The 57,671-nt window shown below is 59.1% G+C and carries 49 protein-coding genes (1 of these 49 running past the window's edge); 41 read left to right on the top strand and 8 right to left on the bottom strand.

Going from position 1 to position 57,671, the window contains the following annotated elements:
- From MHJ63_RS02840 to MHJ63_RS02770, 15 genes are all read left to right on the top strand, one after another.
- Positions 1 to 434 carry the 3' portion of a tetratricopeptide repeat protein gene (locus MHJ63_RS02840; RefSeq protein WP_035755164.1) on the top strand. Its footprint begins 109 nt before the window's first position, so the window shows 434 of its 543 coding nt (coding positions 110-543); the start codon falls outside the window, past its left edge; its stop codon occupies positions 432 to 434.
- A 101-nt stretch (positions 435 to 535) separates the two neighbouring features.
- Positions 536 to 1,099: an elongation factor P gene (gene efp, locus MHJ63_RS02835; RefSeq protein ID WP_035755167.1), complete on the top strand. Its 564-nt coding sequence runs from the start codon at positions 536 to 538 to the stop codon at positions 1,097 to 1,099.
- Positions 1,096 to 1,518, top strand: a complete 423-nt coding sequence (nusB, locus tag MHJ63_RS02830) for a transcription antitermination factor NusB (RefSeq protein WP_035755170.1) — start codon at positions 1,096 to 1,098, stop codon at positions 1,516 to 1,518. Before efp ends, nusB begins: the two co-directional genes overlap by 4 nt.
- A 133-nt stretch (positions 1,519 to 1,651) precedes the next feature.
- Positions 1,652 to 2,272, top strand: coding sequence for a bifunctional pyr operon transcriptional regulator/uracil phosphoribosyltransferase PyrR (gene pyrR, locus MHJ63_RS02825; protein WP_070492215.1), 621 nt, complete (start codon positions 1,652 to 1,654; stop codon positions 2,270 to 2,272).
- Positions 2,272 to 3,240, top strand: a complete 969-nt coding sequence (locus MHJ63_RS02820) for an aspartate carbamoyltransferase catalytic subunit (RefSeq protein ID WP_239446136.1) — start codon at positions 2,272 to 2,274, stop codon at positions 3,238 to 3,240. The genes pyrR and MHJ63_RS02820 overlap by 1 nt, the downstream gene beginning before the upstream one ends.
- 2 nt (positions 3,241 to 3,242) lie before the next feature.
- On the top strand, positions 3,243 to 4,559 hold the full coding sequence (locus MHJ63_RS02815; RefSeq protein WP_035755177.1) for a dihydroorotase: 1,317 nt from the start codon (positions 3,243 to 3,245) through the stop codon (positions 4,557 to 4,559).
- Positions 4,556 to 5,131 carry a PH-like domain-containing protein gene (locus tag MHJ63_RS02810; RefSeq protein ID WP_239446135.1) on the top strand — a complete coding sequence of 192 codons (576 nt, stop codon included), beginning with the start codon at positions 4,556 to 4,558 and terminating at the stop codon, positions 5,129 to 5,131. Before MHJ63_RS02815 ends, MHJ63_RS02810 begins: the two co-directional genes overlap by 4 nt.
- Complete coding sequence (carA, locus tag MHJ63_RS02805) at positions 5,132 to 6,301, top strand: glutamine-hydrolyzing carbamoyl-phosphate synthase small subunit (RefSeq protein ID WP_239446134.1); 1,170 nt, start codon at positions 5,132 to 5,134, stop codon at positions 6,299 to 6,301.
- A 7-nt stretch (positions 6,302 to 6,308) separates the two neighbouring features.
- A complete protein-coding gene (gene carB / locus MHJ63_RS02800) occupies positions 6,309 to 9,605 on the top strand; it encodes a carbamoyl-phosphate synthase large subunit (RefSeq protein WP_239446133.1) in 3,297 nt (1,098 codons plus the stop codon).
- A 3-nt stretch (positions 9,606 to 9,608) separates the two neighbouring features.
- Positions 9,609 to 10,487 (top strand): orotidine-5'-phosphate decarboxylase, encoded by an 879-nt coding sequence (pyrF, locus tag MHJ63_RS02795; RefSeq protein ID WP_035755184.1) that lies wholly within the window; start codon positions 9,609 to 9,611, stop codon positions 10,485 to 10,487.
- 49 nt (positions 10,488 to 10,536) lie between these two features.
- Entirely contained in the window at positions 10,537 to 11,124 is a 588-nt protein-coding gene (gene gmk, locus MHJ63_RS02790; protein WP_035755186.1) for a guanylate kinase, read from the top strand.
- 129 nt (positions 11,125 to 11,253) lie between these two features.
- Positions 11,254 to 11,526: a DNA-directed RNA polymerase subunit omega gene (gene rpoZ, locus MHJ63_RS02785; RefSeq protein ID WP_035755188.1), complete on the top strand. Its 273-nt coding sequence runs from the start codon at positions 11,254 to 11,256 to the stop codon at positions 11,524 to 11,526.
- Positions 11,527 to 11,582: 56 nt separating this feature from the next.
- Positions 11,583 to 12,875 carry a bifunctional phosphopantothenoylcysteine decarboxylase/phosphopantothenate--cysteine ligase CoaBC gene (coaBC, locus tag MHJ63_RS02780; RefSeq protein ID WP_035755190.1) on the top strand — a complete coding sequence of 431 codons (1,293 nt, stop codon included), beginning with the start codon at positions 11,583 to 11,585 and terminating at the stop codon, positions 12,873 to 12,875.
- Between the two features lie 44 nt (positions 12,876 to 12,919).
- Positions 12,920 to 14,122 carry a methionine adenosyltransferase gene (gene metK / locus MHJ63_RS02775; RefSeq protein ID WP_239446132.1) on the top strand — a complete coding sequence of 401 codons (1,203 nt, stop codon included), beginning with the start codon at positions 12,920 to 12,922 and terminating at the stop codon, positions 14,120 to 14,122.
- 36 nt (positions 14,123 to 14,158) lie between these two features.
- Complete coding sequence (locus MHJ63_RS02770) at positions 14,159 to 16,333, top strand: primosomal protein N' family DNA-binding protein (RefSeq protein WP_239446131.1); 2,175 nt, start codon at positions 14,159 to 14,161, stop codon at positions 16,331 to 16,333.
- 6 nt (positions 16,334 to 16,339) lie between these two features.
- Here the strand turns inward: MHJ63_RS02770 and MHJ63_RS02765 are convergent, their stop codons facing one another.
- Complete coding sequence (locus tag MHJ63_RS02765; protein ID WP_239446130.1) at positions 16,340 to 17,305, bottom strand: alpha/beta fold hydrolase; 966 nt, start codon at positions 17,303 to 17,305, stop codon at positions 16,340 to 16,342.
- Positions 17,306 to 17,363: 58 nt separating this feature from the next.
- On the opposite strand from MHJ63_RS02765, the gene MHJ63_RS02760 reads away from it, so the two are divergent.
- Positions 17,364 to 19,295: a glycerol-3-phosphate dehydrogenase/oxidase gene (locus MHJ63_RS02760; RefSeq protein WP_239446129.1), complete on the top strand. Its 1,932-nt coding sequence runs from the start codon at positions 17,364 to 17,366 to the stop codon at positions 19,293 to 19,295.
- 55 nt (positions 19,296 to 19,350) lie between these two features.
- On the opposite strand, the gene MHJ63_RS02755 is transcribed toward MHJ63_RS02760, so the two are convergent.
- Positions 19,351 to 20,148, bottom strand: a complete 798-nt coding sequence (locus tag MHJ63_RS02755; protein ID WP_035755195.1) for an NUDIX hydrolase — start codon at positions 20,146 to 20,148, stop codon at positions 19,351 to 19,353.
- A 299-nt stretch (positions 20,149 to 20,447) separates the two neighbouring features.
- Between MHJ63_RS02755 and glpK the strand changes: the two genes are divergently transcribed.
- From glpK to holA, 6 genes are all read left to right on the top strand, one after another.
- Complete coding sequence (gene glpK / locus MHJ63_RS02750) at positions 20,448 to 21,980, top strand: glycerol kinase GlpK (RefSeq protein WP_239446128.1); 1,533 nt, start codon at positions 20,448 to 20,450, stop codon at positions 21,978 to 21,980.
- A gap of 134 nt (positions 21,981 to 22,114) precedes the next feature.
- On the top strand, positions 22,115 to 24,604 hold the full coding sequence (leuS, locus tag MHJ63_RS02745) for a leucine--tRNA ligase (RefSeq protein ID WP_275435814.1): 2,490 nt from the start codon (positions 22,115 to 22,117) through the stop codon (positions 24,602 to 24,604).
- Positions 24,604 to 25,608 (top strand): DegV family protein, encoded by a 1,005-nt coding sequence (locus MHJ63_RS02740; protein ID WP_239446127.1) that lies wholly within the window; start codon positions 24,604 to 24,606, stop codon positions 25,606 to 25,608. Before leuS ends, MHJ63_RS02740 begins: the two co-directional genes overlap by 1 nt.
- Positions 25,609 to 25,805: 197 nt before the next feature.
- Entirely contained in the window at positions 25,806 to 26,633 is an 828-nt protein-coding gene (locus MHJ63_RS02735) for a helix-hairpin-helix domain-containing protein (protein ID WP_239446126.1), read from the top strand.
- Positions 26,634 to 26,979: 346 nt separating this feature from the next.
- On the top strand, positions 26,980 to 29,307 hold the full coding sequence (locus tag MHJ63_RS02730) for a ComEC/Rec2 family competence protein (RefSeq protein WP_239446125.1): 2,328 nt from the start codon (positions 26,980 to 26,982) through the stop codon (positions 29,305 to 29,307).
- 46 nt (positions 29,308 to 29,353) lie between these two features.
- On the top strand, positions 29,354 to 30,388 hold the full coding sequence (holA, locus tag MHJ63_RS02725; protein ID WP_239446124.1) for a DNA polymerase III subunit delta: 1,035 nt from the start codon (positions 29,354 to 29,356) through the stop codon (positions 30,386 to 30,388).
- Positions 30,389 to 30,532: 144 nt separating this feature from the next.
- On the opposite strand, the gene rpsT is transcribed toward holA, so the two are convergent.
- Positions 30,533 to 30,793 (bottom strand): 30S ribosomal protein S20, encoded by a 261-nt coding sequence (rpsT, locus tag MHJ63_RS02720; RefSeq protein WP_035755205.1) that lies wholly within the window; start codon positions 30,791 to 30,793, stop codon positions 30,533 to 30,535.
- Between the two features lie 253 nt (positions 30,794 to 31,046).
- Entirely contained in the window at positions 31,047 to 31,679 is a 633-nt protein-coding gene (locus MHJ63_RS02715) for a type II toxin-antitoxin system PemK/MazF family toxin (protein WP_239446123.1), read from the bottom strand.
- Between the two features lie 190 nt (positions 31,680 to 31,869).
- Here MHJ63_RS02715 and lepA point away from each other — a divergent pair, with 190 nt between their 5' ends.
- Positions 31,870 to 33,720: a translation elongation factor 4 gene (gene lepA, locus MHJ63_RS02710; RefSeq protein ID WP_239446122.1), complete on the top strand. Its 1,851-nt coding sequence runs from the start codon at positions 31,870 to 31,872 to the stop codon at positions 33,718 to 33,720.
- Positions 33,720 to 34,973 (top strand): radical SAM family heme chaperone HemW, encoded by a 1,254-nt coding sequence (hemW, locus tag MHJ63_RS02705; RefSeq protein WP_239446121.1) that lies wholly within the window; start codon positions 33,720 to 33,722, stop codon positions 34,971 to 34,973. The genes lepA and hemW overlap by 1 nt, the downstream gene beginning before the upstream one ends.
- A 9-nt stretch (positions 34,974 to 34,982) precedes the next feature.
- Here the strand turns inward: hemW and MHJ63_RS02700 are convergent, their stop codons facing one another.
- Positions 34,983 to 35,384 (bottom strand): DUF4870 domain-containing protein, encoded by a 402-nt coding sequence (locus MHJ63_RS02700; RefSeq protein ID WP_035755211.1) that lies wholly within the window; start codon positions 35,382 to 35,384, stop codon positions 34,983 to 34,985.
- Between the two features lie 187 nt (positions 35,385 to 35,571).
- Positions 35,572 to 36,423 carry a DUF3097 family protein gene (locus MHJ63_RS02695; protein WP_239446120.1) on the bottom strand — a complete coding sequence of 284 codons (852 nt, stop codon included), beginning with the start codon at positions 36,421 to 36,423 and terminating at the stop codon, positions 35,572 to 35,574.
- Positions 36,424 to 36,738: 315 nt separating this feature from the next.
- Here MHJ63_RS02695 and hrcA point away from each other — a divergent pair, with 315 nt between their 5' ends.
- From hrcA to MHJ63_RS02640, 11 genes are all read left to right on the top strand, one after another.
- Positions 36,739 to 37,785, top strand: coding sequence for a heat-inducible transcriptional repressor HrcA (gene hrcA, locus MHJ63_RS02690; RefSeq protein ID WP_239446178.1), 1,047 nt, complete (start codon positions 36,739 to 36,741; stop codon positions 37,783 to 37,785).
- A 90-nt stretch (positions 37,786 to 37,875) separates the two neighbouring features.
- A complete protein-coding gene (dnaJ, locus tag MHJ63_RS02685) occupies positions 37,876 to 39,003 on the top strand; it encodes a molecular chaperone DnaJ (RefSeq protein ID WP_239446118.1) in 1,128 nt (375 codons plus the stop codon).
- A gap of 3 nt (positions 39,004 to 39,006) precedes the next feature.
- On the top strand, positions 39,007 to 39,804 hold the full coding sequence (locus tag MHJ63_RS02680; protein ID WP_239446117.1) for a 16S rRNA (uracil(1498)-N(3))-methyltransferase: 798 nt from the start codon (positions 39,007 to 39,009) through the stop codon (positions 39,802 to 39,804).
- A gap of 98 nt (positions 39,805 to 39,902) precedes the next feature.
- Positions 39,903 to 41,063, top strand: coding sequence for a PhoH family protein (locus MHJ63_RS02675; RefSeq protein WP_239446116.1), 1,161 nt, complete (start codon positions 39,903 to 39,905; stop codon positions 41,061 to 41,063).
- Positions 41,060 to 41,536: an rRNA maturation RNase YbeY gene (gene ybeY / locus MHJ63_RS02670; RefSeq protein WP_239446115.1), complete on the top strand. Its 477-nt coding sequence runs from the start codon at positions 41,060 to 41,062 to the stop codon at positions 41,534 to 41,536. Before MHJ63_RS02675 ends, ybeY begins: the two co-directional genes overlap by 4 nt.
- A 3-nt stretch (positions 41,537 to 41,539) precedes the next feature.
- Positions 41,540 to 43,018 (top strand): hemolysin family protein, encoded by a 1,479-nt coding sequence (locus MHJ63_RS02665; protein WP_070492152.1) that lies wholly within the window; start codon positions 41,540 to 41,542, stop codon positions 43,016 to 43,018.
- Positions 43,018 to 43,947 carry a GTPase Era gene (gene era / locus MHJ63_RS02660; RefSeq protein ID WP_070506523.1) on the top strand — a complete coding sequence of 310 codons (930 nt, stop codon included), beginning with the start codon at positions 43,018 to 43,020 and terminating at the stop codon, positions 43,945 to 43,947. The genes MHJ63_RS02665 and era overlap by 1 nt, the downstream gene beginning before the upstream one ends.
- A gap of 262 nt (positions 43,948 to 44,209) precedes the next feature.
- A complete protein-coding gene (gene leuA, locus MHJ63_RS02655) occupies positions 44,210 to 45,970 on the top strand; it encodes a 2-isopropylmalate synthase (RefSeq protein WP_239446114.1) in 1,761 nt (586 codons plus the stop codon).
- A 105-nt stretch (positions 45,971 to 46,075) separates the two neighbouring features.
- Positions 46,076 to 46,840, top strand: coding sequence for a DNA repair protein RecO (gene recO, locus MHJ63_RS02650; protein WP_239446113.1), 765 nt, complete (start codon positions 46,076 to 46,078; stop codon positions 46,838 to 46,840).
- A gap of 20 nt (positions 46,841 to 46,860) precedes the next feature.
- Positions 46,861 to 47,694 carry an isoprenyl transferase gene (locus MHJ63_RS02645; protein ID WP_338110366.1) on the top strand — a complete coding sequence of 278 codons (834 nt, stop codon included), beginning with the start codon at positions 46,861 to 46,863 and terminating at the stop codon, positions 47,692 to 47,694.
- 59 nt (positions 47,695 to 47,753) lie between these two features.
- Positions 47,754 to 48,827 (top strand): quinone-dependent dihydroorotate dehydrogenase, encoded by a 1,074-nt coding sequence (locus MHJ63_RS02640; protein ID WP_239446112.1) that lies wholly within the window; start codon positions 47,754 to 47,756, stop codon positions 48,825 to 48,827.
- A gap of 117 nt (positions 48,828 to 48,944) precedes the next feature.
- On the opposite strand, the gene MHJ63_RS02635 is transcribed toward MHJ63_RS02640, so the two are convergent.
- Positions 48,945 to 49,556, bottom strand: a complete 612-nt coding sequence (locus tag MHJ63_RS02635) for a DUF3043 domain-containing protein (protein ID WP_239446111.1) — start codon at positions 49,554 to 49,556, stop codon at positions 48,945 to 48,947.
- A gap of 83 nt (positions 49,557 to 49,639) precedes the next feature.
- Here MHJ63_RS02635 and MHJ63_RS02630 point away from each other — a divergent pair, with 83 nt between their 5' ends.
- The 6 genes from MHJ63_RS02630 (at position 49,640) to MHJ63_RS02605 (ending at position 55,789) form a co-directional block, all read left to right on the top strand.
- Positions 49,640 to 51,055, top strand: coding sequence for a dipeptidase (locus MHJ63_RS02630; RefSeq protein ID WP_239446110.1), 1,416 nt, complete (start codon positions 49,640 to 49,642; stop codon positions 51,053 to 51,055).
- A 123-nt stretch (positions 51,056 to 51,178) separates the two neighbouring features.
- Entirely contained in the window at positions 51,179 to 51,529 is a 351-nt protein-coding gene (erpA, locus tag MHJ63_RS02625; protein ID WP_035755232.1) for an iron-sulfur cluster insertion protein ErpA, read from the top strand.
- A 144-nt stretch (positions 51,530 to 51,673) separates the two neighbouring features.
- A complete protein-coding gene (gene ctaC / locus MHJ63_RS02620; RefSeq protein ID WP_070492135.1) occupies positions 51,674 to 52,573 on the top strand; it encodes an aa3-type cytochrome oxidase subunit II in 900 nt (299 codons plus the stop codon).
- 6 nt (positions 52,574 to 52,579) lie between these two features.
- Positions 52,580 to 54,301: an aa3-type cytochrome oxidase subunit I gene (ctaD, locus tag MHJ63_RS02615; RefSeq protein WP_035755233.1), complete on the top strand. Its 1,722-nt coding sequence runs from the start codon at positions 52,580 to 52,582 to the stop codon at positions 54,299 to 54,301.
- A gap of 7 nt (positions 54,302 to 54,308) precedes the next feature.
- A complete protein-coding gene (locus tag MHJ63_RS02610; RefSeq protein ID WP_239446109.1) occupies positions 54,309 to 54,710 on the top strand; it encodes a cytochrome c oxidase subunit 4 in 402 nt (133 codons plus the stop codon).
- Positions 54,711 to 54,868: 158 nt separating this feature from the next.
- Entirely contained in the window at positions 54,869 to 55,789 is a 921-nt protein-coding gene (locus MHJ63_RS02605; protein WP_239446108.1) for a GntR family transcriptional regulator, read from the top strand.
- Between the two features lie 5 nt (positions 55,790 to 55,794).
- Here MHJ63_RS02605 and MHJ63_RS02600 read toward each other — a convergent pair whose 3' ends face one another.
- Positions 55,795 to 57,411: an ABC-F family ATP-binding cassette domain-containing protein gene (locus tag MHJ63_RS02600; RefSeq protein ID WP_239446107.1), complete on the bottom strand. Its 1,617-nt coding sequence runs from the start codon at positions 57,409 to 57,411 to the stop codon at positions 55,795 to 55,797.
- Positions 57,412 to 57,671: the final 260 nt, after the last annotated feature.

Here is a 57,671-nt window from a genome sequence, read left to right as displayed (position 1 = left end):
ACGGGGAAGCCGGAGACCGCGTTGTGGCTTTGATCGCTCAAGGCCGATTGGCAGCTGCATCCGAACTTGTTGCCGATGCCCGCCTCATGGACCCACGCAATATCCGCTTACGACTGCTGGACACGGAAGTGACCCGCTGGAGCGGAGACCCGGAGCGAGCGATCTACCGGCTGCAGCAGCTACGCAAGGAGTTCGACGGCACGGTTGACGAAGTCGATATCGTCCAGAACCTCGGCGCGTGCTTCTACAGCATCGGTGACATGCTCGCAGCGACTTCACGGTATAAGTCAGCGTTAGAAGGCCGGGAGCAGTTCAACGCATCCGAAGTTCTGCGCAACGCTTCCCGTGCCGCCTATGAGTCGCTGCTGAACGAAGTGAACGCCCCGGACGAGGCCGTCCAAGTTTCGGTATTGCCGGACACCTCCAACGCATAGGCTGGCGAAAGCGTAAACTAGGCCTGAGTGTTTCGCGACCAGATCAGTGTTGCGCAACGAATTCACCATGTACTGCTGTAACTAATTTTGAAGGAGCCAACGTGGCAACCAGCAATGACATCAAGAACGGTAGCGTTCTTCGGATTGACGGCCAACTGTGGAGCGTGGTCGAGTTCCAGCACGTCAAGCCGGGTAAAGGTGGCGCGTTCGTGCGCACCAAGTTGCGTAACGTCGTCTCCGGTAAGACTGTCGATAAGACCTACAACGCTGGCGCCAAAGTTGAGATGGCTACCGTTGACCGCCGCGACTACCAGTACCTCTACCAAGACGGCGCTGACTACGTCTTCATGGATTTGGAAGACTACGATCAGCTGACCGTACCCGGCGAAACTGTGGGGGACGCCGCCAACTTCTTGCTGGAGAATCAGAACGTTCAGATCGCGCTGAATGACGGCCAGGTCCTCTACATCGAAATGCCGCCGTCGGTGATCCTTGAGATCACCTACACCGAGCCAGGTCTGCAGGGGGATCGTTCCAACGCCGGCACCAAGCCAGCAACCCTGGAAACCGGTCACGAGATCCAGGTTCCGCTCTTTGTCGAGCAGAACACCAAGGTCAAGGTTGACACCCGCACCGGCGAATACTTGGGCCGCGTTACAGAGTGACCAGGCAAGGGGAGAGCACCCGCTCGAAAGCACGCCGCCGCGCACTCGAAATCCTCTTCGAAGCCGAGCAGCGTGGGATTGAGGCGGCAGACGTGTTGCAGCGCCGCGACGAAGACGGCGCTGCCGTCAACCCGTACACTCGTGAGCTCGTCGGTGGAGTGAGCACGCACACGACCCAACTCGATGAGGTCCTCACGACCTACGCACAAGGGTGGACGCTGGATCGTATGCCCGCAGTAGACCGTGCCGCATTGCGGATTGGTCTCTGGGAGTTGCTATATAACGACGAGATCCCCGACGCGGTTGCAGTCGATGAGGCTGTACGGCTCGTGCGTGAGATGTCCACCTCGGAGTCACCGGACTTCGTCAACGGATTACTTGGCCGCCTGCAACGCATCAAGCCCACACTGATCCTCTAGCGGCACTGCAACTGAGATCACACGTGCGCGTGGGTAACGAAGCCCGGCGCTAGCCGATGCGACTGGTAGATTAGAGAACCGGAGAAGACAGCCTTTAACAACCGTCCAGTGAGGCGGGGAAGGAGGTCGGCGCATGGGTAACACCTCAGCTGAAATCGCTGAAGTGATGAATGCATCCGACATTGATCGCGCCCTCACGCGGATCGCTCACGAGATCGTTGAGAAAAACCGCGGCGGAGATGATCTTGTGGTCCTGGGGATCCCTTCTCGTGGAGTCCCTTTGGCGCAACGGCTCGCTGAGAAACTTGAGCGCATCATCAACCGTCCAGCCGCTTCTTTCTGCGGCTCGCTTGACATCACGATGCACCGCGATGACGTCCGCCGCCGCGCTCCGCGCGTACCCGCGCCAACACGCTTGCCGGACACCGGGGTCGATGACCAAACCGTGGTCTTGGTCGATGACGTCCTCTTTTCAGGCCGCACGATCCGCGCGGCCCTTGATGCGCTCGTTGACTGTGGCCGCCCGCAAGCGGTGCGTCTTGCAGTCTTAGTGGACCGCGGGCACCGTGAACTTCCGATCCGTGCCGACCACGTAGGCAAAAACATCCCCACCTCACGCACCGAATCTGTGCGTGTAGAACTCACAGAGATCGATAGCGCTGACCGTGTGATCATCGAACGTCCTGCCGCGTCCCAACCTGACACAGACGACACCGCGCAAGCTGAGTCTGCAACGGGGAAGGCCGATAACTGATGCGCCACCTCCTGGACACTAAAGACCTCAGCCGTGAAGAAGCGATCCGGATCTTAGATATCGCTGAATCCATGACGGATTCCACAGGTAAGGAAATCAAGAAGTTCCCAACCCTGCGCGGCCTGACTGTTGCAAACCTCTTCTTTGAAGACTCAACCCGCACGCGCATCTCGTTCGAAGCTGCCGCGAAAAGGCTTTCAGCCGACGTGATCACGTTCAGCGCGAAAGGCTCGTCCGTCTCCAAGGGGGAATCCCTCAAAGACACCGCCCAGACACTCGAAGCGATCGGTGCTGACGCGATCGTCATCCGCCACAGCTCCTCAGGTGCGGCTTACCGCCTCGCTGAAACCGACTGGATCGACGCCGCAATCGTCAACGCAGGCGATGGAACCCACGCACACCCAACACAGGCGCTTCTGGACGCATTCACGTTACGCCGCGAACGTGCAGCCCTGAAGGGTGAACCCTCGCTCGGGCAGGGCCTCGATGGCGCGCGCGTTGTGATCGTCGGCGATATTCTGCACTCGCGTGTGGCCCGCTCCAACGTGTGGCTGCTGAACACCTTGGGTGCCGAGGTCACACTGGTTGCCCCTCCAACACTGATGCCGCACAGCGTCGGTGATTGGCCGGTGCGCGTGACCCACGACTTTGATGAAGCACTCGCGAGCGAACCTGATGCCGTGATGATGTTACGTGTTCAGGCTGAACGGATGCACGGGGCCTTCTTCCCATCGGCATCTGAGTATTCACGCCGTTGGGGATTGACACCCGCGCGTCACGCGTCCATGAAGCAAGGAGCCATCGTGATGCATCCGGGCCCCATGAACCGAGGCCTGGAAATCAGCTCCGCAGCAGCGGATGCCCCCAATTCCCGTGTACTCAACCAAGTCTCCGCAGGTGTAGCCGTCCGAATGGCTGTGCTTTACCTGGTTTTGGCTGGAGATTCGACCGACACTCAGAAGGCCTGATCATGACGACCACGTTGATTCAATCCGTCACGCTCCCTAACGGGAACACCGCAGACATCCTGCTGGCCGAAGGGGATATTCGCGATATTGCCGAGGCCGGCAGCATCACCGCACCTTCCGACGCAGAAGTCATCAATGCTGAAGGGCTCATCGCGCTTCCAGGTTTGGTTGACCCTCACACCCACCTGCGTGAGCCAGGCCGCGAGGACGCCGAAACCGTTGAGACCGGAACCCAGGCCGCGGCGGCCGGGGGTTTCGTTGCGGTGTATGCGATGGCGAATTCGATGCCGGTTGCAGACACCGCCGGTGTTGTTGAGTCGGTACGCCAGCTGGGTGAAGAAGCCGGGTGGGCGGAAGTACGCCCGATCGGTGCTGTGACCCAGAGGCTGGCAGGGGAGCGGCTCGCCGAACTCGGCGCTATGGCTGATTCCCACGCCCAGGTCCGTATGTTCTCCGATGACGGCATGTGCGTGTTTGATCCGGTCCTGATGCGCAGGGCTCTTGAATATGTCCGCTCTTTCGACGGTGTGGTGGCCCAGCACGCCCAGGAGCCGCGCCTGACAGAGGGCGCACAGATGAACGAAGGCATCGTCTCCTCAGAGCTTGGACTGACCGGCTGGCCTGCCGTTGCAGAGGAATCGATCATCGCCCGCGATGTGTTGCTGACCCAGCACGTCAACTCGCGTTTGCACGTATGCCACGTCTCAACTAAAGGTAGCGTGGAAATCATCCGTTGGGCAAAGTCCCAGGGGATCGATGTGACCGCCGAGGTAACCCCGCACCACCTACTGCTCACTGAAGAGATGGTTCGCGGCTACGACCCGGTGTTCAAGGTCAACCCACCGCTGCGTACTAAGGAAGACACCCTCGCGCTACGTGAGGCTGTTGCTGACGGCACGATCGACATGATCGGAACCGACCACGCACCTCACACCTCGGAGACCAAGCAGTGCGCTTGGAACGAAGCCGCGATGGGCATGACCGGTTTGGAGACCGCTCTACCAGTGGTGCAGAAGACGCTCGTGGATACGGGCATGATCACGTGGGAAGACGTCGCACGCATCATGTCCACCGCACCAGCCAAGCTCATCAAGGCCACTAACCACGGCCAGCCCCTGGAAGTCGGGTCAGTAGCGAATGTGACGCTGTATGATCCGAGCGCGGTACGCGTCGTGAACCCTGAGGAACACCACACCAAGGGCCGTAACTCCCCGTATAAAGGCCTAGAGTTGCCAGGCAAGGTCATGCACACGTTCTATGCAGGCCACGCCACAGTCGTTGATGGCGAACTCGCTAGCCCACGCAAGGTGATCGCATGACACAGGGAGAGTTCATCGGCTTGATCGTGACCGTCGCGATCTGTGTGATCGCGATCGTATTGATGTTGCTTGGTTGGTCACACCGAAAGAAACGCCAGTCCGGGATCCAGGCGCCCGAACAATTGCCCGCGAGCTTGACCGAGCCCCGCGCCGAAGGCGAAGGCACCTACGTTGTCACGACCTTCGCGGGCCAGCATCTCGAAAGGATCGCGGCACACGAGCTTGGCGTGCGATGCGCGGCAGCACTCTCTATAGGGGATGACGGCGTGTCCGTCTACCGTACGGAAGCAGAGAACTTCTTCATCCCGGCCGCCAATATCGCAGGCATCACCACGGTGCGCGGAATGGTGGGTAAGTTCGTTGAAGACGGCGGGATCATCGTGATCCGCCATAAACTTGGCGAAACCAGCGTCGACACCGGATTCCGCGCCGAAACCCGCACCGTACACAGCACACTCTTGGCGGCTTTATACAAGCTCGCCCCAGAAATTCAGACGCATCCGGAAACTGGCAGCACCACGGCAGAGCACGCGGGCAACGCTTCCGGGCAGCACCCAGAAAGGACGGCATAGGTGGCACACACCGATCACGACAAGGCACTACTTGTCACCGAAGACGGCCGCGTATTCCGCGGGCACGCCTACGGCAAACGTGGCCAAACCCTCGGTGAGCTCGTGTTCACCACAGGCATGACCGGTTATCAGGAAACCTTGACCGACCCGTCCTATGCAGGCCAGATCGTCGTCCAGACCTTCCCCCACATCGGCAACACCGGCGCGAACCCAACCGATAACGAATCGGCACGCATCTGGGTCGCCGGCTATGCAGTCCGCGAACCGTCACGCATCGCATCCAACTGGCGTTCCGAAACAACGCTGGATGACGAGCTTGAACGCGACGGCATCGTCGGGATCGCCGGGATCGACACCCGGGCGGTAACCCGCCACATCCGCTCTGCCGGTGCAATGAAGGCCGGCATCTTCTCCGGCGAAGCCGCAGACAAGCCGGTCGAGGAACTCATCAAGACCGTCAAAGACCAGCCGAGCATGCAAGGCCAACGCTTCTCCGAGAACGTGACCACCAAGGAAAGCTACTGGGTTGATCCTGCTGAACACGGATGGGAAGGCGAACCGCTAGCGACCGTTGCCGCACTCGACCTCGGTATCAAAGGCATGACCCCGCGCCGCCTAGCAGAACGCGGCGTACGCGTGCGCGTTCTGCCTGCCGCATCGACTTTTGCCGACATCAAGGCAGAGAACTTCGACGGTGTCTTCATCTCCAACGGCCCGGGCGACCCGTCCCAGGCTGACCCGGAAGTGAAGTTCGTACGCGACGTGCTCGATGCCAACATCCCACTGTTCGGGATCTGCTTCGGCAACCAGATCCTCGGCCGGGCGCTAGGCTTCTCGACCTATAAGCTGCCGTTTGGCCACCGCGGCATGAACCAGCCAGTGCTTGACAAGGCGACCGGCCGCGTCGAGATCACCTCCCAAAACCACGGCTTCGCGATCGATGTGCCGATCGAGGGCACTGTTGAAGCCCCAGAGTCACGCTTCGGGCGCGTCGAGGTCTCTCACATCGGTCTCAACGACCAGGTCGTCGAAGGTCTCCGTTGCCTCGATATCCCGGCGTTCTCCGTGCAATACCACCCGGAATCCGGTGCGGGCCCGCACGATTCCTCGTACCTTTTCGACCGTTTCATCGAACTCATGCAAGCGCACACCTCGCAGAAGGAAGGCTGAAACCTCCATGCCAAAGCGCACTGACATTTCATCCGTCCTTGTCATCGGATCAGGCCCGATCGTGATCGGCCAGGCCGCCGAATTCGACTACTCAGGAACCCAAGCGCTACGCGTCCTCAAGGAAGAGGGCGTGCGTGTGATCCTGGTGAACTCGAACCCGGCGACCATCATGACCGACCCTGCGATGGCGGATGCGACCTACGTCGAACCGATCACCCCGAACGTAGTCGCCAAGATCATCGAGAAAGAACGCCCGGACGCGCTTCTGCCAACCCTGGGTGGCCAGACCGCACTCAACACCGCGATCGAACTCGATAAGTCCGGCGTGCTCGCTGAATATAACGTCGAGCTGATCGGCGCGAATATCGAAGCCATCGAACTCGGTGAAGACCGCGAGAAGTTTAAAGGAGTTGTGGAACGCTCCGGCGGCGAATCAGCCCGCTCAGCGATCGTTCACACCATGGAACAGGCCTTCGAGGCCGTCGAGGAACTCGGCTATCCGGTCGTGGTCCGCCCGTCCTTCACGATGGGTGGGCTTGGCTCCGGAATGGCCTATAACGAAGAAGACCTACGCCGCATCTGCGGTGCCGGGCTTCAGTATTCACCAACCAGTGAGGTGCTCCTCGAGGAGTCCATCCTCGGCTGGAAGGAATACGAGTTCGAGATGATGCGCGATAAGAACGACAACGTGGTTGTTGTGTGCACCATCGAAAACTTCGATCCGGTGGGTGTCCACACGGGTGACTCGATCACCGTGGCACCAGCTATGACGCTGACCGACGTTGAGTATCAGAAGTTGCGTGACATCTCGATCAACGTGATCCGTGAAGTCGGTGTCGACACGGGTGGTTGCAACATCCAGTTCGCAGTAGACCCAGCAACCGGCCGCGTGGTCGTGATCGAAATGAACCCACGCGTCTCGCGTTCCTCGGCCCTGGCGTCCAAAGCCACCGGCTTCCCGATCGCAAAGATCGCCGCGAAGCTCTCGCTGGGCTATACCCTCGATGAGATCCCGAACGACATCACGCAGAAAACCCCGGCGTCCTTCGAACCGGCTCTTGACTATGTGGTTGTGAAGGTTCCGCGCTTCGCGTTCGAGAAGTTCCCGGCAGCTGATGCCACACTGACCACTACCATGAAGTCGGTCGGTGAAGCGATGGCTCTGGGCCGCAACTTCACCGAAGCGCTGCAGAAAGCGATGCGTTCGCTTGAGCAGAAAGATGCCGAGTTCAGCTTTGAGAAGCCGGACGAAGCCGAGATCGCTCAGCTGCTGGCCAGCTCCGAGCGCGGCTCAACCGAACGCATCTATAACGTTCAGCGCGCCCTGCTAGGTGGTGCGAGCATCGAACGCGTCTACGCCTCTACCGCTATCGACCCGTGGTTCCTCGATCAGTTGCAACTGATCAACGAGGTTGCACAAGAGATCGCAGCTGATCAGGACCTCGCGCCAGAGACCCTGCGTTTGGCTAAACGTCACGGTTTCTCCGATGCCCAGATCGCTAAACTCTCACACCGCCGTGAAGACGTTGTGCGCGGCATCCGGCAAGCACTCGGCATCCGTCCGGTGTATAAAACCGTGGACACGTGCGCCGCTGAGTTCGCGGCGTTCACGCCATACCTGTACTCCTCATATGATGAGGAATGCGAACTCGAACAGCACGATAAGCCATCCGTGATCATCCTCGGCTCCGGGCCTAACCGCATCGGGCAGGGCATCGAGTTTGACTACTCGTGCGTCCATGCGACCATGGCGCTGCGCGATGCCGGCTATGAGACGGTCATGATCAACTGCAACCCGGAGACCGTCTCAACCGACTACGACGTCTCCAACCGTCTGTACTTCGAACCGCTCACGCTTGAAGACGTCTTGGAAATCATTCAGGCGGAGCAGGCTACCGGCGGCGTTCTGGGTGTCTACGTTCAGCTCGGCGGGCAGACCCCGCTCAAGCTCGCCGCAGAACTCGAAGCCGCAGGAGTTCCGATCCTGGGCACGAGCCCAACCGCGATTGATCTTGCCGAGCACCGCGGTGAGTTCCAGCGCGTGCTTGATCGCGCGGGGCTGACCGCGCCGAAGAACGGAACCGCCGTATCCTTCGATCAGGCCAAGAGAATCGCGGACGAAATCGGTTACCCGGTTCTGGTCCGCCCGTCCTACGTTCTGGGTGGCCGCGGCATGGAGATCGTCTATGACGAAGCCCAGCTGGCAACCTACGTTGAGAACGCGACCGAGATCACCGCTGATCATCCGATGCTCGTGGACCGCTTCCTTGAGGACGCGATCGAGATCGACGTTGACGCACTCTTCGATGGTAGCGATCTGTTCATCGGTGGCGTCATGGAGCACATCGAAGAAGCGGGTATCCACTCCGGTGACTCGGCGTGCACCCTGCCGCCAACCACGCTTTCGCAAGAGACCCTCGATCGGGTCTCGGCAGCAACCCGAGCTATCGCCGAAGGCGTTGGCGTACGCGGTCTGATCAACATCCAGTTCGCTCTCGCCTCCGATGTCCTCTACGTCATCGAAGCGAACCCACGGGCATCCCGCACGGTCCCGTTCGTATCGAAGGCAACCGGTGTTGAGCTCGCTAAAGCCGCCGCACTCGTCGGTGTGGGCGCAACCATCGCATCGATGCGTGGCGGGATCCTGCCAGCTGAAGGCGACGGCGCGTCCTTGCCTATGGGCTCAGCGATCGCCGTCAAGGAGGCAGTCCTACCGTTCGCTCGCTTCCGGACCGAGGATGGCCGCGCGGTCGACTCTCTTCTCGGCCCGGAGATGAGGTCCACAGGCGAGGTCATGGGTATCGACAAGCACTTCGATACCGCTTTCGCGAAGTCCCAAGCCGCCGCCAACAACCCGTTGCCAACCGAAGGTAAGGTCTTTGTCTCGGTCGCTAACCGCGATAAGCGATCTGTAGTGATGCCGGTCAAGCTCTTGGCGGACCTCGGATTCGAGATCGTCTCCACGGGTGGCACTGCCGATGTGTTGCGCCGCAACGACATCAAGGCGACCGTTGTGAACAAGGTTCACGAGGCCGGGGATGAGCGTTCGATCGTCGACCTCGTCACTGACGGTGAGATCGCGATGATCATGAACACCCCATCCGGTGGTGGGGATTCCCGCTCCGATGGCTACGAGATCCGCGCCGCGGCTACCTCTGTAGGTACCCCGATCATCACAACCGTTGCGGAATTCAGCTCAGCTGTCATGGCGATCGAGGCACTACGGACCTATCCGTGGGAGGTTGCAAGCCTGCAAGAGCATGCCGAACGTCTCGCCGCGATCCGCGCAGGCAAAGAAGGCTAAGCCATGACAACGGGTAGCACCGAGCCGTTCGGTTGCCGGCTAGCTCACGCCCTTGAGCGCTACGGCAAGCTGTGTGTGGGGATCGACCCGCATCCTTCCACACTCAAGGACTGGGGGCTCGCCGATTCCGCTGACGGCGCCCTGGAGTTCGGTTTGGCCGCAGTGAAAGCCGCGGCCAGCCGAGCCGGGATCATCAAACCGCAGGTCGCCCTGTTTGAGCGGTTCGGTTCTGCAGGGCTTGCCGCGTTAGAGCAGGTCCAAGCGCAAGCTAAAGAGCGGGGAATCCTTGTTCTAGCGGATGCCAAACGTGGCGACATAGGCTCCACGATGGCCGGCTATGCCCAAGCCTGGCTGGATCCTTCCTCACCATTGGTTGCCGATGCCGTAACGGTCTCCCCATATCTCGGTGTGGGGGCCCTCGGCCCGGTCTTCGATGTGGCCGCCGAATTCGGCGGCGGTGTATTCGTGCTTGGGTTGACGTCCAATCCGGAAGGCGCACGCGTTCAACACGCCGGCGGAAGCGACTCCGCGGCACGCCGCGTCATTACCGATGTCGCAGACATCAACGAACGGATGCGCAAGGCTCAGACTCGGACGCAGGCCGAGACAGTAGCACCAGCGCTTGGTGACGTTGGCCTCGTTGTTGGCGCAACGACAGGCGATGCGGCACGCAACCTCGGCATCGACCTCGCTACCGGTAAGCCGCCGCTACTGACCCCAGGCTATGGGGCGCAAGGTGCCACCGCATCGGACCTCGCAGCAGCCCTCGGGGATGTGTGGGACCAAGTGGTCGTTCCGGCGTCACGATCATTGGCCAAACCATATGCGATGGAAGCCGCGATCGAATCCGCACAAGAGGACCTCGCTACAGCAATCAACTAAAATCAGTGGGGCTAAGGCCCTACGATTCCCTTGCAACGGAGGAATGTCTATGGCACAGGCTGAAACCCATACGAACCCTACGCGGGTCACGGTGCTGGCTGGACCGACCGCGGTGGGGAAGGGAACCGTCTCGACCTTCATCCGGGAAAACTATCCTGACGTGTGGCTTTCGGTGTCTGCGACAACTCGGCAACCGCGCCCAGGCGAAATCGATGGGGTGCACTATCAGTTTGTATCCCCTGAAGAGTTCCGCCGCATGATCGATGCCGGCGAGATGCTCGAATACGCGATCGTGCACGGGCAGAACACCTACGGTACCCCGCGGGCATCGGTTGATGCTGCTGTTGCCAAGGGTAAGCACGTTCTTCTGGAAATCGATCTACAGGGTGCCCGGCAGATCCGCGAAACCCTGCCTCAAGCGCGTTTCGTGTTCCTGGCCCCTCCATCCTGGGATGAGCTGGTCGCACGGCTGATTGGCCGCGGTACAGAAAGCGAAGAAGAACAGAACCGTCGGCTTGAGACCGCCAAGAAGGAACTTGCGGCTGAAGCCGAGTTCGACCACACGATCATCAACGACGAGGTCGAGCGCGCGGCAGCCGAACTCGTGCAGATCATGGGGATCGAGCCCACTCATTGACGTTTGCGTTGCCGCGAAGTCTGAAGCCGCGGCCGCAAGGTTGTAGAATTATAGTTTGCACCTCACGGTGCTCTCGAGAAGAGACGGCGCTGTTGACAAGGCCTGTCAATATCAATTCAAGGAGCCTTTGTGTCTGAAGAACTGCCAGGTATCACCGACCCTTCGATCGATGAACTGCTGACCCACGTTGATTCCAAGTACGCGCTGGTGATCAATGCCGCCAAGCGTGCCCGCCAGATCAACGCATACTACTCGCAGCTGCACGAGGGACTGTTCGAATACGTTGGCCCGCTGGTTGATACCCAGCCGAACGAGAAACCGCTTTCGATCGCGTTGCGCGAATACAACGACGGCCTCCTGGATGTGAAGCCTCTCAACGAGTCGCAGCAAGCCGCTGAATAAAGCCCTGCGCTCAGTGGCGTAGATAGCGTACCGGTTGAGCGAGATAGGGGATTGGTATGGCTCGGATTGTCGTAGGCGTTGGCGGTGGTATCGCCGCATATAAAGTCCCGGGCTTGGTGCGTGAGTTCACCGAGGCCGGTCATCACGTTGATGTGATCCCAACCGAGTCCGCCCTGAACTTTGTTGGTGCCGCAACCTGGGAAGCGTTGTCTCACAATCCGGTGAGGACCTCAGTGTTTGAAGCCGTCGATGCGGTCAACCACGTACGCCTAGGCCAAGAAGCTGACCTCGTGGTGGTAGCGCCTGCCACCGCAGACCTTCTAGCCCGTGTGGCTGCAGGTCGCGCCGATGACCTGCTGACTGCCACCATCCTGACCACAACATCACCGGTGTACATGGCCCCGGCCATGCACACGGAAATGTGGCTTAACCCCGCAACGCAAGCGAACGTATCGACTCTGCGGAGCCGCGGTATTGCCGTGCCTGACCCAGCGGTAGGCCGGCTCACGGGCAAAGACTCCGGGCCGGGCCGTCTCGAAGAAATCCCGGTCATCGCGCAAGAGGCACTCGCGTTGCTCGATAGCGCCACCCCACACGCCGGCGAGGCACCTCTTGCGGGCGTCCGGGCGCTTGTGAGCGCAGGTGGCACGCGTGAACCGTTGGATCCGGTGCGTTTCCTCGGCAACCGTTCTACCGGCCGTCAAGGGGTCGCCGTGGCGGAGGCTTTGCGCGATGCCGGCGCCGAGGTCGAGCTCGTCGCAGCTAACATCGAAGTTCCGGCACCCGATGGGGTAGAGGTCACCTCTGTGACCACGGCAGCCGAGCTGGAACAAGCGATGCGTGCATCTGCTAGCGAGGTTCACATCGTTGTCATGGCTGCTGCAGTAGCTGACTTCAGGCCTAAAGAATATGTGGGCAGCAAGATCAAGAAGAACCCGGAAGACGATTCCGCGCCCGTGATCGAGCTGGTCCGCAATCCGGACATCCTGAAAGGGCTGGTGGAGGACCGGCGCTCACGGGCTAAGGACCGGCGCGTGCCGGAGCAGGGTGGTCAGGAACCCAGCGCTTCCGAGGATGCGGACGTCCTGCCGCGCCTCATCGTTGGTTTCGCCGCGGAGACCGGCGATGAGAACGCAAGCGTTCTGGAATACGGCAGAGCCAAACTTCAACGCAAGGGTGCGGATCTTCTCGTCGTGAACGAGGTCTCGGAAACGCGTGGGTTCGGCACACCAAACAATACGGTCGCCGTGCTTGCCGCCGACGGCGAGGACGCCGGTGAGATTTCCGGCTCGAAACGTTATGTTTCTGAATTTATCGTGGATGCGATTGTAGAGCGCTTGGCGCGCTAAAGTCCTGGGTAGATCGCTGAAGCACTAAAGAATCGATAATTGTTATGTTTACTTCTGATAGTTTGCGGCTTTTCACCTCGGAATCCGTGACGGAAGGTCACCCGGACAAGATCTGTGACCAGATTTCCGATGCGATCCTGGATGCGCTCTTGGATAAAGACCCTGGGTCTCGTGTTGCTGTTGAGACTTTGACGACCACGGGGTTGGTTCAGGTTGCCGGTGAGGTCACGACTGACGCCTACGTTGAGATCCCCCAACTTGTGCGCGACACGATCCTGGATTTGGGTTATGACTCCTCCGCGAACGGTTTTGATGGTGCCCGCTGCGGGGTGAATATCTCTATTGGGCAGCAGTCCCAAGAGATCGCTTCTGGCGTGTTCTCGTCTCTTGAAGAACGGCTTGGCAAAGCCAAAGATCCACGTGATGCTCAGGGCGCTGGTGATCAGGGCATCATGTTCGGTTATGCGACCAACGAGAATGATTCTTTCATGCCGACCCCGATCCATTTGGCGCATCGGCTCTCGCAGCAGTTGACGCGTGTGCGCCGCGACGGGGTGTTGCCGGGCCTTCGCCCAGACGGTAAAACGCAGGTCACGATCGGCTATGACGGGGACAAGCCTGTCTCTATTGAGTCTGTGGTGGTCTCAAGCCAGCATGCCGAGGACTATGACTTGGTTTCGGTTCAGTCTGATCTGCATGATTTTGTGGTCAAGCCGGTTCTTGCGACCGAATCGTTGGATTCATCCAATGCCGAGGTTCTGTTGAACCCTTCGGGTAAGTTCATCATCGGTGGCCCGGTGGGCGATGCGGGTCTGACTGGCCGCAAGATCATCGTTGACACCTATGGCGGTTTCGCTCGCCATGGTGGTGGCGCGTTCTCTGGTAAGGACCCATCGAAGGTTGACCGTTCGGCGGCTTATGCTGCACGTTGGGTAGCTAAGAATGTTGTTGCGGCTGGCTTGGCTGATCGAGCTGAGATTCAGGTTGCGTATGCGATTGGGCAGGCCGCCCCGGTTGGTCTCTATGTTGAAACGTTCGGTACCTCCCAGGAGGATCCGGTCAAGATCGCTAGCGCGATCCGTGAGGTTTTCGATCTGCGTCCACTCGGTATCATCGAGGACCTCAACTTGAAGCGTCCGATCTATCGGAAGACGGCCGCGCACGGCCATTTCGGTCGCCCGGACCCTGATTTCACGTGGGAGAACCTGGACCGGGTTGATGCGCTCAAGTCGTATTTCAACCTCTGATTCCCTCATCTAGATCGTGTTGAGCTGGGAGGCCTGTTGACTGAATCGCCAGACGGCGTTTTGTTCGACGCCTCCCAGTTCCGTACTCCGGCTGGTGTCACAGACGCGAAGCCGAAGAAGCCCTCTCAGAAGAAGCCTCGTATTGGCGCTGATCAGTACGCTGAGCATCTCCCGTATGCTCGGGTTCTGGTGGATACCCCGGTTCCGCATCTTGACCGCTTATTCGATTATGCGGTGCTGAAGGAGCAGGATTCCGATGCGGTTGCCGGTGCGCGTGTGCGTGTGGTTTTCGGTGGGCGCAGGGTTAACGGTTATATCGTGGAGCGGGTTGCCCAGTGTGATCCTGAGGTCACCCCTAGGCCGCTCACGACGGTTTTCTCACCGCTACCTGTTTTCTCTTCTGAGGTGCGTTCGCTGTGTGAGGCGGTCGCTGACCGGTATGCCGGTACGGTGGCCGATGTTGCGAAGTCTGCTGTGGTTCCTCGTATTGCCAGGATAGAGAAGGAGCCTTGGGATGGCCCGGTTGAGCTTCCGCTCGCTTGCCCTGATACTGCTCGGTGGGCTAAGGCGTGGGAGGCAGAGGACCCTGAGGCGTGGTTGCTCACTGAGTTGTTGGCAGGTGAGGCTCCCCGGGCTGTTGTAGCGGTCACCCCAGGGGAAGCAACGGCGGAAGCCACGGCGCAGACCACGGCGGATGCTGCCCTACACAACCAGTCGAGTGATACACCGCATCACATCGAGGGCTGGGCGGTGCGCTTGGCAACAGCTGCGGCGGCAACGCTGGCTTCGGGTCGAGGCAGTGTTCTGGTGGTTCCGGATGCCCGAGATCTTGATGCTGTGACGCGTGCGCTGGATGCTGTGGTGGGTGCGGATGCTTATGCGAGGTTATCGGCTGAGGACGGCCCGAGCGCTCGCTACCGGTCCTTTCTTGAGGTGGTGACGGGGCAGAGGAGGATTGCTGTGGGTACGCGGTCTGCGGCTTTCGCTCCGGTGTGGAACCTGGGTTTGGTTGCTATGTGGGATGACCATGATCAATCCCATGTTGAGCAGCGCGCCCCGTATCATCATGCCCGCGAGGTCCTTTTGTTGCGTGCTCAACACAGCGGTTGTGCGGCTGTCTTCGCGTCCTTTGCTCGTAGCTCTGAAGCGCAGCGGCTTGTTGAGACCGGTTGGGCCAAACCATTAGGTGCCGCTCGTCCTGTGTTGCGGGACCGTACCCCGTGGGTCAGGGCGACCTCGGATAGTTATGAGTCGGAACGGGACCCTATTTTCCATTCGGTCAGGCTCCCTCGTTTAGCTTTTGAGGTTGCCCGTGCCGGGCTTGAGTCCGGGCCTGTTCTGGTTCAGGTGGCACGCACCGGGTTCATTCCCTTGTTGCGGTGTCAGCGCTGCAGAATGCCTGCCCGCTGCCGGCAGTGTCAGGGCCCGCTGCAGTTTTTGGGAGCGAATGATCCTGCGCCGACGTGTGGCTGGTGCGGCTTGATCGAGCGCGCTTTCGCGTGTGAGGAGTGTGGTGGCCGGAGTTTGCGTGCAGGCCATGTTGGGGCACAGCGAACGGTTGAGGAGTTCGGTCGGGCATTCCCGGGAGTACCTGTGGTGCGTGCGACTGGTGCGGATGCGCTCCATCACGTGGATGCTAAGCCTCAGTTGGTGATCGCAACACCGGGTGCTGAGCCTCTCGTGGATGGTGGCTATGCGGCCGCGTTGCTCTTGGATGCCGATGCGATGCTTGCCTCCGGTGGGTTGCGTTCGGGGGAGGACGTGGCGCATCGGTGGTTTGCTGCTGCAGCTTTGGTGCGTGGGCGCGAGGCAGGCGGCCAGGTTGTTCTAACGGGCCACCCTTCGCCTCAGGGTAGGGCTTTAGTCCGGTGGGATCCGGCTGGGCTGGCTGCCCGGGAGCTCGCGGAGCGGGCTGAGGTGGGTTTGCCTCCGGCTGTGCGCACGGCGTCGTTGTCTGGGCCGCGTGAGGCCGCGCAGCAGTTCTGCCTCGACATTCAGGCCGTGGATGGAGTGCGCGCTGTAGGGCCAACGCCGGTACAGGGCAGCTCCGAAGGCGGCGTTACGGATTCTGCCGAGCAACGGTGGCTGTTGTTCTTCGACTACGCGGCCGGACCCACCGTAACGCACGCGCTACGGCGACGTAAGGCACTAGGGTCGCTGCGGCGCGACCCCAAAGTCACGGTCCGGGTCGACGACCCAACCGAGCTCTAGCCTCACCTATTCGGGCCTGCCGAGCCACGCGCGTATCGCTCTTGCCGCGGCACGTGGGGTTTCATAGTGAATCAGGTGACCCACCTGCGGAATCATCACGAGCCGCGCGTTGGGAAACAGTGCTTCGAGCGCTGTCTGGCTTGCCACCGTGCCGAGCGGATCCCCGGCCCCTGCGATCAGCAGTGTCGGCGCATCGACCTCGGCGGCGGCATCGAGCACCGTGCTGTGCACCGAGGATTCATAGGTTTCCAGTAGCACTTCGGGGCTTGCGAAGCCGCTCATATATGCCCGATGCTGATGCCTGACATACTCCCTCGTGGCCTGATCACGGCTTGTGGTCATGGTGAGGCTCGCCCCGTCAACGAGTGCAGGGGAGCTCAATACCGCGGTGCGCCAGCGCGCTGGAACCCGGGTCCCGAGCTCATAAAGCAAGCGGGTTGCCTGGGTCAACACGATGTGGCGGCCTGCCAGCGGTGGCTCGGAGATCGGGTTGATCAGGATGAGCTGCCCGAAACGCCCCGGATTGGCGGCCATATAGGTCGAGGCGACGACCGAGCCGAACGAGTGGCCGAGCAGGACCGTATCATCATCCAACTCGAGGGCATCGATGAGGGCGTCGATGACTTCGTGAAAGCCTATAGCGCTGTGGCGTGCCTGTTGGGTATCAAACGCGCTAGAGACCCCGTAGCCGGGTAGATCCGGGACAATCCAGGTGTGCTCAGGCATTGCGTTGATGAGGCGACGTAGGCCGTGATGGTCCCCGCGGAAACCATGGATCGCAAGCACCACACGAGATCCCGCAGCGCCTTGTTCACCTGATGCATTCTGCTGCGCTGGATACACCCACGTGCGCATGCGTGAACCGCATACCGTGAGGTCGAAATACAGCGAGTCCCGGTCATCGTCTAAAGGGCTTGCGGCGAGCGCGAGAGAGTCGGGGTATGGGTGTTTGGTGATGCTGGGTTTACTCACGTTTTAACCTTATGTGTCCAGTAGGTGTTATTGCGGTTTTCGTCTGAGGTTGCGCTTGTTGCCTGAAGTTCATCCGGGCAAGATGGTCGGTATGCATTCCAAGGACCACCACGCCGATACTGATCCAGCCGGCTCTGCTCCAGCCTGCTCCGCTCCACTTACTTCATCTGGGCTCGGCTCTGCTCCGGTAGATCCATCATCCTCGCTTGCTCCACCATTGAATCTAGCAAGGGGTAGGCATGCGGCGGGGACAGCGCCGGTGCGGGCCTCGGTCCAGCGGATCGCGCAGCGTCCGGAAACCGATGTTTTGATCCTTGGTGGCGGTATCAACGGCGCGGCAGCGGCGCGTGAGTTGGCGTTGCAGGGCATCGACGTTGTGCTCGCGGAAGCTCATGATTTCGCATACGGGGCAAGCGGCGCATCCAGCCATATGATTCACGGCGGTATCCGTTACTTGGAGTATGGCGAGTTCCGGCTAGTGAAGGAGTCGGTCCAGGAACGTAACCGTCTTTTGCGTCATGCCGGGCATCGGGTGCGCCCGTTGCCCACGTTCATTCCTTTGCGTACAACCCTCACGGGTCTTTTAAATGCTCCGCTACGTTTTCTCTTCAAGGACTATCGCGGCGTCCCGGCTGAACGCGGGGCGTTGATGATCAAGGCCGGGCTTGTGCTCTATGACACATACTCCCGTGCGAGTAGGAAAGCGGCAGGCCTTAAACGGCATTCCTTCTTGCTGGGGCGTCAAGCTGTACGGCGCGCGTTCCCTGACCTGCGCCCGGATACTCGCTTTGTCGCGCAGTATCAAGACGCTCAGGTCGATAGCCCTGAGCGTCTCATTATCGATCTGCTGAGTGAGGCCGAAGATCACGGGGCCCGCATCGCAAATCAGCTGGCTTTGACCGGCACCACGGCAAGCACTATCGATGCATCCGATGCGATCACGTTGACTGACCAGCTCACTGGCCAACACATCCAGGTTCGACCCCGCGTCATTATCAACGCCACCGGTAACTGGGTTGACCTCACTAACCGTGCTTTGGGGCATGAAACCTCGTTCATGGGTGGAACCAAAGGTGCACACTTGGTTCTGGATCACCCTCAACTACTTGAAGCATGCCGCGGCGGCGAGATTTTCTTTGAACATCAAGACGGCCGCATCGTGTTGATCTGCCCGCTGGGCGAACGCGTACTCGTCGGAACAACTGACTTACCCGCGGACCCCGGGGAAGTACCCGAATGCTCCGATGAGGAATACGAATATCTGCTTGAGCTTGTCCAGGATATGTTCCCGACGATCCCGATCAGTGACGAGCACGTGGTTCACACTTTCGCTGGGGTGCGGCCGCTACCGCGATCAAACGCTAACGCGACAGGCGCCATCACGCGTGACCACCACATCGTGCACCTGAGCCACAGCATGCGAGGGACCCGCAACGGCCGGGTAAAGAGCATCGAGATCCCACTGTTGTGCCTTGTGGGTGGAAAGCTCACTACGTTCCGTGCGGTCGGGGAGCAGCTCACCGATCAGGCTCTGGATCAGCTTGACCGCGACCGCATCAGAACCACGCGCGGTCGCGACATCAAAGGGATGATCCGCGGTGACGACCCCACCAAGGACTGCGAAGCAGTGGTTGGCGCCACCTACGCCCGCGCTCTCGTTAAGCGCTACGGTTCGTATGCGAACGAGGTCGCGAACTTCATCGCACACCTCATCGACTCAGGAACAGATCCCGACGCTGCACACCCTCTTGCGCACACGCGGGAGTTGCTGAGAGGCGAGGTCGCGTGGATGGCGGAGCGCGAACACGCCACGAACGCCGAAGACATCCTCAGGCGCCGCACGAACCTGCGTTTCAATGGGATCGTGAGACAGGACACAGCCCTCAGCGTTGAAGCCGGTAAAGATACTGCGGCTCAAGGCGATGTGGGGGAAGATGCACTCGTGCGTGAGATCGAGGAGATCTTGGAGGCCAGTACGGCGCGGGCGTGAGGCCCCTTTGGCTTCACCGCCGAACTGGCACGAGCGTGACCGGCAGGGTCCCCGCTTAGGGTGACTCAAGCGTGTAAAGCCTCGGCGGCCTGTGTTTGGTGCCCTCCAGGAATTCTGAGGTGGCTTTGATCCGAGGCTGGTTTTTGATGCTGCGTTGAAAGTTCCCAGGGTCCAGCTGTTGCCCTTGGATGGTTTCGACGAGTTCACGTAAGTCAGCGAGGATGAACTTCGATGGCAGGCTCGCGTGAGCGAGCTCGTCCAATTCGATTTCGCGCAAGGCTTGCCGGGCTTGAGCGATGATGTGGCCGTGATCGAAGGCCAGAGGCGGCAAGTCATCGATGTCCCACCAGCTCAGCCGTGGGTCCGCTTCAGCGACTTGATACGCGGCATCAACGTCATCCAGGCGCACCATGGACCAGTATGCAACCGTGACCACCCGCAAGCTGCCCACGTGCAGGGAATCCTCTGAGATGTCGGGTGAGAGCCCATCTTGCCCAGAGGTGCGGCGCTGGCAAGCGGCGCGATACAGGCCGCCGAACGTGTGTAGCTGTTGCGGCTGATAACCGTTCAAACCGGTGACGCGGGTGAAGATCTCCGCTGCAGAATCATCGAGGGAAAGCGCAGCTTGAACCGGTGCCCCGGGGATCGCGTAGCGGCCGCAGAAGGGCTCACGTACCCGTTCTATGAGCGGAATCTGAATGCGATAGGGCAGTGCTTCAGAGTGGTTTTTGAGCTGAGAACTATCGGTGTTGCTGGAGTCTGCCGGCTTCTTGAAGAAAGCGAAAACGATCACCGAAACCGCCAGTTCGGGCTGGAGGTTACGGCGTTCAGTGACATTAGCCCAGGAGTGCATGCAAGCAACTCTACCTACATATTGTCATGCAAACAATTACATATTGCCGCCACAGCAGGTACTTAGTGTCACTCGCACAATTAGTTATTGCCACCTATACAATTAGTTCCGGTCAGATACACAATAAGTTGTTGTCGCGGCGACACTAAGCAAATGTCACCCGGACAATTACTTATTGTCACTGCCGCAATAGGCAGGTTTCACCTTGCCTCGAAGCATGCCTGACGTCGCGCTCACCTCGCGCGCTCGCTACGATGCTTTGAGACTCTTAACAACCCACGCACATCATCGAGGGCTTCATGACACAAAAACTTATTGTGGCGATCGATCAAGGCACCACATCCTCCCGGGCTATCGCCTTCGATGAACGCGGTCAGCAGCAAGCAGTGGCCCAACGTGAACATCAACAGCACTTCCCCCTGCCAGGCTGGGTCGAACATGATGCGACCGAAATCCGGGACAATGTCACAGCCGTATTAGCCGAACTGTTGGATACCCTCGGGGAGAGGGCCAGCGCCGTCCAGGGAATCGGCATCACGAATCAACGCGAAACCATCCTTGTATGGGACGCCGCAACCGGCGAGCCCGTAACCCCAGCCATCGTGTGGCAAGATGCACGCACCCAACGCATCGTCGATGAGATGGAAGAAGACGGTGGGCTCGACCGCTACCGCGAAGTCACAGGCCTGCCGCTAGCAACATACTTCTCCGCAACCAAGCTGCGCTGGATCCTCGATACAGACCCGCAACTGCAGAAACGCGCAGAAGCCGGGGAACTCCTTGCAGGAACCATGGACACCTGGGTCATCTGGAATCTCACAGGCGGCCCAGACGGAGGCCTGCACGTGACCGACGTGACCAACGCGTCCCGAACCATGCTCATGAACCTACGCAAACAAGCATGGGAACCCAGCATCCTCAACGACTTCAACATCCCTGAAGCGATGCTGCCCCGCATCGTGACATCATCCGGGCACATCGGGCACATCAGTAGCGACAACCCCGGGGCAGGCCTTCCCATCGCAGGAATCCTCGGTGACCAACAAGCAGCCCTCTTCGGACAAGCAGCGTTCAAACCAGGCCAAGCCAAAAACACTTACGGAACCGGCTGCTTCGTTATGTACAACACCGGAACCACACCGGCGCGCAGCACCAAAGGCCTCTTGACAACGATCGCCTATCAGCTCGACGGTCAAGAACCCGTCTACGCCTTGGAAGGTTCCATCGCAGTAGCAGGCTCGCTGGTTCAATGGCTACGCGACAACCTCAAGATGTTCGAACACGCCCCACAGATCGAAGAGCTAGCGAGCGAAGTTGAAGACTCCGGCGGCTGCTACATCGTCCCGGCCTTCTCCGGACTCTACGCTCCGTGGTGGCAGCCCGAAGCCCGCGGTGTCATGACTGGGCTCACCCGGTACGTGACCCGCGAACACATCGCACGCGCCGTACTGGAAGCGACAGCCTTCCAAACCGCTGACGTTTTCGACGCCGCCGAAGAAGACGTTGACGGCAAACTCACCGAACTGCGAGTGGACGGCGGCATGGTCACCAATAACGTCCTGATGCAGTTCCAAGCCGACCTGCTCGGTGTCGATGTTCTACGGCCGGCCGTCACCGAAACCACGGCACTCGGTGCCGCTTACGCCGCCGGGCTCGCCGTTGGCGTCTGGAATTCACTGGACGAAATCGAGGAGAACTGGCAATTGGAGCGCACCTTCAGCCGTTCCAAGGACCAACAAAGAGTCGAGCGGAAGAAACGCATCTGGCGCAAAGCCGTCCACCGCAGCTTCGACTGGGTTGATGAAGACGTCCAAGCCGATTCAGGAACCTGATACAGCCGTTATGTGACGTGCACTAAACATGCAGAAACCCGTTTGACACGTAGAATAGGGACCTGCTTTGACTCCTGCCACACGCGCACGAGTTGTCTACGCACAAGCTGACCCACACAGAAGAGGAATACCAGTTGGCTCAGGCCCCTACGCCACAAGAGAACGCCACCTACGATGCGCACGCCATCGAGAAGCGCTGGGCGGGTTATTGGGAAGAAAACAACGTTTTCACACCAACGGATGACGGCTCCCGCGAACGTAAATACGTCCTCGACATGTTCCCTTACCCGTCGGGGGACCTTCACATGGGTCACGCTGAGGCCTTCGCCATCGGTGACGTCGTAGCACGCCACTGGCTACACCAAGGCTACGACGTCTTCCACCCGATCGGTTGGGACTCTTTCGGCCTGCCAGCTGAGAACGCCGCGATCAAAAACGATCAGCATCCGGCCGAATGGACATATAAGAACATCGACACCCAGGCGGAATCGTTCAAACGGTATGCGATTTCCGCAGACTGGAACTCACGCCTTCACACCTCCGACCCGGAGTATTACCGCTGGACCCAGTGGCTATTCCTCGAGCTGTTCAAGCACGGGTTGGCCTATCGGAAGAACTCGCCAGTCAACTGGTGCCCTAAAGACCAGACCGTGCTCGCCAACGAGCAGGTAGTCGATGGCGCATGCGAGCGATGCAAAACCCCAGTCACTAAGAAGTCGCTGAACCAGTGGTACTTCAAGATCACCGATTTCGCTGACCGTTTGCTCGACGAGATGCCCGCGCTGGAAGGGAAGTGGCCCGAGCGTGTGCTTGCGATGCAGCGCAACTGGATCGGCCGGTCCCACGGCGCCAACGTGAACTTCGTGATCGAAGCCAACGCCGGTAAAGACGAACACACCATCGAAGTGTTCACAACCCGCCCCGACACCCTCTACGGCTCAACGTTCATGGTCGTTGCCGTGGACGCCGACCTAGCAGACCAACTGGTCACAGACGAACACCGTGCAGCGTTCGAAGAGTATCGGGAATCAGTCAAAGCCGCCTCCGACATCGAACGCCAATCAACAGAGCGCAAAAAGACCGGTGTCTTCCTGGGCCGCTACGCAACCAACCCGGTATCCGGCGCGTCTGTACCGGTGTGGGCCTCCGATTACGTGCTGGCTGACTATGGAACCGGGGCGATCATGGCCGTGCCGGCCCACGATCAACGCGACCTCGAATTCGCGCTCGCCTTCGATTTGCCAGTGCGCACCGTTGTCGATACGGGGGAGGAAGACCCAGCCGTCAGCGGTGTCGCCACCGTTGGCGACGGCACCCTCATCAACTCCGGCCCGCTCGATGGGCTGAGCAAGCAAGATGCGATAGCTCAAGCCATCGACATCGTCGAGAAGGCCGGTACCGGGCATGAGGCCATCACCTACCGTTTGCGTGACTGGCTCGTTTCCCGCCAACGTTTCTGGGGTGCACCGATCCCGATCATCCACTGCGCATCATGCGGTGAGGTCCCGGTCCCCGAAGACGAACTGCCGGTGCGCCTGCCAGAGGATCTTCGCGGTGAACAGCTTGCGCTCAAGGGCCGTTCGCCGCTTGCTGGGGCCGAAGACTGGGTCAACGTGACCTGTCCTGAATGCAGTGGTCCGGCTCTGCGCGATACCGACACGATGGATACGTTCGTGGACTCCTCGTGGTACTACTTGCGTTTTGCCTCACCGCAGAATGACCAGGCGGCTTTCGACGCCGAGGCCGTCAAGCGCTGGTTGCCGGTTGATCAATACGTCGGCGGTGTTGAGCATGCGATCCTGCACTTGCTGTATTCACGCTTCATCACCAAGGCGCTACAGAGCTTCGGCTACCTCGATTTCAGCGAGCCGTTCACGGCGTTGCTGAACCAGGGCCAGGTTTTGAACCAGGGCAAGGCGATGTCCAAGTCGCTCGGCAACGGCGTGAACCTGGGCGAACAGCTCGATCAGTTCGGTGTGGATGCCGTCCGTTTGACCATGGTTTTTGCATCCCCTCCCGAAGACGATGTCGACTGGGCGAATGTTTCGCCATCGGGTGCTACCAAGTTCCTGGCACGTGCCTGGCGTATTGCCCAAGACGTGAGCAGCGCGGCAGGAACGGACCCGGCTGGTGGAGATCAAGACCTGCGTTCGGTAACGCACAAGATCCTCGCCGAATCGCTCGAGAACCTTGAGAACGGGAAGTTCAATGTTGTTGTGGCTCACGCGATGGAGCTCACCAACGCAACCCGTAAGGCCATCGATTCCGGTGCTGGCCCAGCGGATCCGGCTGTGCGCGAGGCAGCTGAGGTCATCGCATTGCTTCTGAGCCTCGTCTCCCCATACACCGCTGAGGACATGTGGCACATGCTCGGCCATAGCCAGCCGATTGCCCGCGTGCCGTACCCAGCGGTGGATGAATCCCTGCTCAAGGAAGAGACCATCACCGCCGTGGTTCAGGTCAAGGGTAAAGTCCGCGGCAAACTCGAGGTCCCGGTGGACATCTCTGAAGAGGATCTACAGACCCGGGCGTTGGCGAACCCGGACGTTCAGCGGTTCTTGGGGGACCAGCAGATCCGCAAGATCATTGTCCGCGCCCCTAAATTGGTTTCGATTGTCGTTTAATGTCTGACCGTTTGCCATCCTTTACGCGCAGGTTGCCGCTTTCTTCCGAGCGGCATCCTACGCGAGGACAGCCTCGTTTGGGCCACCGCATCGCCGCGTTGGCTCGCGCATATTCCGGGCGTAGGCCCCGCACGTGGGTCATCACCGATTCCGCGGCAGGTTTGAGCGAAGAGGTTGTTGCTAGCTACCGCGGTTATCTCTCGGTCGTGCCGATGCATGTGACCGTTGGCGGTCAGGTGTATAACGATGGTGATCCGGACCTGCAGCGTGCTCTTGCGATGGGTTTTGCGCTTGGCCAGTCGGTTTCAACGTCCAGGCCCGCACCAGGGAAATTCCGCGAGGCTTACGATCATGCGGTAGAGAACGGTGCGGAGCGGATCATCGTGATCACGATGGCCGGCAGGCTCTCTAATACAGCCGATTCGGCGCGCCTTGCGGCAGAACAATGCACGGTTGAGGTCGATGTGATCGATTCCTGCAGCGCCGGCTTCGGTCAGGCACTCGCGGTAGTCTCGGCCGCCGATGCGGCAATGACATCCCGCGACACCATTGAGGCCGCGGAACGCGCCATGGGTTCGCATATCTGGCTCACCGTCCCATCATTGGATGCGTTGCGTAAAGGTGGCCGAGTCACCCTAGCGGCTTCCGTTTTGGGTAATCTCTTGAACATCCGGCCGATTCTGCGATTCGACGCGGCCGGAAGCATCAGTGTTTTAGACCGGATACGCCACACCGATCGGGCGTTAACGCGCATCGCTGAGCTCGGGATCGAACACGCGACCGGAGCGGCACCTGGGGATGTCCAGGTGGCGGTTCAGCATTTCGCAGCCGAAGAAGCCGCCATCGAAGTCGCCGACGCGCTTGAGCCCCATACGTCATGGCCCGTGACAATTTCGCCACTGCCATCGGTTCTGGCCGCCCACTGTGGGCCAGGCGCAATCGGCTTAGTAGTGCACCGAGTTGTGCACGAATCCAACCCAGGGAACCAGAATCTGGACAACTGAGGCACTGCGCTGAACGCCTCACCTGGAGTTCAGGGGTCAAGTCCTTGCCGACAAGTCCTGCCCTAGAGCCCTGGGCTTGAGGTTTGCTGTTAGCACTCTTACTGTTGGCGGCCGATCCACTATCCCCAGCGCTAGTGGCACCGGGGCCTCATCCACAGCCGCCGCATCGGGCTTGTGATTCTTCTTAGCCTGAGGGCATGAGCCCGCAACATCTACGCCAACCGAATGAGACAGATTCCTATGACGATTACGCATGGCTAGACGAACCACCTCGCCGCCCACTCCTTGGACGGTGGGGGATCGGCGCGCTCGCACTCGCTCTGTGTGTTCTGCTGGCTGTGCTTGGCTACCGCCTATTCATTGCCAACAACGGTGCGCTCACATCAGCCGGCGTGGTCGCAGCCAACGGGCAAGCACCTGCACAGCCTGAAGCTGATTCTCGCTCGACACCTAGAGACGCCAGTTCCGGGCCGGGTAGTACAGATAGTCCTGACCACGCCCCCAAACAGGGGCCAGCTCAACAGGCCGCTGGCGGGCTTCTGCGGGTCCATGTTGTGGGTGCAGTGAAGAAGCCTGGCCTCTATGAACTAGATCAAGGTGCAATCACTGCAGACGCAATCAAGCAGGCGGGTGGGATGACCCGGGCGGCCGATCAAGCCGGCATCAACTTGGCGGCACCGGTCAACGATGGCGAACAGATTCGGGTGCCACGCAAAGGTGAACACGCCAGCAACGGGCCTGTTAGCGGCGGTGGCGGGAGTGACGGTAGCGGCAAGACCGGCCGGCTCAACACCGGCGGGGGCTCCTCCGGACCAGGCGCCGGCGGGAAAATCATTGTGCGCATCAATTCGGCCAGCTCTGAAGAGCTTCAACAACTGCCAGGCGTTGGGCCAGCGCTCGCCCAAAGAATCCTCGACTTCAAGGCTCAACACGGACCGTTCCGTGGACCAGCAGATCTTGATGCGGTCTCCGGTATCGGGCCAGCGATCTTGAGCAAGATCGAGCCGATGGTCTCCTATGACTAGCGAACCACCTGCCCGATTAGGCGGCTATGTCGAACGCGCCGCCGTATCCTCAACCTCTCTTGACCCACCGGGGCCACACCCTCAACGATCTCTCCAGCCGTTAGCGCCAGCGCTTTTATCCGGTACTGCCGCATGCGTTGCGGTGTGCTGGGTCTATACGGTGCACGGCTTCCCACCCGGATTCGCTTGGGTAGCCGCCCTAACGTGTGCGGTGCTGGCAGGTGGGCTCTTCTTTATGCTGCGCAGGAGAACACATTCGGCGCATAGCCATCGCAGGCAACAGCGCCCGCGGCACCCTAGCTTTCGGGGCTCACATGCACTTTCTCATGCGATCCTGGCGTTGATTATGCTGAGCGCAACTTTCTCATCCTGCGCACTCGATGCTCAAGGCCGGCTGAACGCGCAAGCGTTCATATCGGATGCCCCGTTACAGGCCCGACTCGAAGTCACCGAGGCCCCGCGGGATATTGGGCCATCAATGCTGACGCATGTTTCTGTAACGCCGTTAGTTCAGGCTGGCCTGAGCCTCAAAGAGGAAAGCAAGCCCCGCCACAATACGCCGAGATTCGAGGCCGTGATCTTTACGCCGAGCTCGCAGATTCCCGAGAACGCAGCGGTGGGTACACAGTGGACGGCATGGATACGTGTGAAGGCTCACCGTGAACGTGCATCCGAACCCGTGTCCGTGGCTGTACTCTCGCCTCCGGTGGATGAGGCGTCCGCTCCCGCGGGGTTTAGCGCGTGGGTCAGAGCGAATCTGCAGAAGCTAGGGCAACGGTGGGGAGGCGAAGCCGGCGCACTCATCCCAGGCCTGATTGTGGGGGATCGCTCCAGCCAGTCGGTAGAGCAGTCTGCATCCATGGTCGTATCTGGGCTGAGTCATCTCACCGCGGTATCCGGGGCGAACGTTGCGGCGATGGTCCTCATCGTGACCTCACTGTGTCGGCTTGTGCGGCTACGAGGCATAGCCCGCTATGCGGTGATCCTTGCGGTGATCATCACCTTCGCGCACATCGTGGGTCCTGATCCATCGGTCCTTCGAGCATGCATCATGGGCGCGGTGGGCGCCTTCGCAGTCACTGTTGGCAGACCAGCCGCCGCAATCGCTCTGCTAGCTCTGGCAGCAACAGTGCTTCTACTACTAGACCCCTGGATGCTGGTTGCACCCGCGTTCCAGCTCTCCGTCCTAGCGACATTCGGGATCTTGATCGGATCCCATCCACTTGCGCAACTGTTGCAAGGCCTCAAGTTTCCACGGCTCTTCGCCGAAGTCACAGCCGTCTCAGCTGCCGCAACCATCGCATGCACACCGGTCCTCGTGGCGATGGACCCTGCTCAATCCTTGTGGGTCGTCCCTATCAACGTTCTAGCGAGTCCCGCTGCCGCACTCGTTGGGCTCGCGGCTCCAAGCGTCATGTTGCTCGGCTGGATTCCCTGGCCGTGGGGCTGGCCATTAGCTGCATGTGTGGGGCTGCCGGCACACGTCATCACAATGCTGGCAGGGTTCTCAGCCGAACACGCACCCATGCATCACTGGCCGGAAATGCCGTGGGGTTTCTTGCTTGCGGCCATAACGTGTTGGGTTCTGCCCGCAACACTGCTGGTTCTTGCGCAACGCGCGCGGCCCGATGTCCTTCGGGCGTGGCTTTCGCATGTGCGTCTTGGCCTCCAGGCGCGCCGCTCAGCGTCCACGATCGCAGCGGCCCCATCACCATATACAGGGCACCGTCAACCCGGGGTTGGCCACAGCCAGCGAGGGTTTAAACAAGGCCCACCCAAGTTTGGGCAGCGCCCTGCTGCGATCCTTCTCTCGGCTTCGGTCATCGTTTCTTTCGTGTTTGTTCTGGCGAGCTTCATCCGAGCACCTGACCCAGCCCTGAGCCGCGCTCAGGCTGGGGACATCCTGTTTTGCGATGTCGGGCAAGGCGATGCGCTCGCGGTGATAGGGGATGAGAACAACGCGCTACTGATCGATGCAGGGCCAGACCCAACACACATCGATGCCTGCTTGAGCCGAGCCGGCATCACCAAACTCTGCGGCGTGGTGATAACCCACCTGGACCTTGACCACGTAGGCGGGCTTGACGGCGCTCTCAACACGCGAGAACTCAGTGGGGAGGTCATCTATGGGACAGCTAAGAGGCGTCCTCCCGTCGAGCAGGCCCGGCGAGCGCTGGAAGGGGAGCAGATGACGTGCGGTCCGTGGAGCGTCGATGTGCTGTGGGCACCGCAGCAGGCCAGCAGTGAGAATGGTGCATCTGTCGTGACGCGTGCCCGCATGATTCACGGTGATGGTTTGGGGGTCGAATTGATCAACACGGGTGATCTGGAGTCCGAGCAAGCTCAGCTGATGTTGCGATCGCATAAGTTGGAACGATCTACCGGTGACCTGCGTGTTCTGAAGGTGGCCCACCATGGTTCGGCTACGGGTGGAACTGAGCTCATTGAAGAGTTTCAGCCTGACCTCGCGCTGATCGGTGTAGGCGCTGATAACGATTACGGCCATCCCCGCCAAGTCATTCTTGAGGCGCTGTATCGGGCGAATGTGAGCGTTCATAGAACTGATCAGGAAGGCACCATTATCGTCAGGCCTGTCTCAGGAACGGAAGAAGCTGATAACCGTGTGGGCGCGCAGGTGCTTCACGAGCGCTCCCCAGCAGGTAGCATTCGATAGGTAGAATCTGCGCTTTAGCGTTGCTCTATTCCGTTGAGGAGACACGATGACACCACCTGCCCGCTCGAAGCGAGCCACCAGGTCCGCTGGAGGGCAGCGTGGCCCTAACTTCCGGTCAGCTGAACCGGCCCCGTTGGTGTTTCTTGACGGTGCCGATGATTATCAAGCCGCACGCGCTTTTGAAGTCGTCCGTTCCAAGGCCCGGGCTGCGGACCCGTCCATCGAGGTGACCCGGATCGACGGTGAGTCCTACGAACCTTCCCAGCTCATTCTCGCTTCGAGTCCGTCACTGTTTGGCGGTTCTCCGCTGATTGAAATCCACGGCCTGGAGAAGATGAACGAGGCCCTCCAGAAGGATTTGCTCAGCTATATTGAAGCGCCGCAGGAGGACGCTGTCCTCGTGTTGCATCACAGTGGTGGGCAACGCGGCAAAACGCTAGTCAACGTGTTGAAGAAACGCGCTAGCGTGATCGATGTTTCCCCTCTTAAAAAGGACCAAGAACGTCAAGACTTCGTGCTGGGGGAGTTCAAGAGTCTGCGCCGCAAGGTGGACCCTGAAGCGGTGAGAGCTTTAGTGGATTCGGTAGGTAGCGATGTAGCCGAACTGGGAGCCGCCGTGTCCCAGTTGGCTTCCGATATCGACGGACCCATTACCGTGGATGCGGTCACCACGTATTTTGGTGGCCGGTTAGAGACCACAGGCTTTGCGGTGGCCGATGCCGCTGTGGCAGGTAGGGGAGCCGAAGCGGTCAGTCTCTTGCGTTATGCGTTAGCTAGCGGGCTTGACCCTGTTCCGCTGCTTGGCGCGATTGGCGGTAAGGTCCGGCAGATCGCGAAGGTAGCCGGCAGCTCCGCACCCGCAGGACAGTTGGCATCCGAACTTAAGATGGCGCCGTGGATGGTCAAGCAAGCGCAGGCTTCGGCGAGGCGGTTCTCTGCTTTCAATATCGCCAAAGCCGTTCAGTTGATCGCTACAACAGACCACATGCTCAAAGGCGCTTCACGCAACCCCGAGTATGCGTTGGAACGCTACGTTATTGCTATCTCTCGGATGGCGGCGGCCGGGCCGCGCGCTTCCTAAACCTCGCCACCCAGGTGAAGGGAGTGCAGCCGGGCTAGTGAATACCGAGCATTTTCGCCCGCAACACAAACCAGGGGCCCATCCGAGTGGATGGGCCCCTGGTCACGTATCCGGTGTTCTCACCGGTTACTCAAGGTTGATCGCTTAGAGACCGTTGACGGCCTGAGCGAGCTTCGACTTACGGTTTGCAGCCTGGTTCTTGTGAATAACCTTCTTGGTTGCTGCCTTGTCGAGCTTGCGGCTTGCAGCCTGAAGAGCTGGGATGGCGGCGTCCTTATCGCCGGCCTCAACTGCAGCGCGGACCTTCTTCTCGAAAGTGCGCAGTTCAGACTTGACCGCCTGATTGCGCTGGCGCGCCTTCTCGTTGGTAATGATGCGCTTCTTCTGCGACTTGATGTTCGCCACGTTGTTCCTTCGTGTTGAAGATGAATTGGGTCTGAGGGTTCCGTAGCTACCACGACTGAGAGAGTGGGGAACTGGGTCCGGTAGCTACGAGTGCCCGTCGACCACGCGCGGACACACTAGCGACCATCCTAACATTCATTGACTGTTCATGCCGCATGAGCCACACCACAGTGGCCCACGTTCGCCTACGCTTGAACCGTGGCTTGGGGATCGGACCTACCCCTCTCCAGTGACTCTCCAGTGACGCGCCCTTTTAATGGTGGCGGTTGTACTCGCTGATCACCAGGTCAAAGCGGCTTTTATCGAGAATCGCGCCAACACGACGGACCGAGTCAGGGTTGATGCGGATCACCCGTGAGATCCGCGCTTCGCTTGGTCTGCGTTCTTTATCCCACGCGCCTGAGCCAATGTCGACGAACTCGGCGTGATCGCGGCGGTCATCGTGGTCTTTCGAGGTCAGCATGAAACCGAGCATCCACGGACCATCCCAACCGGCAAGCAGAACGGGCCGGTCCTTGCCATGACTGTGGTCCTCTTCATACGGGACCCAGGCCCACACGACCTCGCCCGGGTCAGGATTGCCATCGGGATGCGGATCATAGACCGCGGTGAGACGGCCCGTATAGTCGCCCGGATACGCCCCTGCAGTAACGGGTGCCTTACGAGCAGAGGCGTTGCGGCTCGAGCTCGACTGGCGCTGAGGCTGTTGCGAACGCTGAGGCTGTTTCGAACTCTGCTGCTGGTGCGAACGGGAAGGACGCGGGGAGGATGACGGACGCGGACCACGCGTTGATGTTTGGTCACCGCTTTGGGATGAGAGGAAACGTTTGATGAGCGGGCGCGCCACGCGTAGAAGCTGGGTGAAGAATCGGCCTTGGGAAGACATGCCCACTATTTTATGTCCACAGCCGCCCTCTTGATACTCAACTGATACTCAACGGCTCCGGTAGCCCCTTGCAGCCGAGGCGTGCATCGTGAGCTAGCTTCGTCTCAGGCTCTAGGCCTTAGAGATGCTACTGAAGCTCATGAGATACTAAGGGAGTTCGAGTTTCGCAGTGTGAAGTGAGGCCCTCTCCGTGTCCCCTCAGGCCGTTACGCCGCAGGTCCCTTCGAAGACTCCTATGGACGTCATTCGGAATTTTTGCATCATCGCCCATATCGACCACGGTAAGTCGACGCTGGCTGACCGTATGTTGCAGGCGACTGGTGTTGTTGAACCTCGCGAAATGCGCGCCCAGTACCTGGACAACATGGATATTGAGCGTGAGCGCGGCATCACCATCAAGTCGCAGGCAGTGCGTATGCCGTGGGAACTGGATGGTAAGACATTCGCTCTGAACATGATCGACACGCCGGGTCACGTGGACTTCACGTATGAGGTTTCGCGTTCATTGGCCGCGTGCGAGGGCGCCATTCTTTTGGTTGATGCTGCCCAAGGCATCGAGGCGCAGACGCTAGCGAACCTGTATCTGGCGATGGAGCATGAGCTCACGATCATCCCAGTTCTGAACAAGATCGACCTTCCGAATGCCCAACCTGATTTCTTTGCTGTAGAGCTTGCGAACCTGATCGGTTGTGAACCGGATGATGTCTTGCGGGTTTCGGGTAAAACCGGTGAGGGTGTCGAGGCATTGTTGGAGAAGATCGTCCGCGATGTTCCGGCTCCTGAAGGCACGCTTGACGCGCCGGCCCGCGCCATGATTTTTGACTCTGTGTATGACGTCTACCGTGGCGTGGTCACCTACGTCCGTGTTGTCGATGGCCGGCTCAAGCCGCGCGAGAAGGTCAAGATGATGTCTTCTGGCGTGAGCTATGAGCTGTTGGAGATCGGTGTTTCTTCGCCAGGCCCTATTCCGACTGATGGCCTGGCAGCTGGTGAGGTGGGCTACCTCATCACGGGTGTTAAGGATGTCCGCCAGTCGAAGGTCGGTGACACGGTCACGAACTTCACGAACCCCGCATCCGAGCATTTGGCGGGCTATGACGAGCCTCAGCCGATGGTTTTCTCAGGATTGTTCCCGATCGATGGCTCGGATTTCCCGGTGTTGCGTGATGCGTTGGATAAGTTGCGTCTCAACGACGCCGCGCTCGTGTACGAACCGGAGACCTCCGCTGCGTTGGGCTTCGGTTTCCGCGTTGGTTTCCTCGGCCTGTTGCACCTTGAGATCATTCGCGAGCGACTTGAACGCGAGTTCAACCTTGACCTCATTTCCACAGCCCCCAACGTTGAGTACGACGTCGTGACTGAGGATGGCTCGCATGTTCACGTGACAAACCCGTCTGAGTTCCCGGATGGGAAGCTGAAATCGATCACCGAGCCGATGGTTTCAGCGACCGTGATTACCCCGGCTGAGTTCATCGGCGCGGTCATGGAGCTGTGTCAGAGCCGCCGCGGCAACATGATGGGCATGGACTATTTGTCCGAGGAACGCGTGGAGATGCGTTACCGCTTGCCGCTGGCTGAGATCGTGTTCGATTTCTTCGACCACCTCAAGTCCCGCACCCGCGGTTATGCGTCACTGAACTGGCAGGCTGATGGCGCGCAGGAAGCGGATCTGGTAAAGGTCGATATCCTGTTGCAGGGTGAGCGCGTGGACGCTTTCTCCGCGATCACCCACAAGGACAACGCGTACTCGTATGGCGTGATGATGACTTCTCGGTTGCGTGAGTTGATTCCTCGTCAGCAGTTCGAGGTACCGATCCAGGCAGCGATCGGTTCCCGCATTATTGCGCGTGAGAATATTCGCGCTATCCGTAAGGACGTTCTTGCCAAGTGTTACGGCGGTGACATTAGCCGTAAGCGCAAGCTGCTTGAGAAGCAGAAGGAAGGTAAGAAGCGCATGAAGATGGTGGGGCGCGTTGAGGTCCCGCAAGAGGCCTTCATTGCCGCGTTGTCCTCGGACGATAACGGGGGCAAGAAGAAGTAATGGCGCAGCTGCCGGAGGGGGATCCCGCCCCAGCCGATGGAGCTCTCACGCGCGAGTCGGTCGCGGATGCGCATGAGCGTTCTTTGAGCTTCTACGTCCATATCCCGTTTTGCGCGGTCCGTTGCGGCTACTGCGATTTCAATACCTATACGGCTACTGAGTTAGGTCATGGCGCAAGCCAAGACACGTACGCGCTCGCTGCGGCGCGTGAGGTGGATTTTTCTGCCGAGGTTTTACGTCGCGCTGGTGCTGTGCCTCGCGAGCTGTCAACGGTCTTTTTCGGCGGCGGCACTCCGACCTTGTTGCCAGCAGGGGACCTGGTCATGATCCTTGAGCGTGCGCGTTCACTGTATGGTGTCGCACCCGATGCGGAGGTCACCACGGAGGCGAACCCGGACTCGGTCACGCCTGAATCGCTCGCTGAACTGAGGGCCGGTGGTTTTACCCGGGTTTCGTTCGGGATGCAGTCGGCGGTGCCGCACGTTCTGTCTACCCTGGATCGAACTCACAGCCCGGAGCGTGTACCGCAGGCGGTGCAGTGGGCGCGCGATGCTGGCTTGGATGTATCTGTTGACTTGATCTATGGGACGCCGGGGGAGTCCATCGCTGATTGGCAGGCTTCCATGGATGCGGCTTTAGCGTTGGAGCCGGATCATGTTTCGGCGTATTCGCTCATTGTTGAGCCTGGCACCAAGCTGGCTGCACAGATGCGCCGTGGCGAGGTCCCGATGGTCGATGAGGACGATCACGCCGAGAAGTATGAGCTGGCTGATGCGGTACTCGCCGATGCTGGTTTCAGTTGGTATGAAGTCTCCAACTGGGCGCGCTCTGAGCAACATCAGGCTCGCCATAACGTTGCGTATTGGCGTAATCAGGATTGGTGGGGGATTGGGCCGGGCGCACATTCGCACATCGGGGGTATCCGTTGGTGGAATGTGAAGCATCCTTCGGCGTATCAGCAACGCATCGACGCGGGCGTCTCGCCGGCGTTGGCGCGGGAAGTTCCTTCGGCTGATGCTCGCCATCTTGAGAACATTATGCTCTCGATTCGCTTGGCCAGCGGGCTTCCTGTTTCGATGCTTTCGCTCAGTGAGCGCGGGCGCCTACCCGGGTTCGTGGCGCGCGGCTTAGGTCACATCGTTGATGGTGCTGGCAACGAAAAGCCCACACCCGAAGATGGTGATCGGTTTATCTTGACGTTGAAAGGGCGTTTGCTCGCTGACGGTCTAGTGCTCGAACTGATCGAGAATTAGCGGCGAGAATTAGAACAAGCGCATATTGAAGCGGTACAGGTAAGGGCGGCCTTTGTTGACTTCGATGCCGGCGACGATTCCGGAGAACGTCATATACAGCCACACCACAACAAGTGCTACGGAGAAGATCGAACCGATACCTGGAATGAATATCGCCAGTAGCATCAGGACGAACATCAAGGCTGTGAGCGGGAGCGTGAAGTTCACGGCTTCACGTGATTCTTGGGCGGTGAACGGCCCGCGATCCTTGAACAGGTAGTGGATGATCATCGCGGGAATGAACCCAGCGATCGCCCCGAAATGTGAGACTGTGGCCCAGCGCCTGTCCTCGCTCGGGGCAAGGGGCAGCGAGTCAGTCGACGTCTCTTTATCCCGAGGCTGCTGAGGGCGCCCAGGTGTCGGGTTCGTCACGCTTTGTTCCTCTCTAGAAAACAGTTGTCGACTATATTACTCATCAGCTACTACAGCCTCATCAGACTGTAGTAGTACATGGGCTACTACTTCTGGACAACACTCAGCTGTGTCGCTTTTCACGTTCGCTGACTGTGAAGTTGTCTGTCCTCAGTTCTTCTTGAACAGTCCTATCAGCCGGAACCTCTTAGTCCTCAACTGAGACGAAGTCGATCATGTGTTCAACTTTGCCCAGCAGCTCAGGCCGCAGGTCAGCGTAGCTGGAGACGGATTCGAGGATGCGGGAGAAACCTGCCCCCACGTCGGCATCAGTTTCAGCAGGCCACCCTAGATGCCGCAGCATTCCGCGTTTCCAGTCTTGGCCGCGGGGGATCTGCGGCCACGTTCTGAGCCCCACTTTCTCAGGTTTGACTGCTTCCCACACGTCCACGAATGGATGCCCGACGATCAGGACGTGTTCGCGGGCTCCCGGAACACGCATCGCTTCGGCGGCGATACGGGTTTCTTTTGAGCCTTCGACGAGGTGGTCCAGTAGTATCGCGAGTCTGCGCTGCTGCGTGGGGGCGAACTCTTCGACGAGGCTTGCGAGGTCATCGGCGCCGTGCATCGGTTCCACGACGATGCCTTCGACACGCAGATCGTGGCCCCACACTTTTTCAATGAGTGCGGCATCGTGGATGCCTTCGACCCAAATACGTGCCGCGCGGGCTGTCTTGGCCCGGGCACCTTCGACATACACCGAGCCAGATGCCGAGATTTTCGTGACCGGTTCAGCTTCCGCTATCGAGGCAGGCTCAACGATTTCGACGGGTTCACCGTCGATCCAGAACCCGAAACCGGCAGGGAACGAACGGCGAGCCCCACGCCCGTCTTCCAACTCGAGAACCCGGACGCCACCGGAGCGTTCGGTCCGGATCACCTCGCCAACGAAACCGCTTTGAACGTCTTCAAGCACGAGCCCTACCTGCGCTGCGACCTTGCGCGGTGCTTTGCGGGCAGATTGAGAGATCGAGCCGGGGCCCCATTGACTCCAATCCATAACTGGGCTCCTTTAGATACATTCCGAGGTGGGCGGCTCTGCCGGTTCTACTCTTTTACAGCCTACGACGCCCTAGCGCATCCGCAGGGGACCTTTGCCTGCACGGTGCGGCGGGGTGGCAACCCGATCCGGTAGGGCCCACAGCGGGACGGCAACCGATATAATTGGCACTCAGGCCATTAGAGTGCCAGAGTGGAACGTGAAGGGGTTTCCTGAAGAGTTGTAAGGTTCCTGAGGCTCTGGCAGGTAGTTGGCACGTAGTTTCCGGATGAGGCAGGAGGAGTTCAGGTGGTCCGCCCAGACAGCGATAAGCCGGTGAGCCGTGCAACCGCGCGCCGCTTGCATGTGCTGCGCGCAGTGGTTGACGATTACGTGAACTCACGCGAACCGGTCGGTTCTGCCGCACTCGTTGAACGGCATAACCTTGGAGTCTCGGCAGCCACGATTCGTAACGACATGGCGGTCTTGGAGGAGCAGGGACTCATCGAAGCACCCCATACCTCGGCCGGCCGTATCCCGACTGAGCAGGGCTACCGCTATTTCGTTGACCGTATCGAGGACATCAAGCCGCTTTCGGCGGCCGAACGTCGCGCGATCCACCAGCTACTTGAAGGCGCGGAGGAACTCGACGACGTTCTTGCGCGCACGGCACGCGCGCTGTCCGCATTGACCCAGCAGGTTGCGGTCATCCAGATCCCGAAGGTTTCTAACACGCGGATCCGGCACGTTGAGATCCTCACGATGGGGCCAGGCCAGGTTCTGGTCGTTGTGATCGCTAGCAACGGCGATGTGACCCAACGCATGGTGCCAGCACCGCACGAGGTCTCTGATGTGGACGTCGCTTTAGTGCGCGATCAGATTGCCGAGCACATCGTCGGGAAACCATTACACGCTGTAACCGGCGTGTTGACTTCGGTGTCTTCACCGCCACCTGGTGACCCAACTGGGTTCAACCTGCCGCGGCAGCTTCTGGACTTCGCCCACACCGTGGCCCGAGCGATCGCGTCCGCGTTGACAGCGCACCAGGTCGATAGGGTAGTGCTTTCTGGCACGGCGAATCTTGCCCGTTCGCAACAGGACTTCCGTAAAGATCTGACAGGTTTATTGGAAACCCTTGAAGAGCAAGTTGTCTTGTTGCGTCTGCTTTCAGAGATGGAAGCAGACGACGACCAGGTTGTGGTCCGTATCGGAAGCGAGAACACCCACGCGGAACTCACGGACACCTCAGTTGTGGCCAGCAGTTATGGAGCTAATGGTTCCGCGATGCTCGGGGTACTCGGCCCTACCCGGATGGACTATTCAGGTTCGATGGGCGCAGTACGAGCGATCGCGCGTTACCTCAGCCGCATCCTGTCCATCTAGAGGCACAAAGATTCATATACGACTCATTCAGCTAGCCCACTCAAACGACTAGACAACTAGACCAGCCAAGGAAAGCGACTTATTTACGTCATGGCTAACCACTACGAAACCCTGGGGGTATCCCAGGACGCTTCGGAAGAGGAAATCAAGCGCGCCTACCGCAAGCTTGCCCGTCAGCTCCACCCTGACTTGAACCCGGGTGAGGACACGCACGAGAAGTTCAAAGCGGTCACTCACGCTTATGAGGTGCTCTCTGATCCTGATAAGCGCCGCAATTACGATCGCACAGGCGATGAGAACGGCGCATCCGGTGGTTTCGGTGGCGGCGGATTCAGCGGATTCGGTGGCTTCGGGGATATTTTCGATGCGTTCTTCGGAGGCGGCGGTGGGGGTGGCCGCCCTCAACCAAAGTCACGGACTCAGCCGGGCCGTGACGGTCTAGTGCGGGTTCCGATCGATCTTGTCGATGCGGTTCAAGGTAAAGAGGTGACCATCACGGTTTCCACTGCTGTGGTGTGTTCGTTGTGCCACGGCTCCTGCACCGAAGGCAACACCGAGCCAGTCACGTGTGAAACATGCCACGGCTCCGGGCATATTCAGCGTCCGGTCCGCTCGATGCTCGGAGACGTCATGACTCTCTCCGAGTGCCCTGCATGTTCTGGTTTCGGTAGCCGTCTGGTCAAGCCGTGCCCCGAATGCAACGGTGAAGGTCGCGTTCGTGAGAAGACCGAGAAGACGATTAAGATCCCTGCGGGTGTCGACTCGGGTACGCGGATTCAGCTGCAAGGCGAGGGCGAGGCTGGTCCGGGTGGCGGCCCGAACGGTGACCTATACCTTGAGATCAGTGTCCGTAACCACGCGACCTTCGAGCGCGTCGGCAACGACCTTCACGCGGTCCTGTCGGTCCCGATGACTCAGGCGGCGCTCGGCACCGAGGTCACGCTAGAGACGTTCGATGGTGACCAAGAGCTTGATATTCAACCCGGGACCCAGTCGGGTGAGACATTGACCTTGGCTGGTTTGGGTGTGCCGTCTCTGCGTGGCGGGCGCCGTGGGGATCTGCGAGTCACGGTCAACGTTGAGACCCCTAAGAATCTTGATGAGCAGCAGCGTGATCTTCTCGAGCAACTTGCCCAAGCCCGAGACGAGCAGTTCACACGCGGCAAGCTCGCCCAACGTGGTTTCATGAGTCGTCTGCGCGAAAAGTTCCTGGGCTGACCGGTGTCGCTGAAGTCGTTCATGGATCCCGCGGCGGCCCATTGGCAGCCAGGCGGTACGTATCAACTATGCGCCTCTGAGGCTCATCACGTGCGTGTCATGCGGTTTGAACCGGGGGAGTCCGTCCAGGTTGTGGATGGTTGCGGCCGGGCAGCGATCGTGACGCTGACTCGCGTGGATCCTGCGGTCGTAAGCGTTCTTGTCGACGAGGTCCGCCAGGCAGGACCCGAGGTGAGGGTTGGCCTGATTCAGGCGCTTTCGAAAAACGATCGTGACTTACAGGCCGTTGAAACCTGTGTCGAAATTGGTGTAGCGGCCTTCATCCCTTGGCAGGCTGATCGCTCGATTGTCCGTTGGCGTGGGGAGCGTGCTCAGAAGGCACACCAGAAGTGGGTCGATACGGCTGTGCGTGCCACTAAGCAGTCACGCCGAGCTGATCAGCCAGCAATAGGTCCGATGGTCACCACTAAGCAGCTCGTCGATGCGGTTGCTCAGGCCAGCGAGCGCGGCGTGCTCGTTGCCGTGTGTCACGAGGAGGCCACACAGCATCTTGTCGATGTTCTGGCCACCAGGGCCAGCAGCTTTCCTCGTCAACATTCATCATCCACTCCGCCACCGGAATGGGATGTGGATGTGATGCTCGCGGTGGGTCCTGAAGGCGGAATCTCTCCAGCGGAAGTCGAGGCGCTCACTCATGCCGGCGCGGTTTTGGTTTCATTGGGGGGTAATATTCTGCGTGCTTCCACAGCGGGCGCGGTGGGCGCGGTGCTGACCCGCCATATTCTTGGCGATAAGACCTAGGTGATGTGTTCCTAGAGAACGCAGGCAGCGCGTCTTAGACTGAAGATAGATCCCGGTTGACCGGAATTCTGCCGAACTTCATATCTACCGAAGCGAGGATGAGCACGCACGTGCCCTTCACAGCAAAGAACAGCTCAGCCAAACCCTCTCATCATGGTGTTGCTGGGGACCCTGGCATCGCACACGCCCGCATCGATTTCGAATCCGATCAGGCAATGGTCGCCAGTCTTGGTCCGGCCGATACGCTTTTGCGGATTGTCAGCGGGGTGTGGCCAGAAGTCACGTTGGCTCCCCGCGGCGATTCACTCGAATTGAGTGGACCGCTCGCTGATGTTAAGGCTGTTCGGCGCGTCGTGGAGCAAGCTCGCGCCGCGGCGGCTGGTGGCAACGCCGTCACAGCCACGTTGGTTGAGCGCTGGATCATGGCAGAACGTCAGCTCGCGGCAGCCAACCCCGACCCTGCGGTGACTGGCGAGATTCTGCGCCACAGAGGCAAGAGCATCCGACCTAAGACGAATAATCAGGCGGCCTACGTCGAGGCGATGGACGCCCACACGATTACGTTTGGTGTGGGTCCAGCCGGTACAGGTAAAACGTATTTGGCGATGGCGCGGGCGGTTGCTGCCTTGCAGTCGGGCGAGGTTGACCGCATTATTCTGACCCGTCCCGCAGTCGAAGCCGGCGAGAACCTCGGCTTTCTGCCCGGCACGCTCTCTGACAAGATCGATCCGTACCTCAGGCCGCTCTATGACGCGTTGCATGACATGGTTGAGCACGAATCGATTCCGAGGTTGATCGCTGCCGGAACCATCGAGGTCGCTCCGTTGGCTTACATGCGTGGGCGCACGTTGAACAACGCGTTCGTGATCCTCGATGAAGCGCAGAACACGACCGCTGAGCAAATGAAGATGTTTCTGACTCGGCTTGGTTTCCGTTCGCACATGGTCGTCACCGGCGACATCACGCAGATCGACCTTCCGGGTGGCAAAACATCCGGGCTCGGGATTGTGTTGGACATCCTCGATGGGATCGATGACATCGCTATCTGTGAGCTTTCAGCCGAAGACGTTGTGCGCCACCGCCTCGTGGGCAAGATTGTGGATGCATATCAGCGTTGGGACGAAGACCACCAGCGTCTCAGCACCGGCAAGCTCAAGCGTGCACGAGAGCCTCGAAGCAGTGGTGCCGAGCGCCGTAAAGCACCAGCAGCACAGTCCGCATCCGCATCCTCATCCGCAGGAGACTCTGAGTCAGCATGAGCGTCGAGATCCATAACGAGACCGAACACGAGTGCGATCTCGAACAGCTCGGAACCCTGGCCACTTTCCTCATGGATGAGCTCTATATCCACCCGGATGCCGAGCTGGGCGTGACCCTCATCGATGACGAAGCGATGGAACAGCTGCACATCGATTGGCTGGATCTGGCCGATACAACCGATGTTATGAGCTTTCCCATGGACGAGTTGCGGCCAGGTACCGTTCAGCATCCGAGCCCACCGGGTGTCATGGGCGATATCGTAATCAGCCCGACCGTAGCAGCTAAACAAGCGGAAGCCCAAGGGCACTCGACCCAAGATGAGATCTGTCTGTTGCTGACCCACGGATTCCTGCATCTGCTCGGTTTCGATCACGATGAGCCTGATGCTAAAGCTGAAATGTTCGGTCTGCAGCGGGAATTGCTTGCGAAGTTTTTGAACCGCGAAGCACCTCAAGAAACTGAAACTAACTAACTCATGACTACCGTTGTCTTATTTCTCGCGGCCGGTGTTTTCTTCGCTCTGGCGTGGCTCTTGAGCACCGCGGAGGCCGCTTTCCTTGCGTTGTCCCGCCAAGCAGCTGAAGAGCTCACGGAACATCCACGCCGCAAACTTCTACCCAAGATCCTCGCGAAACCGACCCAACACACGTATGCGATCCGGTTCTGGAGAGTCTGGACCGAATCTTTGGCCGGCATCGCGTTGGCATGCGCGTTCTTCTTCGTGTTCGCACACCCGCTGGTGGCGGCTGGGCTTGCAGCATTAGTGACTGCGGTTCTGTCCATTCTTGTGGTTGGTTTCGCATCGCGTCAGTATGGGCAGCGCCATGCCGCAAAGACAGTACTTTATACGGCGTGGATCGTTCGGTTCTTGACCTGGCTGCTTGGCCCGGCTTCTTCGTGGCTGGTTGCGATGGCTACCCCTAAGGGTGCCCGCCCTGGCGCGACTTTCCTCACGGAGGAACATTTCCGTGACATGCTGGAGCGCGCATCGGAAACCCAACAGATCGATGATGCAGAAGCCGAACTGATTCACTCTGTTTTTGAACTCGATGACACGCTAGTCCGTAGCCTCATGGTTCCGCGCACAGACATGGTCACGATTTCGGCTGATTCCTCGGCAGAAGACGCGATCAGGCTGTTCATGCGTTCCGGTTGCTCCCGTGTTCCGGTGATCGGTGAAGACAGCGACGATGTTCGCGGCGTCGTTCACCTCAAAGACGTGATCGGGAACCTCTATTCGGATGAGCTGAATGCAACCAACGTGCTCGAGGTCGCTCGGCGTGCCCGTTTTGTACCTGATTCCAAGCACGTCAATGAGCTGTTGCAAGAGTTCCAGCGCGAATCCACGCACTTCGCGATTGTTGTGGATGAATACGGTGGCACCGCGGGGCTGATCACGCTTGAGGATCTTCTTGAAGAGCTCGTGGGCGAGATCGATGACGAATACGATTCGGATACACCTGACTACACGCAGCGCGAAGACGGAAGCTATGAGGTCGATGCCGGCTTCCAGATCGAACACCTAGGCGAACTTTTCGACCGCGAACTTCGCGATGAAGACGTCGATACGGTTGCCGGGTTGATGGGTAAGCTCATCGGCAAGGTCCCGATCGTCGGTTCCGTCGCTGAGATCGATGGGCTACGCATGGAGGTCAGAACCCTCGAGGGTCGCCGCAACCGTCCGGGCAAGATTATCGTCACGGAACTTGATCCACCTGTTGACAATGAAGCAGAAGATGATGGCGAAAGTGAATCTAATGCTGGCGCCACGACCATGCAACGCTATGAGCGGTTGCGAGGCGATCAATCGGGCGAGGACGGCACTCGCGCGGATGGCGCGGACGCTGGCTCAACAGATAGGCGCGTATCGGACCGTGACACACTAAGTGAAGAAGATGGGTCCGCTGGTAATGCTCAGCGGGCTTCGATGAGACGTGAAAGTGAGCAGGACTAATGCCTCCAGCACATGATTTCCGAGCTGGTTTCATTTCCCTTGTCGGGCGCCCTAACGCAGGGAAGTCCACTCTGACGAACGCTCTGGTGGGCCAAAAGATCGCGATCACCTCGAATAAGCCGCAAACAACCCGGCACACGATCCGTGGGGTTGTTCACCGCGAGAACTATCAGCTCATCTTGGTCGATACCCCTGGTATTCACCGCCCACGGACTTTGCTGGGGCATCGGCTCAATGACTTGGTTGAGAACACGTTGCGGGAAGTCGATGTCATAGGTTTCTGCACACCCGCAAATCAGGCGGTAGGGCCGGGGGACCGTTTCATCGTTGAACAGCTCGCCAAAGTTAAACGCACACCGGTGATCGCGATCGTCACCAAGACTGACACAGTGGATAAAGCCCGCGTGGCTAACCACCTTCTAGAAGTCCAGGCGATGGGGGATGAACTCTTGCCTGGCGGGTTTAGAGCGATCGTTCCGGTTTCTGCACTCAAGGGTGAACAACTGGCAACCCTCGAAGACGTTATGGCTGAACACATGCCTGTCTCGCCGCCGCTGTATCCCGATGGGGACGTGACTGATCAGCCTGAACTCAAACTCGTCTCCGAGTTCATCCGCGAAGCCGCACTCGAGGGTGTCCGGGAAGAGCTTCCGCATTCGCTCACGGTCACCATCGAAGAGATGGCGCCGCGTGAGGACCGCCCGGAAGACAATCCACTCACCGATATCTACGCAACCTTATATGTTGAGCGTGATTCGCAGAAGGCGATCGTGATCGGTAAGCGCGGTTCGCGGCTACGGGATGTTGGGCAGCGTGCCCGACGATCCATCGAGGCGATGCTCGGAACTAAGGTCTACCTCGATATCCGCGTCAAGGTCGCTAAAGATTGGCAGCGCAATGCTCGCCACCTCGACCGTTTCGGTTTCTAACGCTCGGCTGAGGCGTAAGTCCACAGTTGCGTCATGAATGCACAAGCGCCCCGGCCCGGGTGTTAGCTTTTAACCATGATCACGGTGCGCATGCTTCTTCTTGCTTGCCGCGACGAGATGCCACAGTTCTAAAGCCTTACTTACCCCCGCGCCAACGGCAGGTTGAAGGTAAACGTTTCGGCCGAGTCTCGTCGCGGAGTCTTTTGTTGCGGAGTTTTTCGCGCTCGGCCGTCGCACATTCGTCGTCTACAGGAGCTAAACCGTGAAGAATTTCCAGCAGCCGTCCGGCATGCCAGTACACAAGTACGTCCCTTTTCATGAACAGATCACCGTTGATCTGCCTGACCGTACGTGGCCGGATCAGAAGATCACGAAGGCGCCGCGCTGGTGCGCGGTTGATCTGCGTGACGGTAACCAAGCACTCGTTGACCCGATGGACACCGACCGCAAGCTGAAACTGTTTCAGCTGTTGGTTGAGATGGGTTTCAAGGAGATCGAGGTGGGGTTCCCGGCCGCGTCCCAAACCGATTTCGACTTCGTACGCCACCTCATCGATAACGATCTGATCCCCGAAGACGTCACGATCCAGGTTCTGACCCAGTCGCGTGAGCACGTCATCGAGCGCACGTTCGAAGCCCTCGACGGCGTACACCGTGCGATCGTGCACCTATATAACTCGACATCGATCTTGCAGCGCCGCGTGGTGTTCCGTCAAGACGAGGACGGCATCGTCGATATCGCGTTGACCGGTGCCCGTCTGTGCAAGAAATACGAAGAGCAGATGTCCGGTGATACGGAGATCGTCTACGAGTACTCGCCGGAGTCCTACACGGGCACCGAGCTGGAGTTCGCTCGCCGGATCGTCGATGAGGTCGTCGAGGAGTTCGGTGCAACCCCGCAGAATCCGATCATCGTCAATCTGCCTGCAACGGTAGAGATGGCGACCCCGAACGTGTATGCCGATTCGATCGAGTGGATGCACCGCAACCTCAAGAACCGTGAGTCCATCATCCTCTCGCTGCACCCGCACAATGACCGCGGAACCGGTGTTGCTGCCGCGGAGCTTGGCTACATGGCTGGTGCCGACCGCATCGAAGGTTGCTTGTTCGGCAACGGTGAGCGCACCGGTAACGTGGACCTGGTTGCGCTGGGTATGAACATGTTCAGCCAGGGTGTGGACCCTGAGATCGATTTCTCTGACATGGATAAGATCCGCCGCACCGTCGAATACGCTAACCAGATGCCGATCCCTGAGCGTGTCCCGTGGGGTGGCGATTTGGTCTTCACCGCGTTCTCTGGATCGCACCAGGACGCGATCAAGAAGGGCTTCGAGGCGATGGAGGCCGACGCCGCGGCAGCTGGCAAGACCGTGGACGATATGGTGTGGGCTGTCCCTTACCTGCCGATCGATCCACGCGATGTTGGCCGAACCTACGAGGCTGTGATCCGTGTGAATTCGCAGTCCGGCAAGGGCGGGGTCGCCTACCTGTTGAAGGCGGATTACGGTTTGAATCTGCCGCGCCGTCACCAGGTTGAGTTCTCCCAGGTGGTGCAGAAGCACACCGAAACCTCCGGCACCGAAGTCACCTCGGAGCAGTTGTGGCAGGTCTTCAACGACGAGTATCTGCCCGCCAAGCAGGACGATTCGCAGTGGGGTTATTTCCGTCTGCTCAATGTTGAGAGCACCCACGAACCAAACGATTCAGTCAAGCTCACCGCGACCATGAAGATCGACGGTGTCGAGCGTGTACGCAGCGCTTCCGGTAACGGTCCGATCGACGCGCTCGTGAACCTGTTGAACTCCGAGGGTGTTGACGTGCGTGTCTTGGATTACACCGAGCACGCCCTCGAGGCCGGCGGTGCGGCGCGAGCTGCCGCCTACATCGAGGCAGCAGTCGATGACCGCGTCTTGTGGGGCGTTGGCATCCACACCAACACGACGCTTGCTGGCTTGAACGCTGTGATCTCGGCAGTCAACCGTGCGATCCGTGACCGTCAAGCGGCAGGCACCGCTGCTTCCTAAACCCTCGCACCGATTCCGGTAGCAGGCATTGTTGTGGGTGGGGCGAGCGCATCAACGCACGCCCCACCCACGTCTGTCTACGGCATAGGTCTATAGGCTGTAAGCATGGCCCGTGGTTCAACTTTCTCTGCGCGTTCTTATAAGGACCGCGCTATCGTGTTGCGCCACTATAAGCTCGCTGAAGCGGACCGGATCGTGGTGTTGCTGACGCAATCGCACGGGCAGGTGCGGGCGGTCGCGAAGGGTGTACGCCGGACCTCGTCCCGGTTCGGTGCGGTTTTGGAGCCGGGCATGGTGATCGATGTGCAGCTTGTTCAAGGCAGGAACCTGGATACCGTAATCCAGGCGCAGATCGTGGAGCCGTATGGCGCTACGTTGAGTGCGGACTATGTCCTCTATAGTTGCGCCGCGGTCATGGTTGAAGTTGCTGAGAAGCTCACTCGTGATGACGCCGATTCCACGCATGTCCAGTTCACGTTGCTCTACGGTGCATTGAATGCTTTAGCCACGCGGCAGCAGCACCCTTTCGCTGTGCTTGATTCGTACGTTTTACGTTCTCTTGCGGTTGCCGGCTGGGCGGCCTCGTTCGCTGAATGTGTCCGATGCGGCGCGCCAGGTCCGCATCGTAGCCTCAACGTCCCGCTGGGTGGCGCTGTATGCCCCGACTGTCGGCCTGCGGGTTCCCGTAGCCCAACGCCGGAAGTTATGGATCTGTTGGATGCTTTGAACACGGGGGAGTGGGCGCGGGTTCAGCGCGCTGATCACGTGACGATGCGGCAGGCCGGTGAGATCGTGACACAATATGTGCAGTGGCACCTCGAACGCTCAGTTAGGTCGTTGAGTGTGCTTGATCGCGCGCAGGATGTTTGAATCGGAGGTTTGCGCTCATAGTGGCTGATGTTTCCGCTTCAGTTCCAGCACCAGGCCAAGGGGCTGTCCGCTTCATGCCGGACTATAAGAGGTCTTTGTTGCCTCACCATGTTGGCATCGTGATGGATGGCAATGGGCGATGGGCGAATCAGCGGGGCCTTCCCCGTACCGAAGGGCACCGGGCGGGGGAGCAGGCGCTACTCGATGTTGTCGCAGGAGCCATCGAGGCTGACATTAAGCATGTTTCGGTGTATGCGTTCTCCACGGAGAACTGGAAGCGTAGCCCGGACGAGGTCCGCTTCTTGATGGGTTTCTCACGCGATGTTTTGCGGCGCCAGCGTGACACGTTGAACGAGTGGGGTGTACGTGTTCGTTGGTCTGGTGAGCGTGGTCGGTTGTGGAAGTCAGTCATCTCTGAGTTGGAGACTGCCGAACAGATGACGCGGAATAACACCGTCATGGACCTGGTGATGTGCGTCAATTACGGCGGCCGTTCGGAGATCATGCGTGCCGTGCGCGAGATCGCCTCCGCTGTTGCCTCCGGTGCGCTGTCTGAGCGGGGTGTCACTGAGAAAGCGTTGAACGCACGGATGTATCAGCCGGATCTTCCTGATGTGGATCTGTTTTTGCGCACCTCGGGCGAGCACCGGATTTCGAATTTTCTTCTATGGCAGTCGGCGTATGCGGAACTGGTTTTCTTGGATACGTTGTGGCCGGATATGAGCCGTGAAGTGTTCTGGGACGCGTTGGGCCAGTATGTTTCGCGGGATCGCCGTTTCGGTGGCGCGGTGAATAAGCCGGTGTCGTTAGGTTCCCAGCCTGGTTCGTCCCCTGCTATAAACGGCGAGGTTTAGCCCATGCACTATGGGCACTGTATTGGTCTGGAACGTTGTACTGATCAGGAAGTTGCTTGATGCGTTTTTACCCTACGTTTTTTAAGCTTGCGTTTTCTCGCATGGATGCGGAGAAAGCTCACCACCTCGGTTTTTCGATGATCCGCTTGGTCGAAAAATGCGGCCTTGGCGCGGTTTTGCGTCGCTTGACGCGCCCGTCGACTCCCGTGCGGGCAATGGGCTTGACCTTCCCTTCAGCTTTCGGGCTAGCGGCCGGTTTCGATAAGCACGGCGAGGGAACCACTGCGCTGACTAACCTGGGGTTCGGCCACATCGAGGTGGGTACGGTCACAGGGCAGGCTCAGGATGGAAACCCTCAGCCTCGCTTGTTCCGTCTGGTTGAGGACAAGGCGATTATCAACCGGATGGGTTTCAATAACGAGGGTGCTGCAGCGATCGCTCCACGTTTGGCCCGCACGCGGGAGGTTTTGAACCGCCGCGCCGGTATCCGCCCGATCATCGGCGTGAACATCGGTAAAACCAAAGTGGTTGAGCTTGAGAACGCTGTTGATGATTACCGGCTTTCGGCCCGCACTCTGGCGCCGTACGCGGATTACATGGTCGTGAACGTTTCTTCGCCGAACACACCGGGCTTGCGGATGCTGCAGGATATTGAGGCGTTACGTCCGCTGCTAGCGGCCGTTCGCGAGGAAGCCGATGCGGCGGTTACCGACCGCCGTGTTCCGTTGGCGGTGAAGATCGCCCCGGATCTTGCTGATGAGGATGTCCGCGATGTTGCCCGTTTGGCTCAAGATGTGGGGCTCGATGCGGTGATTGCTACCAACACCACGATCAAGCGGGAGCCACTTTCAACACCGACGAATGAGGTCGTTGCCCTGGGTGCTGGCGGTTTGTCGGGCCAGCCTCTGCGAGAACGCTCGATCGAGGTGCTAGAGATACTGCGTGAGGCACTCCCAGAAGAGATCGCGATCATCTCCGTTGGCGGTGTCACTACCGGCGAGGACGTGATTGAACGCATCGAAGCAGGCGCTGATCTAGTCCAGGGCTATACCGCTTTCTTGTATGAAGGTCCGTTCTGGGTCCACCGCATCAACCGTGCACTCAAGAAAGCCTATAAACGCAAGGCTGCTTAGCGGCCAACGCCTCACTTACTGCACGGTAGCTTCCCTTAAACACGGTTCGGGACCCTGTCAGGGTCCCGAACCGTTGTGTATTGAGCATTAGACCGCGGTGCTAGCACCGGCGGATTATCACTCAGTGTATTCGCCGCGCTTATTCTGTGGTTTTGGTTGGCGCATCGGGCGGAACTGCAGCGCACGCATGAATGCGTACCACATCGTTCCCTTCTCGACCTCACCGAATTTCAACAACAAACGCTTCTTGAGCTGGCGGCTTGCCCAGATGCCATCCACAATCACGATGAACAGGTAGATCCACATGATGAAGACCATGTTCGCCTGCGCCTCGGGAGGCAGGATCGAGGACATTAGAAGCGAAGTGACCAGGAAGAGCACCACAACGATGAGCAGGGTCTCACCGATGGATGTTCGGGCGTCGATGAATTCACGGGCGTAGCGGCGCTGTGGCCCCTTGTCGCGGGCGAGCAGGTAGCGTTCATCCCCGGTACGCATCCCTTCACGGATACGCGCGGCCTCAGCGGCGCGGCGCTCACGCTGACGCTGCTTCGCAACAGCAGGGGAGCCACCTACCAAAGGGCGGCGGTTCTTTGCTTCCTGTTCACGGCGTGAAGGGGTGGGGCCCTTCTTAGCGCTAGGGGAGCGGCCCTTGTCTTCTTCCACTACAGGCTCGGGGGCATTCGTTTGAGCTTTGCCCGCCCGTTCATTCTTTTTACGACCAAACACGGCCCCAATCCTATCGGCCTTTGGCTCAATTACCGAACACGCGACGTGTTATTGGCCTTGGTGACCGTATTAGTGTTGGGTCTATGACTGAAACAAACGAACCCCTTTCCGTTGTCTCACCTGATGTGGTCGATCAGCTTCGTTCAGCAGTTGATGGCCAACGTGAACAGCTCATCAAAGAGCTGAGCGCACTCGTTGAGATCCCTTCGGTCGCGTGGGATGATCTTGACCCGCAGCCGGTGATCGATTCCGCGGAAGCGGTGGCTGAGCTGTTCCGCTCAGCTGGTCTCGAAGACGTCCGTGTTCTCTCCGCTGCTCGCCCTGATGGGGCGCAGGGCCGCCCGGCTATCATCGCGCGTCGCGAAGCAGCAGACGGTATGCCTACCGTGCTCATGTATGCCCACCACGACGTGCAGCCCACCGGGGACGTGGAGCTATGGAACACGGACCCGTGGAAAGCCACTGAGGTCAATGGGCGCCTGTATGGCCGCGGCACGGCCGACGATAAAGCAGGCATCATGGTCCACGTTGGAGCGCTACGCGCTATCGACCAGGTAGCTGCCGCGACCGGGCTTGGCTTGACGTATTTCATCGAAGGTGAAGAGGAAGTCGGTTCGCCATCGTTCGCTAACTTCCTGCAAGAGAATCGCGATGCGCTGGCAGCTGAGGTCATCATCGTTGCTGATTCGAGCAACTGGAAGGTCGGCCAGCCTGCCTTGACCACGTCGCTACGTGGCCTCACGGCAGGAGAGTTCGAGGTTCGGGCACTTGAGCACGCTGTTCACTCAGGTGTCTTTGGGGGCCCCGTTCTGGACGCCCCGACGATCGCGGCACGCTTGGTCGCAACCCTCCACGACGAGAACGGTGACGTGGCAGTTGAGGGGCTGGCCGTCGCCTCGACTGCCGAGATCGACTATGACGAGGCTGATTTCCGAGCCGATGCCAACGTAGTTGAGGGCTTACGTTTGGCAGGCACCGGTTCGATCGCGGATCGTTTGTGGCGCAAGCCAGCCATTTCGCTCATCGGTATGGACATCACCAACGTGTCGCTGTCCTCCAACACGATCATCCCGATGGTGCGGGGCAAAGTTTCAGTGCGTCTAGCACCGGGCCAGGACCCGGCGTTGGCGGCGAAAGCTATGGAAGAGCACTTTGCCAACCAAGACATCTTCGGTGCCGAGATTAGCTATAAGACCACGGAGGTTGGCCCGTCCTTCGCGACCGATACCTCCTCGCCGGCTGCTCAGGCGAAGATGTGGGCCCTTGAGCAAGCATGGAACGTCAAGCCAGTGGAAATGGGGCTTGGAGGCTCGATCCCATTCATCGGCGACCTCCAGGCGGTCTTCCCAGACGCCGAGATTCTCGTCACCGGTATTGAAGACCCGGATACCCGAGCACATTCGGCCAACGAATCGCTACATATTGAAGACTTCTTCAAGGCAACACTTTCGGAAGCTCTATTGCTTACGCATCTGGCCACTGAAGCGGCCAACAGCTAAGGTCCTGGGACTACACTAGAGACAAAACAAGGTTTTCGATGGCAATAGAAATATCGCCTTCGATGACCGCAACAAGGCACACAGCATGCTGGATATCCGGCGTGCTGGGTATGGAGGTTTCTCATGACAACAGCTGCAGAGACTGCAAGCCATGAAGTCACTTTGACTGATGGTGCTGCCACTAAGGTTCGTGAACTGCTTCAGCAGGAAGGCCGCGATGATCTTCGACTACGGGTCGCTGTACAACCCGGTGGTTGTTCGGGTCTGATCTACCAGCTGTACTTCGACGAGCGTGTCCTCGACGGCGACGCCATCCGTGATTTCGATGGTGTCGAGCTGATCGTGGATCAGATGTCGGCTCCGTATCTTGCGGGATCGACCGTAGATTTCGAGGATTCCATCGAGAAGGTCGGCTTCACGATTGATAACCCGAACGCTGCGGGTTCATGCGCCTGCGGCGACTCGTTCCACTGACCAACATTAAGTGCATTCGGCGCGCCAACTGTGCGTCAGAGCGCAAAGAACGGTACTCTCTAAGGAGAGTAGGTGTGCCAGTTTCTCCACCGGCCGCCGCTTACCATCACGTCATCCGCATACACTCAAGAGGAAGGGCCGTCTGTGAGTTCGCAAGTTCGGACCAGCGGTCGCGTCAAGACCAAGGTCTTCGGCGGGATCCTTGCCGTTGGGGCACTAGCCCTCGCGGGATGCACCCCCGTGTCCAAGAATGGCTTCCTGCCCCTGGAAGATCTGGACACGACCAACCACACTCGCTCACTCGCGGAGCTGTGGAATCACTCCTGGATCGCCTCGTTGGTAATCGGTTTGATTACCTGGGGCTTGGCTCTGTGGTGCATCGTTGCCTACCGCCGCCGCAAGGGCGATACCGGTTATCCAAAGCAGCTGAGCTACTCGCTGCCACTCGAGGTCTTCTACACGGCGGTCCCGATCGCCATTATCATGACCTTCTTTACTTTTACCCACCGCACGCAGCAGAAGGTTGACACCCCAGTTGACTCTCCGCTGACCGTTAACGTCTACGGCAAGCAGTGGGCTTGGGACTTCAACTACGACTACGAAGGCGATCAGCGCTACGAGGTTACGACCCAGGTGCACGAGCCGGGCAAGGTCGTTGACGAGTCCAAGCTCCCGACGCTCTACCTCCCAGTTAACGTTCCGGTTCACTTCAAGTTGAACTCGCGTGACGTGATCCACTCGTTCTGGATTCCTGCATTCCTTCAGAAGATGGACATGATCCCAGGTAAGCAGAACCACATGTGGCTCACCCCGCAGAAGGAAGGCACCTACGCAGGTAAGTGTGCTGAGCTTTGCGGTGAATACCACTCCGAGATGATCTTCCAGGTCAAGGTTGTCTCCGAGGAAGAATTCAAGAACCAGCTCGCGAAGATGGAGAAGGGTAGCTTGAAGGAGGAGTACAACCGTCTTGAGGTTACTCCGACTAACGATCCTTCCTACCATCGTCTGACTGGCGAAGAAGAGCCAAGCCGAGAAGGGAAGTGATGACTCGTGGCAACTTTTGAATACTCGTCCAACGAGTCTCGCACCGTAAGTCAGCCGGTGGTGCCTAAGTCCAAGGGCCGCATCATCGTCGACTGGATTACGACGACTGACCACAAGAAGATCGGTTACCTTTACCTGATCTCCGCGTTTATTTTCTTCTGCATCGCCGGTGTCATGGCGTTGCTGATCCGTGCAGAGCTCTTCGAGCCAGGTATGCAGATCCTGCACACCAAGGAGCAGTACAACCAGCTGTTCACGATGCACGGTACCTTGATGCTGCTGATGTTTGGTACGCCGCTGTTCGCTGGCTTCGCCAACGTCCTCATGCCAGTACAGATTGGTGCACCGGATGTGGCCTTCCCACGTCTGAACGCGCTGGCTTTCTGGTTCTTCCTGTTCGGCTCGCTCATCGCGATGTCTGGCTACATCACCCCTCAGGGTGCAGCATCCTTCGGTTGGTTCGGTTACGCCCCACTTGCTTCCTCGACCTTCAGCCCTGGTTTGGGCGCTGACCTCTGGGTCTTCGGTCTGGCACTTCAGGGTTTCGGTACCATCTTCGGTGCGGTGAACTTCATCACCACGATCATCACCTTGCGTGCACCGGGTATGACCATGTGGCGTATGTCCATCTTCTCCTGGAACACGCTGATTACCTCGATGCTGATCCTCATGGCGTTCCCACCGTTCGCAGCAGCACTGTTCGCCCTCGGCGCTGACCGCCGCTTGGGTGCCCAGATCTTCGATGCCTCCAATGGTGGCCCGGTTCTCTGGCAGCACCTGTTCTGGTTCTTCGGTCACCCAGAGGTCTACATTCTCGCGCTGCCGTTCTTCGGTGTTGTGTCTGAGATCTTCCCGGTCTTCTCCCGTAAGCCGATCTTCGGTTACAAGGGCCTCGTCTTTGCAACCATCGCGATTGCTGCCCTCTCGGTTGCGGTCTGGGCGCACCACATGTACGTGACTGGCTCCGTCATGCTTCCGTTCTTCGGTTTCATGACCATGCTGATCGCGGTACCAACCGGTGTGAAGTTCTTCAACTGGCTCGGCACTCTATGGCGAGGATCCATCACGTTTGAGACTCCAATGATCTGGAGCCTCGGCTTCCTCACGACCTTCCTCTTCGGTGGTCTGACCGGTATTACGTTGTCTTCGGCACCGCTGGACTTCCACGTTTCCGATACCTACTTCGTTGTGGCTCACTTCCACTACGTGATCTTCGGTACCGTCGTGTTCGCGATGTTCGCAGGCTTCTACTTCTGGTGGCCAAAGTGGACCGGCAAGATGCTCAACGAGCGCCTCGGCAAGATCCACTTCTGGCTCGTGTTCATCGGTTTCCACCTGACCTTCCTGGTTCAGCACTGGCTCGGCGTCATGGGTATGCCACGTCGCTACGCTGACTACCTGCATTCCGATGGCTTCACCGCCATGAACCAGGTATCCACGGTTGGCTCCATGATCCTCGCGATCTCGATGATTCCGTTCTTCTTGAACGTATTCATCACCCACCGCAACGGCCGCCGCGTACAGGTTGATGACCCGTGGGGCTTTGGCGCCTCGCTCGAGTGGGCAACGCCTTGCCCACTGCCACGTCACAACTTCTACTCGCTGCCACGTATCCGTTCCGAGCGTCCGGCACTGGACCTGCACCACCCAGAACTCGCTTCGGGTCGTGTAACGCCAACTGGCCCAGTGGCATCGGTCTTCGGTCCGGCTGACCAGGGAGATAAGTGATTAAGTTATGAAAACTAGTGGTTACTTTTTCTTAGCTGGTGTTCTGTTCTTCATTCCGATTGGAATCGTTTACGGTTTCATGACGAGCTTCGAGGAATGGGTAGGTTTCCCAGCACTGGTATTGCTTGGTCTGATGACCGGCATGATCGGCTACTACTTCAACAAGCATGCTAAGCTGTCCGACAACCTGCCGGAGGATGACACTGAGGGTGAGATCGCTGAGCGCGCTGGCATCTACGGTCAGTTCACTCCGTGGTCCTGGTGGCCGCTGATGCTCGGTGTTGGTGTAGCTATCGGCTTCGCAGGCCTGGCCATCGGCTGGTGGGTCTTCTACCTCGGCCTAGGTGCTGTAGCAGTCGGCGTCCTCGGTTGGGCGTTCGAACTCAACCGAGGCTCCTACCGCCACTAAATTCCAGCTGACATAGTTTGAAGGGGCTTCCGCACCGTGGTGCGGAAGCCCCTTCAAACATTTAACGATCGAAAGTATCCTGTTGCCGATATAGTTGAAACGTAAGCCCTCGTCGTTTCTCATCTTCACGTGTCAGACCTTCCGCGGCAGGACGTTCCATGAAGAATCCGTCAGTTACCACCGAGAGCACTCACGACAATCCGGCAACGCAAGAACCACCGCCAACACAGGAACTACCGGCATCCTCAAAACCGTTGGCAACTCCCACAGAGCAGGCCGTCACCAACACGGATCTCATCCTGCAAGCACTCGTAGACGCTTGGAAACATCACCCGATGGGAGCGCAAGGGCCAGCCTCCCGGGGGCAACGCAGCAGGGAATCCTATAAACGTTCAGACGGCCTCACAGAGGCTTTGCGTGGCGTTCTGCTGCAGATACCGCCAGGAACGCGTTTACCGGGGGAGAGGCCCCTAGCTGAGGCTTTAGAGGTATCCCGCACGACGCTGAGGAATGCTGTCGAATCACTAGCCAGGGAAGGTTATGTTCGTGTTCAGCCGGGCAGGGGGACACGTTCAGCCCGGCCAACCTCCACGCCGCCCACGTATGGGCTACGCACCTTCGCTGAGGAGATGCGTTTACGGCACCGCACGCCGAGCGTTCGCTTGATCCGTCACGAGGTTGTGAAGGCCACGAATCTGCTAGCGCGGGAACTTCGTCTTGAGCGGGGTGAGGAGATCCTGTACCTGCAGCGGCTGCACAGCGCCGATAGCGCACCTGTCGCGGTTGAAGAGATGTACGTTGCGTTGCGGCGCACTCCGGGCCTCTTAGAAGGGCCTCCCAGCGCTCGGATAGAGAAGCATCTGGATGAGCGGTGCGGCGTGTCGTTGAATCGTTCACTCGAACAGATCGAGGCTGTCACAGCCACATTGATGCAGGAGCGAATGTTGAATCTGAGTTCCGGTGCAGCGCTTCTACAAGTTGTGCGGCACCAGTTCGCCGGAGATGAGGTAGTGGTCTTTAGCGGTACGTTCTATAGGCCTGAGGCTTTCCCGATCAGGCTTGATCTCAGGCGCCAGTAGAGCTTTTACCTGCATGACTGCTGGTGGAGATGGCGGCCCTGCCAATGCTCTATCAGCCACCGATCGTGGCTCGCTATGATCAGTGTTCCCGGCCAGTCGCGTAAGGCTCGTTCCAACGACTCGATGGTGTCGAGATCCAGATAGTTGGTTGGCTCATCCACGATCAGTGTTGACGGGTGGGCTGATATGCCAACAGCTATTTGCGCTCTGCGTTGGTTTCCGTCCGATAGCTCCGGGATTGGTGTAGACCACATTGCTGGGTGGATGACGCCCTTACCGAGCTGACCCACACCGTTGTGCCAAATACCAACGGTGAATCCGGGGTCGTTTTCCATTGGAAGTCGTTGCGGAACCATGGTCACAGGCTCCTCGCGGGTTATGATCCCTGACGAGATGACGCCCTGTGGCGGCTGAGCGGTGGCGATCCACTGCAGCAGTGTCGACTTCCCGGCGCCGTTATCGCCAGTAACAAGTAGATGTTCACCGGCAGCTAGGTCGAGGTCGCACGGTGCCAGCCGGTGCTCGACAGCAGCGTGCCGAATGCTGAGAGCTAGGCCTTCGTATGGCTCTGGAGTTGGGATGCTGAGTTCGAGTTGATAGTCGCGCGGCTTACGGACTTCCCGCTCTTCTAGTCGTTCTAGCTTGACGTCATCGTTGCGTGTGCGTTTGACGGATGTCGCGGCTGCGCGGTCGGCGAAGAACTTCTTTGCCTTACCCGTCGCGGTCTTGAGGCGTACCCCGCCGCGCGCGATCGTCATGCTCTCGTTGCGGTGCTCGCGTATCTGATGTTTATGCGCTTGTTGCTCGGCATGAATCTGACGATGTGATTGCCGTGCTTTTTCTTTCGCGTCGAGATACTGCGAGTAGTTGCCAGCATTACGGAACAGCCCGCCAGTAAGTTCGTGGCCTTCGGCTCTAGCGACCTCTTGCCAAACCGTGATGTCCATGTCGTAGATGACAGTCGCAACGTTCTCAATGAACAGACGGTCGTGACTGCTTACAAGCACAGGGCCGGGCCACTTGGTGACCATCGCGGTGAGGAAGTCGATCGCTTCACGGTCCAGGTGGTTTGTCGGTTCATCGAGTATCAGCACGTCTGGTTGTAGCGTGAGCAGCGCAGCTAAGTGAAGGCGTGCACGCTGGCCAGGGGAGAGACTCGTGAGCAGACGCTCCGAAGAACCAGAAAGCGCCCCTAGACCTAGGGCTTCAAGTGTTTCATCTAGGCGTGCTTCGAGTGACCAGACATCGTGTGCGGACATCGCTGCCAAAAGCTGGTCATATTCGCGCTCGGCGCCGGTGTCGCCAGTAGCTAGCGATGCAGTGGTTTCTTCGAAGCGTCGAGACAGTTCATGCAACGGTGCCAACGCGGTCGCAAAATACTCCGCTACAGTACCGTTGAAGCGTTCCGGTTCTGGAATCGGTGCGCCAACAACCCGGGAGGTGATACGACCGCTGTCTGGTTTAAGTAGCCCCGAGGCGACGTTCAAGAGCGTGGTTTTGCCACAGCCATTGGGTCCCACAAGGAAGGCTCGCTCACCATCACCAACGTTGAGTGACACCTCATCTAGTACCTGGTGTGAACCGTATGCGAAAGAAATATGGTCGAGCTTGATGGAAGGCATAGTGATCTCCTGAGCATTGCTGGGCTCTAGCAACACAATGGGCACCTATAGCGTGCCGACTGCTGCCGTTAGAAGCGGGGGGAGATCACTTGTTCATGGTTATGAATTATACACACCCGTTGGGCGGGAGTCTTGGCTACGGCGTACCTTACATATATTGATCGCGTAGCTACAGTCGTGCCTCACATACTTTGAGCGCGTACTCCTACGCTGAACAAGTATGAACAAGGGTGTGGTCTCAATGTCGACACGTATCGAAG

Source organism: Pseudoglutamicibacter albus (genome assembly GCF_022346425.1).
In the GTDB taxonomy this organism is placed as follows: domain Bacteria; phylum Actinomycetota; class Actinomycetes; order Actinomycetales; family Micrococcaceae; genus Pseudoglutamicibacter; species Pseudoglutamicibacter albus.
Note: the sequence above shows the minus strand (reverse complement) of the source record. Positions and strands in the feature narration are given on the sequence as shown.

Excerpts from the sequence above, each read along its gene's own strand:
- pyrR (WP_070492215.1), top strand. The coding sequence starts at position 1,652 with ATGGGTAACACCTCAGCTGAAATCGCTGAAGTGATGAATGCATCCGAC.
- MHJ63_RS02820 (WP_239446136.1), top strand. The coding sequence starts at position 2,272 with ATGCGCCACCTCCTGGACACTAAAGACCTCAGCCGTGAAGAAGCGATC.
- MHJ63_RS02815 (WP_035755177.1), top strand. The coding sequence starts at position 3,243 with ATGACGACCACGTTGATTCAATCCGTCACGCTCCCTAACGGGAACACC.
- MHJ63_RS02810 (WP_239446135.1), top strand. The coding sequence starts at position 4,556 with ATGACACAGGGAGAGTTCATCGGCTTGATCGTGACCGTCGCGATCTGT.
- carB (WP_239446133.1), top strand. The coding sequence starts at position 6,309 with ATGCCAAAGCGCACTGACATTTCATCCGTCCTTGTCATCGGATCAGGC.
- pyrF (WP_035755184.1), top strand. The coding sequence starts at position 9,609 with ATGACAACGGGTAGCACCGAGCCGTTCGGTTGCCGGCTAGCTCACGCC.
- gmk (WP_035755186.1), top strand. The coding sequence starts at position 10,537 with ATGGCACAGGCTGAAACCCATACGAACCCTACGCGGGTCACGGTGCTG.
- coaBC (WP_035755190.1), top strand. The coding sequence starts at position 11,583 with ATGGCTCGGATTGTCGTAGGCGTTGGCGGTGGTATCGCCGCATATAAA.
- metK (WP_239446132.1), top strand. The coding sequence starts at position 12,920 with ATGTTTACTTCTGATAGTTTGCGGCTTTTCACCTCGGAATCCGTGACG.
- MHJ63_RS02755 (WP_035755195.1), bottom strand. The coding sequence starts at position 20,148 with ATGCACTCCTGGGCTAATGTCACTGAACGCCGTAACCTCCAGCCCGAA.
- glpK (WP_239446128.1), top strand. The coding sequence starts at position 20,448 with ATGACACAAAAACTTATTGTGGCGATCGATCAAGGCACCACATCCTCC.
- MHJ63_RS02740 (WP_239446127.1), top strand. The coding sequence starts at position 24,604 with ATGTCTGACCGTTTGCCATCCTTTACGCGCAGGTTGCCGCTTTCTTCC.
- MHJ63_RS02735 (WP_239446126.1), top strand. The coding sequence starts at position 25,806 with ATGAGCCCGCAACATCTACGCCAACCGAATGAGACAGATTCCTATGAC.
- MHJ63_RS02730 (WP_239446125.1), top strand. The coding sequence starts at position 26,980 with ATGCTGAGCGCAACTTTCTCATCCTGCGCACTCGATGCTCAAGGCCGG.
- holA (WP_239446124.1), top strand. The coding sequence starts at position 29,354 with ATGACACCACCTGCCCGCTCGAAGCGAGCCACCAGGTCCGCTGGAGGG.
- MHJ63_RS02715 (WP_239446123.1), bottom strand. The coding sequence starts at position 31,679 with ATGTCTTCCCAAGGCCGATTCTTCACCCAGCTTCTACGCGTGGCGCGC.
- hemW (WP_239446121.1), top strand. The coding sequence starts at position 33,720 with ATGGCGCAGCTGCCGGAGGGGGATCCCGCCCCAGCCGATGGAGCTCTC.
- MHJ63_RS02695 (WP_239446120.1), bottom strand. The coding sequence starts at position 36,423 with ATGGATTGGAGTCAATGGGGCCCCGGCTCGATCTCTCAATCTGCCCGC.
- dnaJ (WP_239446118.1), top strand. The coding sequence starts at position 37,876 with ATGGCTAACCACTACGAAACCCTGGGGGTATCCCAGGACGCTTCGGAA.
- MHJ63_RS02675 (WP_239446116.1), top strand. The coding sequence starts at position 39,903 with ATGAGCACGCACGTGCCCTTCACAGCAAAGAACAGCTCAGCCAAACCC.
- ybeY (WP_239446115.1), top strand. The coding sequence starts at position 41,060 with ATGAGCGTCGAGATCCATAACGAGACCGAACACGAGTGCGATCTCGAA.
- MHJ63_RS02665 (WP_070492152.1), top strand. The coding sequence starts at position 41,540 with ATGACTACCGTTGTCTTATTTCTCGCGGCCGGTGTTTTCTTCGCTCTG.
- era (WP_070506523.1), top strand. The coding sequence starts at position 43,018 with ATGCCTCCAGCACATGATTTCCGAGCTGGTTTCATTTCCCTTGTCGGG.
- recO (WP_239446113.1), top strand. The coding sequence starts at position 46,076 with ATGGCCCGTGGTTCAACTTTCTCTGCGCGTTCTTATAAGGACCGCGCT.
- MHJ63_RS02640 (WP_239446112.1), top strand. The coding sequence starts at position 47,754 with ATGCGTTTTTACCCTACGTTTTTTAAGCTTGCGTTTTCTCGCATGGAT.
- MHJ63_RS02630 (WP_239446110.1), top strand. The coding sequence starts at position 49,640 with ATGACTGAAACAAACGAACCCCTTTCCGTTGTCTCACCTGATGTGGTC.
- erpA (WP_035755232.1), top strand. The coding sequence starts at position 51,179 with ATGACAACAGCTGCAGAGACTGCAAGCCATGAAGTCACTTTGACTGAT.
- MHJ63_RS02610 (WP_239446109.1), top strand. The coding sequence starts at position 54,309 with ATGAAAACTAGTGGTTACTTTTTCTTAGCTGGTGTTCTGTTCTTCATT.
- MHJ63_RS02605 (WP_239446108.1), top strand. The coding sequence starts at position 54,869 with ATGAAGAATCCGTCAGTTACCACCGAGAGCACTCACGACAATCCGGCA.
- MHJ63_RS02600 (WP_239446107.1), bottom strand. The coding sequence starts at position 57,411 with ATGCCTTCCATCAAGCTCGACCATATTTCTTTCGCATACGGTTCACAC.